Source organism: Methylobacterium phyllosphaerae (assembly GCF_001936175.1).
GTDB classification, from domain to species: Bacteria; Pseudomonadota; Alphaproteobacteria; order Rhizobiales; family Beijerinckiaceae; genus Methylobacterium; species Methylobacterium fujisawaense.
Map to the genome: position 1 here is coordinate 3165001 of NZ_CP015367.1, position 54844 is coordinate 3219844.

A 54844-nucleotide genomic window follows, 5' to 3' on the forward strand; every position below is an offset into this window, starting at 1 on the left:
AATCCCGCCGCTTGTCAGAAGATGCCTCAGCGCCCGGTCCACTTCCGCGGCCGGCGCCGATGAGCCGGGGTATAGGCCCACCGTTCCGGGCCGTCAACACCCCGTCACACACGCGATCGATATTTATGCGCGCGCCTCCCGGCGGAGGCTCGCTTGTCTCGTGCGCGATGCGCATGGCGTCGGCAGTTGGGTCAGTAGCCCTTCTTCACCTGGGCGAGCGCCGCGCTGAGACCCTGCGCGATCCGGGCCCGCTCGTCCGGCCCCGCATCCCGGGCCACGAGCGCCTGCTGCCGACGTGAGACCAGGGTCAGGCGCTGAAGCCCGTACTCGTCATCCTCCACCGTCTCGATCTTGGTCCAGAGCGGATTGAACCGCCACTCGCGCCGCTCGCCCCGGTGGCTCACCCGGGCGAGCAGGATCTCGATCTGGGAGATCATGACCTCCTCGAAGGAGCGACCGCGGCGGAAGCTGACTTTCAGGGCCGCGTAGATCGCCAGCATGTCGAGGCCGAAGAACCCTGCCACCGGCCAGAAACCCATGCGCCAGGCCCAGATCGAGACGACGAGCGAGACCGCGCAGCAGCCCGTCATGACCACCCGGAAGCCGAGCCGGCTCAAGGATTGATGGGGCCGGATCTTCGCGGTGAAGACGGGCCGGTCGATCGTGTCCGGATCGAGCCCATAGGGATGGACGGAAGGATTGCCGCTCGCCATGCGATCCATATAACGCGCCGATGTCCGCCAGAAAGACTCCCACTCCCGTGACGGATCGCTCCGGTGGCGATACCGCAATCCGGGCGACGGCGCCGTCCCGGGCCGCGCCCAAGGGCGCATCCAAGGGCACTTCCAAGGGCGCTTCCAAGGGCGCTTCCAAGAAAGCGGATCCGGTCGTCTCGAAGAGCGCGCTGAAGAGCGCGGCCGCGGTCCGCCGTGGCGGTCCGATCGGGACGGCACGCTCGGGGCATGGCGACACCGCCCCCGAGGCGGTCGATGTCGCCACCCTCGCCGAGATCTTCCGCCGCTTCCACGCGGCGGAGCCGGAGCCGAAGGGCGAGCTCCACTACGTCAATCCGTTCACCCTTCTGGTCGCCGTCGTGCTCTCGGCCCAGGCGACGGACCGTGGGGTCAACCTCGCCACAGGGCCGCTCTTCGCGGTCGCCGACACACCCGAGGCCATGCTGGCATTGGGCGAGGACCGGGTCCGCGATTTCGTTCGGACGATCGGGCTGTTCAACACCAAGGCGAAGAACGTCGTCGCCCTCTCGCGCATGCTCGTGGAGCAGCACGGTGGCACGGTGCCGGCGAGCCTGGAGGCCCTGCAGGTGCTGCCCGGCGTCGGCGCCAAGACCGCGAGCGTCGTCCTGAATATCGCCTTCGGGGTTCCGCGGATCGCCGTCGATACCCATATCTTCCGGGTCTCGAACCGGATCCCCCTCTTCGTCGGCTCGACCACCGATAAGGTCCAGGCCGGTCTCGAGGCGCTGGTGCCGGAACCCTACCGCCGGCACGCCCATCATTGGCTGATCCTGCACGGCCGCTACACCTGCAAGGCGCGCAAACCCGAATGCCCGCGCTGCCTCATCGCGGACCTCTGCCGCTACCCGTCCAAGACGTCCGCCTGACCGGTGGATCCTAGGCGGCGGCGCGACCGCGAACCGCGTTCCGGCTACGTCCGGAGCGCCCTCCGCAATACCGCCCTGCAGGCTAACGCGTTGTGCTGGAAGCCCGCTTCCGCTAGTTTGGCGGCCGGTCGCCGGGGCCCTTGGGCAGAGGCCGTCCGGCGGCCCGACCTCGCGTCCGGTCGCCGCGCCGCGGATTCCTCCCAATCGTCGCGCATCAGGAGCCTCGGCCCATGGACTTCCTCAAACCACGGTACACGCCTATGAACCGCCGCCGTCGCATCTACGAGGGCAAGGCGAAGGTCCTCTACGAGGGGCCGGAGCCCGGCACGCTCATTCAGCACTTCAAGGATGACGCGACGGCCTTCAACGCGAAGAAGCACGAGGTCATCGACGGCAAGGGCGTCCTGAACAACCGGATCTCCGAGTTCGTCTTCCAGCACCTCAACGACATCGGCGTGCCGACGCATTTCATCCGCCGGCTCAACATGCGCGAGCAGCTGATCCGCGAGGTCGAGATCATCCCCCTCGAGGTCGTGGTGCGCAACGTCGCGGCCGGCTCGCTGGCGACCCGGCTGGGCCTGGAGGAAGGCACCCAGCTGCCGCGCTCGATCATCGAGTTCTATTACAAGAACGACGCGCTGAACGACCCGATGGTCTCCGAGGAGCACATCACGGCCTTCGGTTGGGCGACGCCCCAGGAGATCGACGACATCATGGCGCTGGCGATCCGCGTCAACGACTTCCTGTCGGGCCTCTTCCTCGGCGTCGGCATCCGACTGGTCGACTTCAAGATGGAGACCGGCCGCCTTTGGGAAGGCGACATGATGCGCATCGTGGTCGCTGACGAGATCTCCCCGGATTCCTGCAGGCTCTGGGACATCAAGTCCTCCGACAAGCTCGACAAGGACCGGTTCCGCAAGGATCTCGGCGGCCTGATCGAGGCCTACACCGAAGTCGCCAAGCGGCTTGGGATCATGTCGGAGAACGAGAAGGTCCAGGGCAGCGGCCCGCGGCTCGTCCAGTAAGCGCGTTCAGGCGGGTGGGCGGCGCAGGTGCGTCGGCCCCGCCTCCGGAAAGCCCGGCCGCAGCCGAGCGTGGGTCGAGAGGTCCGGGTCGAAGCCCGGGTGATAATGGGGGTCCTGCACCAGTAGCGGCCCCCATCGCTTCTTCAGCGCCGCGATCTCGCGCTGGTGGCGGGCGCGGGCCTCCGGAGTCCAGCGGCGACTCGCCGCCTCTCGGTGGTGCAGAACCGCTCCGGGGACCAGCAGCGTGCGATAGCCGTCCGCGTTGAGGCGCAGGCAGAGATCGACATCGTTGAAGTCCACCGCGAAGACCGCCTCGTCGAAGCCGCCGACCGCCCGGAACTTGTCCGCTTCGACCGCCAGGCAGGCGGCCGTGACCGCGGAGACCGCGTGCGTGACGCGCAACGCCGCCAGATAGCCGGACGCGTCCCCCGGGAAGTGGCGGTGCCCGTGGGTGACAAGGCCGCCGGTCCCGAGCACGATGCCGCCGTGCTGAATCCGTCCCTCGCCGTCGAGGAGCTTGGCGCCGACGGCGCCGACATCCGGTCGAAGGGCCTCACGGGCCATCAGAGACAGCCAGTCGGGCCGGAACGCCTCGACGTCGTTGTTGACGAAGACCAAGAGCCGGCCGCGGGCGCGGGCCGCGGCCGCGTTGTTCATGGCGGCGAAGTTGAACGGCCCGGGACAGGGCACGACATGCCCCCTCCCCTCCCCTTCGAAAGCGCGCAGAAAGGCGAGGGTCTCCGGCTCGCGACTGTCGTTGTCGCAGACCAGGATCTCGATCGACGGCCAGTCGGTGCAAGACCGCAGGCTTTCGAGACAGGGGCGCAGGAGATCCAGGCGATCGCGGGTCGGCACGATCAGGCTGGCCAGAGGCCAGGTCTCGGGAAGGGGATGTTCGACCTGGACGAAGCTGTCGGGCCCCACCGCGACCCGGACGGCCGACCGCCCCGTTCGGTCCAGGTGATCTCGCACGATCGCGTGATGGGACGCGGGGCCCTCCGCGCCTTCCGGCGGCGGGACCGGGCGTCCGGCGCGCCGCACGGACAGAAGCTCCGGGATATGGCCGATCGCGCCCGGGCCGAAGCGCTCGGCAATCCGGAACGCGGCCTCAGCCGGGCTTCGGGGCGCGGCGGCCGGGTCAAGGGCGCTGCCGCGGCAGGCCAACACGGGCCCGAGATAATCGAACGCCACGAGCCGGTCGGCGTCGAAGACCGGTGGCAGAAGCGGCACCACCACACCGCCGATCCGCTCCTGTACGAGGGCATCGCCATAGAGGGCTTGGAGGTCGGGCTCCGCGGCGAAGCGGGCGGCGATCCGCTCGGGTGCGCCGGTCACGAGGATGCCGTCACCGATCAGACGGATTGCGTCCCCCGGACCGGCCGGCGCCGGCGGGAAGCGGTCGAGAATCGCGGGCGGCAGCGAAAGCCGGTGGTCGATTCCGATCAAGGCCGCGAGCGCTTGCCGGGCCCGCAGGCGCTTCCCCATCAGGCGCGCCCGCACGATGGCAGCCGCGGCCCGGGGGTGAACGAGGATCTGGCGGGCTGTCCCCAAAAGCGTGCGCCAGGAGCGGCGCGGCGATCCGTGATACGGGCCGCCTTCACGGCCCGATGCCCCGTCCGACGGCGTCATTCCAAGTCCTCGCCGAAGGTCGTGACCGACAGGGCGGGATGGTAGAACGGATCGTGCCGGATCACGGCGCGCCAGCGCTCGGAGAAGCGGGCCGCCTCCTGCTCGAAGCGCGTGCGCTTGGCACCGACGGAGGGACCGCGGCTGACGGATTCGAGATGGGCCAGGGTCGCGGCCGGCGTCCAGATCGTCTTCCAGCCGGCGGCCCCGAGGCGCAGGCAGAAATCCACGTCGTTGAAATCGACCGGGAAGGACTCGGCGTCGAAGCCCCCCACCGCCAGATACTTGTCGCGCGCGACGGCGAGGCAGGCGGCCGTCACCGCCGAGACCTCGTGCGCCACACGCAGCCGGCCGAGATGGCCCGGCGTGTCCCCGGGCCGGCGGCGCAGGATATGGCCCGCCCGACCGCCGAGGCCGACGACGACGCCGGCATGCTGCAGTGTGCCGTCGCCGTAGAGAAGCTTTGCCCCGACGGCGCCGACATCCGGCCGGCAGGCCTGCCGGACCATGGCTTCCAGCCAGCCGGGCTCCAGGACGGCGACATCGTTATTCAGGAGCACGACGATCGCGCCCGACGCCGCGCCGACGCCGGCATTGACCATCGCGGCGAAATTGAAGGGTTGAGGGTCCATGAGGATCCGCACGCGCGGATCGTCGCGCAGGCTTGCGTAGTGATCGAGCACCGCGGGATCGGTGGAACCGTTGTCGACGATGATCAGCTCGATCGCCGCATAGGCGGTCTCGTAGAGCACGCCGCGGCAGACGCGGGTGATCAGGTCCAGGCGGTCGCGCGAGGGAATCACGATGCTCACCAGCGGCGCCGGATCCGGAAGCGGCCATTTCAGGTGAACGGCGCCGTCGTGGATCTCGGCACGAAGCGAAGGCCACCCGGATCGACGCGCGTCGAGGGCTGCCGCCCGGGCGGACGCGTCGAGCCCATCGCCGACGGTGCGGGCGAGAATCCGCGGGACATGCGCCACCCGCGCGGCGCGGGTCGTCGCGACGGCCGCGATGGCCAAACCGATCTCCTCCATCGGGCCGACGGGGCGCTCCGGACTTGCGGAGAGCCACGTCTTCGACAGGAGCAGGGGGAAACCCGGATAGCCCGTCGCCAGGGCAAGATCCGGGCTCCAGTCCGGCTTCAGCTGCGGGCGACCGTCGGGGCCGATCGCGTCGCCGTAGGCCAGGTCCGCGTCCGAGAGGGTGTGGGCCAGCAGCGCCAGGGCCTCGGGCTCCAGGACGTCGCCGGGGCGTAGCAGGCACAGGGCGTCCGCATCGCGGAGAAGATCGTCGAAGCCGGCAGCATCGTCCCAGGCACGGTGCGACACGGGCCCGTCCTCCGATGGAGGCGGCGCGCCCGACCATGCGACCGAGACCCACTCTGGCTTGTGCGTCTGCGCGGCCAGCGCGTCGCGCGCGGCGCCCAGCACCGCCGCCTCGCCGGGTCGCGCGAGCAGGAGACAGCCGATCCGCAGCGCGGAGGGTGGAAGGCCGGCGGGCCGGGATCGGGCAGCGGCCCAGGACGGGAAGCGGACCATCGGCGTCACCGCGCAGGTGCCGCGCAGGATGTCCCGATAGCGCCGGTCCGAGCCGCGGGCGCGCTCGTAGAGCGCGGCGAGGCAGCGCCAGGGCCGGCGGAGGAGACTTTGTGCGAGCACCCCGGCCTCGTGCCGGGCACCGACCCGCTCCAGAGCGAAGTCGGCACCGGCCGAGAGGCGGATCTCGCGCGCATCCGAGGGGACCAGCCCCAACCAGTGGGCGAGTCCCTGAGAGGCGCCCGGCAGGACGAAATCCTGAACGGCATCGTCCGGACCCCGCAGGACGCGGAGGATCGGGCGCCGGGGTGGCGCCGCGGGATCGCCGCTGTAGCTCAGTACGATCCAGCCGACAGGATGATCGGGGAGCACGAGGCGGCGGTCGTATTCGGGATCGGCTACCGGTTCGAGGCGAAACCGTGTCGCCCGGCCGAGCCAGATCTCGCCGTGACCGGTCCTCGCAATCAGTCGGTTCGGATCGCCGAAGCGTGCCGCGGCGTCACTGGGCAGCGTCGCCTCCGCCGGCGGGTGCTGCGGCGACCGCCGGTTTCCGGCGGCGCGGCTTCGCAGCGGCCTTCCCGGCCCCCTTGCCGGCGCCGACCCCCACCGCGATGTCGTACTCGGCCGTCATCGCGGCAGGAACCTGTAGGTCATCGGCGACGACCGTGGCGAAGCCCTGGGCCTCACCCGGTCCGACCGTGACGCTGACCCGCTCGGCGCGGCTTGAGACGACCTTGCCGTTGTAACGGATCTGAAACGTCACCGGCACATCGAACCGGCCCGGCGCGCCGGCCGGCCCGAGCAGCACGTTGACCTCCGCGCCCACCTTGACGGTGATCGAGCCGTCCTGACGCCGCGTGCATTCGCGGGCAAGCCGAGCGAGGGCGTACTGGGTGCGCACCGTATCGCCCGCAAGGGTTCGCGAGGCGGCGGCACCCTCGACGACCTCCACCGGAGGGCAATAGGGCGGATCGAGGGTTTCGGGCTGCGACGGCGGCACCGTCGTGCCTCCGTACTTGAACAGGTTGGAGAAGATGTTCCCCTCCTCGGCCCGGCACGGCGCCGCAGCGGCGAGGGACAAGGCAAGCACGAGACCGCCCCGCCGGAGCAGCGCGTTCGGCAGCCGGGTGAAGCCCGGGGACCGCGTCGGAGTCCTGTCTTGAAGTCCGATCATCGCACGGCTCCCGATCGGCACCGTCATTTCAGGCTATCGAACCCGGCCGCGAAGCCCTTCATCGACAGCGGGATCCCGACGCCTTCCTCGGGCGTCTGGAACACGATGAAGGTGGCTTGCGTGCCGTTCTTGAACTGGCGGATCAGACCGTCATCCATCACGACCTCGGCCACGCACCCGGTGGTGAGACAGCGGACGAAGCCCGCGCGGCCAATATCGGTCTGGTCGATCTTGAGGCCGAGGCCGGAAGGCAGGAGGACGCCCAGCGGCGCCACCACCCGCAGAAGGTAGCCGCGGTTGTCGGCCGTCTTCAGGACGATCACCACCAGGGTCAGATTCGGCCGGTCCTCGGCGGCGAGATACTGGACGAGGGCACATTGCTCGGCCTTCGCGCCGGCCGGCGTCTCGCAGCGCAATTGCCAATCCTCGAAGGTCTTGCGCACCATACCCTGGGCCGCGGCCGGCCCGGCGGGCACGAGCGCGGCCGCCAAGAGGGCGAGGAAAACCGGCAGCGCGGCGCGCCGGACGGCGCGCCGGAAACGAACGAGCCTCGCGTGAAGCGGCACCACCGATCCCTTCGGAACGCTCCGGCCGAGGACCGGCGGGAGCCGTACAATCGGGCGTGTTCCGACCATGGTCGGGCCCGCGCTGTCAAGCGATGCGGTCGCGGTGTTGCGCGTCGGCGCTACCCGCGCGGGTGTTTGCGGCCTAGATTGTGATCGAACACTCCTCCTGCGCCGGATCCCGCCGTGATGCGCCTGCTCACTCTCTCGGCCGCCTGCTTGATGGCTACCCTCGCGCAGGCGGGAGCCCAGTCCCTGCCGGTCGGGGAGACCACCTACATCGAGCGCTCGCTCAATCACACCGACACGCTGGTGATCGAGCATCCGCCGGTGGCGGCGAACCCGTATGGCCGCCGCAACGGACATGCCGCGATCGCCGGCTATTGCCGGGACGGTGGTCTCATCCGGCGGCGTGACGAGTTCGGCAACCCGGTGATCATCCGCCAGCGGGAGGTGTGCGACAGCGTCGCGCCGCGTACCCTCAGTCCCGGCGAGGTCGATCCCCGCCCGAGCTGGCCGGCCGATGCCGTGGCGCGCCAGCGCGTCCTGCGCGCCAAGGGCTGACGCAGGTCACGCCGTCTTCTCCAGTCGGCGGATCAGCCGTACCGATGCAGGCCGGTGCCGTGGCGCTTGAGCCACGCTTCGGCGGCGTCGGTGTTCGGACAGAGGGCGTGCACGAGAGCCCAGAAGCGTGGGGAATGGTTCATCTCGCGCAGGTGGGCCATTTCGTGAGCGACCAGATAGTCGAGCACCATCGGCGGCGCGAGAATCAGGCGCCATGAGAAGTTCAGCTCCCCGCGGGCCGTGCAGGAGCCCCAGCGGCTGCGGGTGTCGCGCAGGGTGACGCGGACCGGCCTCTGCCCGAGTTGCACCGCATAACGCTCGATCGCCTCGGCGAGGTCGTGCTTCGCCTCACGGGCCAGGAAGTCGCGGATTCGGCGCGCCACATGGGCTGCGTCGCAGGACACCGAGATGGCCGGCTCTCCGGCGACGCACTCGACCCGTACCGGACCGCTGCGAGTGCCGCGCTGGAGGATCCGGTGAGGCTCGCCGCGGAGCGGCAGGCTGGCCTCAGGCTCGAAGGCCACGCGAGCCGGCACACGGGCCAGACGCGTTGCGATCCAGCCCGCATGGCTCGCAGCGAAGCGCTGGGCGGTGTTGACGGCGGTGCGGCTCGGAAGGGTGATCACCGCCTCGCCGGTGGCGGCCGAGACCCGGAGGGTGATGCGGCGCGCGGTCTCCCGCCGCCGGAGGGCAACGCGGAAACTGGCCCCCTCGTGCTGGACCTCAAGATGATCGGGATCGGGGCGACGCAGCAGCGCGAAGGGCATGCGCGACTTCTAGCTGGGCCGGACGCGCGGCTCCAGATCCCGCCGGCCCGAAGCGCCGCGGCTTCAGCCAGCGAGGGCCCGGGTCCAGACGTCGGTGTCGGGCAGGACGAGGAGAGCGGCCGCCGCCAGGGCGATCCCGTACGGGATCCCGGTCTTGGCGTCGTGCAGATGCAGTGCGAACGGCATGCGCGCAATCCGGACGGGCAGCGGATGCGTCCGCGCGAACAGGATCCCCAGCGTCAGGGCACCGCCGAACAGTGACGCCACCAGCAGGTAATCGCCGAGTCCATCGAAGCCGAGCCACAGGGCCGTGGCGGCCGCGAGCTTGGCATCGCCGCCGCCGATGACACCGAAGGCGAAGAGCGCGAAGGTGACGAGCAGAACGACCGCGCCGGCCGCGCAATGGAAGCCGATCTCGGCCCAGCTCATCGGGCCCGTCAGGGCGAGGAGCGCGAACCCCGCCACGAGGCCGAGGGAGATCCGGTTCGGGATCAGCATGGTCAGAAGATCGCTGGCGGCTGCGTACGCCATCAGGAACGGGAAGAGGATCAACAGGCCGAATCCGGCCGGGCCCAGACCTGTCAGGCCGAGGCTTGCCGTCGCTGAACCGACCATCTCGGCGCCCATTTCGTCGAAACCTGTCGCATCACCGGCCAACGATCCGACCCGGCCATCCGTCGGCCGGAATGGATCCGCGCATTACCAGACGGCCTGTGCCGCCGCGAACGAGAACGATCCCGGCCGGCCGAGCCCCCGGCCTCTCGCCGAGAGCCGGGGTGTCTCGCACCTGCCGCAGATCAGAGCCGTCTCGCTTAGTTCAGGTTGCCGGAGATCTGGCTGAACTTGCTGGTGAGGCTGGTGCCAACGGTCTTCAGCGCGGTGATGATGGCGACGGCGATCAGGGCCGCGATCATGCCGTACTCGATCGCGGTGGCGCCGGACTCGTCCGAGGCGAAGCGCGTGAACAGGGTCTTCATGGAGAGCGATCCTTCGATCAACATAGAGCGAGGCAAAACTTGCGCGATGACCGATGAAGATTTTTCTTGTCTCGATCGGCGGCCTGCACAGACTGGCGATTTCGCCTTGAAAATCGGTTAAATCGATCCCGGAGCGTCGTAAAATGCCGTCTCGTTGCGAGATTGGTGAAGGTTGGGTTTCTTCGATACGGCAGTGCGCGGACTCTTGGTCTTGCTTAGCGCTTCCTTCACCCATCCCGCGATAGCCTCGGGCTTCGGGTCGGATCTCGTCCGCTACCCGTCGTCTTGAGGAAACCCGATGCGCCGCACCCTGTCGATTGCGGGCCGAGCCGGCCTCATCGTCCTGATGACGGGCGCCACAGCCGTGGCGGGTCAGCCCGAGCTGCTGCCGGTCGTGACCGTTCTGGTGGACAATGCCAAGGTCCTCCGCCTGCCGGAGAAGACCTCGACCATCATCGTCGGGAATCCGATCATCGCCGAGGTGACGCCGCAGAAGAACGGCGTCCTCGTGCTCACCGGCAAGAGCTTCGGATCGACCAATCTCATCGCCCTCGACAACGGCGGCGCCATGATCGCCGAGACGACTATCCGGGTCGAGGCGTCGCGGGACTCGACCATCACGGTCCAGCGCGGTCTCGACCGGGAATCCCTGTCCTGCACGCCGAGTTGCCAACCGTCGGTACAGCTCGGCGACTCGGCGAGCTATTTCGGCACGACCAGCGGGCAGGCCGACGCGCGCCGCAAGCTTGCGACCGGCGGCGGCACCGGAACAGTTCCGGCGGCCGATCACTGATCGAACCGGATCCGGGAGCGAAGACGCCCGGGTGACGTCGCGGCCGATGTCGCGGGAATCACATCGCCACCCGCCGTCGATGCGGGGGCGCCCCTCAGCGCCGCTCTGGTCGGCGACAGCCTTGCGGACCATCGCCTCGCGCTGAGGCTGACCCGGCGACGGGGAGCAGCCCGTCCCGATCATGGACCCTTGCGGAGCGGGACGGCCCGGTGGACGATGGCGCGATGGAATCCGGTCCGCTCACCTATGTCATCGGCGACATCCACGGCTGCGCCGACCTCCTCGATGCGCTGTTGGAGCGGATCGCCGACCATGCCGCCGACCGCGGCCGCCGCCTCGTCTTCCTCGGGGATTATATCGACCGCGGGCCGGACAGCGCCGCGGTTCTCCGCACCGTGAGCCGGCTGAATTGGGCCGAGCCCGAGCATGTCATCTGCCTGATGGGCAATCACGAGCGGATGCTGCTCGATGCGCTGCAGACCCCTCAGGCCGCGGAACACTGGCTCTACAACGGCGGGGAGGCGACGCTCGCCTCCTTCGGCGCCCGGGAGGCGGGCGATCTGCCACGCGACACCCTCGACTGGCTCGAAGGTCTCCCCACCCTGCATGGGGATGACGCCCGCTGGTACGTCCATGCCGGTTTCCGGCCCGGCGCGGCGATCCCGGATCCGGACGATCACAATCGGCTCTGGATCCGCGAGCCGTTCCTGGAGGGCGACCACGATTTCGGCCGCCACGTGGTCCATGGCCATACCCCCCAGCGCAACGGACGGCCCGAAATCCGCCGGTTCCGCACGAACCTCGACACCGCAGCGGTCTACGGGGGAGCCCTCACGGCAGGCGTCTTCTCCGCCGCGCAGGGCCCGGCGCTGCATTTCCTGCAGGTCCGGGCGCCGGCCTAGACGGTTCGACGCACGGGAACGAGGGCGCACAGGATCCCGACGAGCCAGCCGCCCATCAGGACGACGCCGCCGGTGGGCGCAGCCATCGGAAAGAGCGGGCGCTGGAGCCACGTGCGCACCGAGAGGTCGCCGCAGAACAGGATCAGACCGAGGACCAGGAGCCCCGAAGCCGTCCGGGCAAGCCCGATCCGGGCAAGGCCGGCGGTGCCGAAGCCGATGAGCGCCAGAATGGCGGGGGCGTGGAACAGCAGGAACTGCGCCGCCGTCTTCAGCGAATCGGCGCCGGGGATGTGCGCGGCGGCGGCGCTCAACGCCACACCGAGCAGGCCGGCGAGGCAGGCGAGCGCCGCGAGCGCACGATCGACACCCGCAACACTCACGCGCCGCGCTCCACGAGGAGCCTGGCGATGGCCGCACGCAGCTCCGGCACGCCGGAATCGTCCCGACTCGAGGTGAGGATCACCTGCGGATAGGCAGCCGGACGCTTGGCAAGCCCGGCCTCGATCCCGGCAATGCGGCTCGCGACCTCGCCCTTCTTGAGGGAATCCCCCTTGGTCAGCACGACCTGATAGCTCACCGCGGCCTTGTCGAGGCCGTCGAGCACATCGGTATCGATCGACTTGAAGCCGTGCCGGGCGTCGATGAGCATGAACACGCGGGCGAGGCTGGCGCGCCCCTTCAGGTAGGAATGGATCAGCCGCGTCCAGGCCTCGACCTTGGCCTTCTCGACCGCGGCGTAGCCGTAGCCGGGCATGTCGACGAGGGATAGGCGCTCGCCGATCCGGAAGAAGTTCAGCTGCTGCGTGCGCCCGGGCGTGTGCGAGGTCCGCGCCAGGGTGTTCCGCCCGGTGAGGGCATTGATCAAGCTCGATTTGCCGACGTTCGACCGTCCCGCGAAGGCGATCTCCACGCCCTCCATGGGCGGCAGCCGATCGAGCGTCTGGGCAGCCGCGTAGAAGTCGGCGGCGCCGGCAAAGAGAAGGCGGCCGGCCTCAAGAAGGTCGGCCGCATCGTCGTTGGTTTCAGTCACGGCACATTGCCTGTCAGCTCTTGGTGGCGGCCGTCTTGGTGCCGTTGCCGCGCCGGAACGTCGATCGCAGGTTGTCCCACAGCTCCACCTTCACGCCGTTGCGGCGCATGATGACGTACTGCTGGATCACCGACAGCGTGTTGTTCCAGGCCCAGTAGATCACGAGGCCGGCGGGGAACGACCCCAGCATGAAGGTGAACACGATCGGCATGAAGGTGAAGATCTGCGCCTGGACCGGGTCCGGCGGCGCGGGGTTCATCTTCATCTGCACGAACATCGTCACGCCCATGATCAGCGGCCAGACGCCCAGGTGGACGAAGTCGGGCGCCGGGAAGGGCAGCAGTCCGAACAGGTTCACGATGCTCGTCGGATCCGGCGCCGCGAGGTCGTGGATCCAGCCGAAGAACGGCGCGTGCCGCATCTCGATGGTGATGAACAGCACCTTGTAGAGCGCGAAGAAGACCGGGATCTGGATCAGCACCGGCCAGCAGCCGGCGACCGGATTGATCTTCTCCTTCTTGTACAGCTCCATCGTGGCCTGCTGCGCCTTCAGGCGGTCATCCTTGTAGCGCTCGCGGATGGCGGCCATCTCCGGCTGCACGGCCTTCATCTTGGCCATCGAGACGTAGGATCGGTTCGCGATCGGCAGGAACAGCAGCTTCAGGCAGAAGGTGACAACCAGGATCGAGACGCCGAAATTGCCGAACAGGTGATAGAAGAAGTCCAGCGCCCGGAACATCGGCTTGGTGATGAAGAAGAACCAGCCCCAATCGATCATCAGATCGAAGTGCTTGATGCCCAGGTCCTTCTCGTAGTTGTTGATGACGTTGACTTCCTTGGCGCCCGCGAACAGCCGCTGCGTCGCGGTGACCGAGGTGCCGGCCGCCACGTTCACGGCGTCGCCGCGCACGCTCGCCTGATAGACGTTGGTGGTCCCGTCGGTCCGGTCGGTGAAGGCGCCGGTATACGGCGTGTCCTGATCGGGGATCGCGGCGGCCGCCCAGTACTTGTCGGTGATGCCCACGAAGCCGCCGGTCACGCCGGTCCAGGCCTTGCCCTTGGTGTTGGCGCCGCCGTAGGCGCCCTCCTTGGCGAGCTTGTCGTAGGTGAATTCCTGGAGCCCGTCGTTGCCGAGATAGCCGATCATGCCCTCGTGCAGGACGTAATAGCCCTGGGTGTGCGGCTTACCCCAGCGGGAGACGAGGCTGTAGGGGTAGAGCGTGATCGCGCCCGAGCCCTTGTTCTCGACCTCGTCGCGGATCGTGAACATGTACTTGTCGTCGACCGCGATGATCCGCTTGAAGACGAGGCCGGCGCCGTTGTCCCAGGTCAGGGTCACGGGCATGCCCGGCTGGAGCGTCTTGCCCTCGCTGGTCCAGAGGGTGTCGTTGTTGGGCAGCGGCCCGGCATTGGCGCCGACCCAGCCGAACTCGGCGTAATAGGGCGTCTCGCTGCCGGCCGGCGAGAACAGCACGATCTCGGGGCTCTTGGGGTCGACGGTCTCGTGGTAGTTCTTGAGCGACACGTCGTCGACGCGGCCGCCCTTCAGGGTGATCGAGCCGGATAGCGCCGGGGTCTCGATCCGGATGCGCGGCGAGCGGGCGAGCGCCGCCTCGCGGGAGACCGGGCCGCCCTGCGGCGTGGGCAGCGTGCCGGGCACCGGCGCGGCCGGGCCGCCCTCCTTGGGGGACGGCGAGGGCACGCCGTCCGGGGTCACGCCCGGGGGCTGCTGTTGCTGCGCGGCCTTGTTCTGGGCCTCGATCAGCCGCTGCTGCTCCATGCGCGGGCCGGCCACGAAGTACTGCCACCCGAGCAGCACCAGCAGCGACAGGCCGATGGCCACGAACATGTTCGTCTTGTCATTGCCCATCAGGGACACCGCCGCACGCGTTCGGAGTGGCATCAAGACCGGCGCCGGCCCCGGGGGACCTGCGCGCGCCGGTGATTCGGTGATCTCTGTCGCACCCCTGCGACGGGCCGATGTCGGCGCGGCCGGAGGGCGCGGGCTGCGCGGAGGCGCCCGCTTCCTGCTGGAGAGATGAGGTTTGAGGTGTGGTCTTGGACCGTCGGTTGCCGGATCGGCCGGACGGCCTGTCGCTCCGGGGCGCCGCAGGCCGGGTCACCGTCGGGATCGCACGCCGCAGGTCCTCGGCCAGCGACGCGAAGGGGGCGTCCAGCGCCGGGCGCCGGGCGATCAGTACGATGTCGGCCGGCAGGGTCGCGAGTTCGGTCGGCAGATCGGCCGCGACCAGCCCCAACGCGGCGCGGAGACGGCGCCGGATGCGGTTGCGCTCCGTCGCGTGACCCACGCGCTTCGTGATGGTGAAACCGAGACGGAGGCCGGGGCAGGCCTCCGGATTCCGGAGGCGCCCCTGCGCGGTCATGCGCTCGGTGTGAAAGCGACGCCCCTCGGCCGCAGCCAGGAAGTCGGGTCGTTTCTTGAGCCGCTCGATCGTCGCCATCGATGGTTCGATCCCGGCCGATACCACTTGCCTCACGGCGCGGATGCGCGAAGGCCTCCGCGCCCGAGAGGATCCGGCCTCAGGCCGACAGGCGCTTGCGGCCGTGGGCGCGACGGCGCGCGATCACCTTGCGGCCGCCGGCGGTGGCCATGCGCGCACGGAAACCGTGGCGGCGCTTACGGACGAGCTTGCTCGGCTGGTAGGTTCTCTTCATGGCTCAGAGCCTTCAAAGGTCGAGGCGCGCTCGCGGGCGGCTGATGCCGCACCCGACCTTCACGCGTCCTTGGTTGTCTGCAAACACGAAGGGCGCCCATGCGGGGCGCCACGTCGCGAGTGGCGGGCTTATGGCGGATGGGTCCCGCGAAGTCAACGTTCGGCGGGGCTCAATGCCCCTCGAACTGCATGAGGGTCCGCACCTCGACGCCCATGTCGCGCAGGCGCTGGGCCCCGCCGATCTCGGGCAGATCGATGACGAAGCAGGCGGCCACGATTTCGGCGCCGATCTTCTGAAGCAGGTTCACCGCCGCCGTGGCGGTGCCGCCGGTGGCGATCAGATCGTCGACCAGGAGCACCCTGTCGCCGGGCCGGACCGCGTCGACGTGGATCTCGATCTCGTCGGTGCCGTATTCGAGGGCGTAGGCCATCGAAACCGTCGTGTGGGGCAGCTTGCCCTTCTTGCGGATCGGCACGAAGCCGCAGGAGAGCTGATGGGCGATGGCCCCGCCCAGGATGAAGCCCCGGGCCTCGATGCCGGCCACTTGGTGGATCTGCCCGCCCGCATAGGGGTGAACCAGCGCGTCCACCGCCCGCCGGAAGGCGCGCGGGTCGCTGAGCAGCGTGGTGATGTCGCGAAAGATGATCCCGGGCTTCGGGTAATCGGGAATCGAGCGGATCGATTCCTTCAGCGCGACGTGGCGGCGGGCTTCCATGCGTTCGGCCTTCCGTGGAGAACCGCGGGCTTAAAGCAGAAGGTTGCGGTCCTGACCAGTTTCCGGCGGCAGGCCGGGCGGGTCAGGCCGCATTCGGTGCGTCCCGGCGGTCCGGCGACCGTCCCACGCGGCGCGAGCGGTCCGGTCGCCGCGGGCGCGCTTGGCTCCGAGGAAGCCCGCCCGAGGCGGGCAATCCCTGATCGCCGCGGACGTCGAGACGCGGCGCGTCGGCGGCCCGTCATCCCGGTCTCCGCCGCGCGGTCCCGGGATGACGGGCCGCTAGGCCGCCTGGACCTTCTTGAGGATGGCGACGAGTTCCCGGTGCAGCTCCTCGTTGCCGCAGGCCACCGACCGGGGCGCGAGCGGCTCGGCGGCGCCATCCGCGGAGGTCACGAAGCCGCCCGCCTCGCGCACCAGGATCACGCCGGCGGCGAAATCGTAGGTCTGGAGATCGCGCTCCCAATAGGCGTCGAGGCGCCCGCAGGCGACATAGGCCATGTCGAGAGCCGCCGATCCCATCCGGCGGGTGCCGCCGGCCACCGCCATGACGGCGCCCAGCTCGCGCAGGAGTCGCGGATGGCTGCCGCGACCGAGATAGGGCGTTCCGTAGCCCACCAGCGCGTCGGCCATGTCCTGACGGCCGGAGACGCGCAGGCGCCGGTTGTTGAGATAGGCCCCCTTCCCGCGCTCGGCGACGAACAGCTCGTCCTTGATCGGGTCGAAGATCACACCGGCGACGATCTGGCCCTCGCGCTCGAGGCCGACCGAGACGGCGAAATGGGGCACGCCGTGCAGGAAGTTCGAGGTGCCGTCGAGGGGGTCGATGTGCCAGGTGTGGCTTTTGTCGGTCCCCTCGATGATCCCGTTCTCCTCCTGCACGAGGCTGTAGCCTGGGCGCGCCTTCATCAGGGCGTCGCGCAGCACCTCCTCGGCCTTGCGGTCGGCCGCGGAGACGAAGTCACCCGGGCCCTTCCGCGAGACCTGCAGGTTCTCGACCTCGCCGAAGTCGCGGCGCAGGCCGCGCGCGGCCTTGCGCACGGCATCGACCATCACGGTCATGAGCGGGGAGGAGATCATGGTCGGACTTTTCGCGGGTGAGGATTGACGCCGTCGTTACAGCCCGGCGCCGGAAAAGACGAGATGGGGGCAGGACATGGGCGCCGTGCGGCGGGGGGCCGGCCCGGACCGGGTCCCAGGGATCGTCGTCGCGGCGCGGCCCGTCCCTCGGGCGAGAGGGACGGGATGAGGGGCGTGCGTCAGCCGGACGTGGCGCGACCTGAGCGCGCGTCACCGGCACGCCTGATCCGGAACCTACCCTCCCTCAGCGGGAAGGGTGAGCCGATCGCGCCCTGTGATAGAGGCCACGGCCCCTCGATGGGGCCAGGCCGTGGCGGTCGATACGGAGACCCGAGGCCCTACTCTGCGGCCTCGACGAAGACCGTGCCGGCCCGGGGCAGATCCAGCGCCTCCCAGGTCTCGCTGAGGGCCGCGGCGAGGCGCTCGATATGCGCCGCGTCGTGGAACGGCGACGGCGTGATCCGCAGGCGCTCGGTGCCGCGCGGAACGGTCGGATAATTGATCGGCTGGATGTAGATGCCGTGGTGTTCCAGCAGGTGGTCGGCCGCGGCCTTGCACAGCTCGGCATCGCCGACCATCACCGGCACGATATGGGTCTCGGTCTCCAGGATCGGCAGGCCCGCCGCGGCCAGGGCCGCCTTGGTGGCCGCCGCCTGGCTCTGGTGTGCTTCCCGCTCGGCGCTGGAACGCTTGAGGTAGCGCACCGACGCCCGTGCCGCCGCCGCCACGGCCGGCGGCAGCGCGGTGGTGAAGATGAAGCCCGGCGCGAAGCTGCGCACGGCGTCGCAGATCGCCGCCGAGGCGGTGATGTAGCCACCGACGCAGCCGAAGCCCTTGGCCAGCGTCCCCTCGATCACGTCGACCCGGTGCATCACCCCGTCGCGCTCGGCGATGCCGCCGCCGCGCGGACCGTAGAGACCGACGGCGTGGACTTCGTCCAGATAAGTCATCGCGCCGTAGCGGTCGGCGAGGTCGCAGATCCGGCTGATCGGCGCCACGTCGCCATCCATCGAGTAGACCGACTCGAAGACGATCAGCTTCGGCCGGTCGCCAGCCTCCTGGAGCAGCTCCTCCAGATGTTGGAGATCGTTGTGGCGGAAGATCTTCTTCGCGCAGCCTGAATGGCGCACGCCCTCGATCATCGAATTATGGTTGAAGGCGTCGGACAGGATCAGGCAATCCGGAATCAGCTTGGCGATGGTCGAGATGCCGGCCTGGTTCGACACGTAGCCCGAGGTGAAGACGAGACCCGCCTCCTTGCCGTGCAGGTCGGCGAGTTCGCGCTCCAGATCGACGAGGGGCGAGTTGTTACCGGCGATGTTGCGGGTGCCGCCCGCGCCCACGCCGCAGCGGGCGGCGGTCTCGGTCATGGCGGCCACCACCTCCTTGTGCTGGCCCATGCCGAGGTAGTCGTTCGAGCACCACACGGTGATCTCGGTCGTCTTGCCGTCGGGCTGACGCCACTTGGCCGTCGGGAACCGCCCGGAAATGCGTTCGATATCGGCGAAGACACGGTAGCGCCGCTCGCCGTGCAGCTGATCCAGCGCGCCGCGGAAGTAGCGCTCGTAGCCGGAACCGGCGCGCGTCGATCCCGTTGGGGCGAGCGTCGTGCTGGGCATCCGGGTCACGGTCATCGAGCGTCCTTCGCGTATTCGGCCACGCGGGCGGCGCCTTGAAGCGCCGGGTCCCGCGATCTGAGGTCTGGCCTCGGTCAGTCCTTCGCGTGAGGACCGGAAGATACGCGCGGATCTGGAACTGGTTCAAGGTAAGGTTCCGACATCGCTGCGTTGCATCCGTTGAGAGGGCGGCACGAACCCGGTAGCGTCCGTCAGGATCTTTCCCTCCGAACTTGGCTCCGGCGCACTTCCGAATCCCATGTTTCAACCCGCAGATGACTCCTCCCACCGGAACGTCCGTGTCCCGAGCTTGCGGCGACCAAGGGTCGCGCCATGACGGACGCGAAGACGGACGCGAAGGATGCGCGCACGGAGCGCCTGAAGGCGGCCCTGCGGCAGAACCTGCGGCGCCGCAAGGCGCAGGATCGGGGCCGGACCGAAACGAGACCGGCTCCGGACGCGGACCGGTCCTGCACGTCCGAGGCCGCGATCAACGGTCCTGATTCCGACAAATCCGGTCTATAGGGCACGGCCAAGCCTGGGCGCTTCCGCGCCCGCGATCAGCACGGCCGGCCGCGCGCCATCGGGGATGCGCCGCCCAAGGACATACGATGGACCGCATCCACATCACCGGCGGCGCGCCGCTCAACGGCGTGATCCCGATCTCGGGCGCCAAGAATGCGGCGCTGCCGCTGATGATCGCCAGCCTGCTCACCGGCGAGACGCTGGAATTGATCAACGTGCCGCGGCTTGCCGACATCGCCGCGCTGACGCGGATCCTGGGCAACCACGGCGTCGACCACATGGTGGTCGGCAAGCGCCCCGGTCAGACCACCGAGACGGGCCAGACCATCCGGCTCACCGCCTCGAACGTCATCGACACCACCGCGCCCTACGACCTCGTCTCGACCATGCGGGCGAGCTTCTGGGTGATCGCGCCGCTGCTCGCCCGGTTCGGCGAGGCCAAGGTGTCGCTGCCCGGCGGCTGCGCCATCGGCACCCGGCCGGTCGACCTGCTGATCATGGCCCTGGAGAAGCTCGGGGCCGAGATCGAGATCGACGCCGGCTACGTGGTCGCCCGCACGAAGAACGGCCTGCGCGGCGCCGAGATCGTCTTCCCCAAGGTCACGGTCGGCGGCACGCATGTGGCGCTGATGGCGGCTGCGCTCGCCTACGGGACCACGGTGATCGAGAACGCCGCCCGCGAGCCGGAGGTCGTCGACCTCGCGGAGTGCCTGAACAAGATGGGCGCGAAGATCCGCGGCGCCGGCACGCCCCATATCGAGATCGAAGGCGTGGCCCGTCTGAACGGCGCCCGCCACGCGGTCCTGCCCGACCGGATCGAGACCGGCACCTACGCCATGGCGGTCGCGATGGCCGGCGGTGACGTCGTCCTCAAGGATACGCGGGCCGATCTGCTGCACGCGGCCCTCGACATCCTGTCGACCACGGGCGCCGAGATCACCCCGGTCGAGGGCGGCATCCGCGTGCGCCGCAACGGCGCCGGCATCGCGGCGGTCGACGTCACCACGGACCCGTTCCCGGGCTTCCCCACGGATCTGCAGGCGCAGTTCATGGCGCTGATGACGCTGGCCAAAGGCCAGTCGCATATCCGCGAGACGATCTTCGAGAACCGGTTCATGCACGTGCAGGAACTGGCCCGGCTCGGCGCGAAGATCCGCCTCGAGGGCGACCTCGCCATCGTCGAGGGCGTGGAGCGGCTGAGGGGGGCACCCGTCATGGCCACCGACCTGCGCGCCTCGGTGTCCCTGGTGATCGCGGGCCTCGCCGCCGAAGGCGAGACCCAGATCAACCGGGTCTACCATCTCGACCGCGGCTTCGAGGCGCTTGAGGCCAAGCTCGGCCGCTGCGGCGCGCAGATCGAGCGCGTCCGGGCCTGAGCGACCCCTGCGGTCCGGGACGTCGATGGACGTCGGCGGGCCGCCGATGTCGTCTGAACCCTGACCGCCGATCCGGGGCGCGGGATTCGGTTCTACGGCCGGGCCCAGGACGGGCGGCCTCTGCTCGATCTGCAGGACGGCGGCGGAGACGAGAACCGGCACGTCTGTGCGGTCGATCGCCGGGACAAACCGGGACCTGACGCCCATCCCGGGCGGCGCGGCCGGGCTCGTCCGGGTCAGCCAGACGAGCCCCCCTCACGGGGAGGCGTTCCGCGCACAGGTGATCCGGGCGATCGGCGATCCGGACACCGCGGCGGGGCTGGACCTGATGCGTGCGCGCTCGCCGGTTCACCGGGCCGGCGGGATCCGGGCGCCCCTCCTGATCGCGCAGAGCGCCACCGCCCCCCGGGTGAAGCAGGCCGAGTCCGACCAGAGGGTCGCAGCCCTCGATGCGAAGCGCCTCACGGTGACCGATCCGCTGTTCCCGGACGAGGGCCACGGCTTCGTGCGGCCCGAGAACCGCCTCGCTCTCTATGCCCGGGCGGAGGCCATCCTGGCCCGGCATCTCGGCGGCCACGCCGAGAGCCTCCGGACGCGGCGGCCGAGGCGGGCCATGCCCCGCAGGTCATGCGCGACAGCGGATGCTCAATCCTCGATCTGCCCGCGCCTGTAGCCGAAGCCGGGTATGTCGCAGCCGCAGGGCGCATTGGGCGGCGCCGGGCGCGTCAGGCATGTGCCGCGGGCGGTCACGCAGACGCTGTCATCCCACGACCGCCCCGGGCCGGTGCGCCATTGAGGCCGGATCCGGTCGGACGCATCGTCGAATTGCGGCGGGGGCGGAGGCCAGCCGTAGCCATCGTCGGCGGGCGGTGGCGGCCGGCGATCTCGGGGCGGCGGGGCGTAGACGTCCCGGTCCGGACCCGGTCGGCCGTAGATGTAGGGCCGCGCGTCGGGGCCGACCTGCGCACCCGCGGGACCGGCCGCGTGAATCCCCAGTGCCAGCGCCGCCAGAGTCGCGTGCGTCGTGAACTTGGCCATCCTCGACCCTGCTTCGATCCGTCCGCCGCGCCTCTAGCCCACGGCGCTGGGTCGAGCCTGTGCCCCGTCCGCACCCGGCATCCTCAGGTCGGGCGTTGCCCGAACGGGGCTGCGCCGCTACCTACGCCCTGCCGCGGGGCCCCTCGCCGACCGGCCCACGCCCCGCGTTCGCCGAGGACCCTCTGCATGGAGCTGCTCAAGCTCGCCGCCCTCGACATCGAGGACTTGACCGTGATCTCAGCCCACCTGCAGGACGCGATCCTCCGGCCGGAGGATCTGACCTATCTCGCCGGTGAGCAGCGCTTCCTCATGGCGGTGCGACGCTTCGACTGGACACCGGACGCCCCGCCCCGGCGGCGCCTCGCCGGCCTGCACATCGAGCGCGTCCGGGGCGTGAAGAGCCGCGGCCTGAAGCCGGGCGACGCCACGCCGATGAGCCTGCTCGCGCTGACCTTCGAACAGACGGATGCGCCGTCGGGTCACATCGATCTCGTCTTCTCGGGCGGTGCGGCCCTTCGGCTGGAGGTCGAGTGCATCGAGGTCCGGATGAAGGATCTCGGCCCGGTCTGGGAATCGGCCACCCGTCCCGGCCACGACATCGACACCGACACGACCGCCGGCCCGGCGGCCTGACGCGAGACAGAGAGCTTTCCGATGGTCCGGCTCGACAGCAGCGATCCGAATTTCGCCACCGCCTTCGCGCATCTCCTGACGGTGAAGCGTGAGATCGCCGAGGACGTGGACGAAGCGGTCCGCGCCATCATCGCCGACGTCGTCGCCCGCGGCGACGCGGCCCTGGTCGACTTCACGCGCCGCTTCGACCGGCTCGGCACCGATTTCTCCGCCGAGCACCTGCGGGTCACCGACGCGGAGATCGCCGCGGCGGTCGCCGCCTGTCCGCAGGAGTCCCTCGAGGCCCTGCGCCTCGCCGCCGAGCGGATCGAGAGCTTCCATCGGGCGCAGCGGCCCACGGACCATCGCGCCACGGACGCGCTGGGCGTCACCGCCGGCTGGCGCTGGACGGCGCTCGAATCGGTGGGGCTCTACGTCCCGGGCGGGACGGCGAGCTATCCCTCCTCGGTGCTGATGAACGCGCTCCCCGCCCGCGTCGCCGGCGTGCCGCGGCTGGTCATGGTCGTGCCGACCCCCGACGGCCAGATCAATCCGCTGGTCCTGGCCGCCGCGCAGCTCGCCGGCGTCCACGAGGTCTACCGGGTGGGCGGGGCCCAGGCGGTGGCCGCCCTCGCCTACGGAACCGCCACCATTGCTCCCGTCGCCAAGGTCGTCGGGCCCGGCAATGCCTGGGTCGCCGCGGCCAAGCGCCGGGTCTTCGGCCAGGTCGGGATCGACATGATCGCCGGCCCCTCCGAGGTGCTGATCCTGGCCGACGGCCACGCCAACCCGGACTGGGTCGCCGCCGACCTGCTGGCGCAGGCCGAGCACGACGTCGCCGCCCAGGCGATCCTGATCACCGACAGCGCAGACCTGGCGGACGCCGTCGAGGTGGCCGTCGAGCGCGCCCTCACCACCCTGCCCCGTCAGGAGATCGCCCGGGCGAGCTGGCGCGACTACGGCGCCGTCATCCGGGTCCGGACCTTCGACGAGGCCGTCCCCCTCGTCGACCGCCTCGCCCCCGAGCACCTGGAGATCGAGACGCAGGATGCGGAGGCGCTCGCCGCCAAGGTGCGCAATGCCGGGGCGATCTTCCTCGGCTCGCACACGCCGGAGGCGATCGGCGACTATGTCGGCGGCCCGAACCACGTCCTGCCCACCGCCCGGTCCGCCCGGTTCTCCTCCGGCCTCGGGGTGCTCGACTTCATGAAGCGGACGACGATCCTCGCCTGCACGCCGGAGAGCTTGCGGGCGCTCGGCCCGGCGGCGATAAACCTCGGCCGGTCCGAGGGCCTGGAGGGGCACGCCCGCTCCGTCGCGATCCGGTTGAACCTGTGAGGTTTTGGGGATGGCGGAGAAGCAGCGCGGGCCGAACCGCCTCGCGAAGGTGAGCCTGGACGAGGCGTCCATCGCCCGCGGCAACCCGGATCAGGAGCACGAGCGGGCCATCGCGCTCTTCGACATCCTGGAAGACAATGTCTTCGCGATCCCGGGCCGAGAGGGCCCCTACGCCCTGACGCTGGGCCTCGTCGAGAACAAGCTGTCCTTCGCCATCACCACGGTGGAGGGCGAGCCGGTGATGACGCACCTCCTGTCGCTGACGCCATTCCGTCGGGTGATCCGCGACTACGAGATGATCTGCGAGAGCTACTACAACGCGATCCGCACCGCCTCGCCATCGCAGATCGAGGCGATCGACATGGGTCGGCGGGGCCTGCACAACGAGGCGTCCGAGACGCTCAAGCAGCGGCTCGACGGCAAGGTCGACCTCGACCACGACACAGCCCGCCGCCTGTTCACCCTGATCTTCGCGCTGCACTGGAAGGGCTAGGGCGCCCTCCGCGCCGACCGGCGATGGCTGAGCCCGTTCCAGAGCCTCCTCCCGACGCCTCTCCGAAGAGGCGGCGGGTGCAGTCCGTCCTGTTCATGTGCAATTACAACGCCGTGCGCTCCGTCGCGGCGGAAGCGATCGCGCGCGCCTATTTCGGCAAGTCCACCTATGTGCAGTCGGCCGGAGTCCGGTCCGGCGAGCCCACCGATCCGTTCATGATCGCGGCCCTCGACGAGATCGGGATCGATGCCAGCCGACACCGCCCCCGCACCATCGAGGAGTTGGAGGATTGGGAGGGGCTGAACTTCGACCTAATCATCACCCTGGCGCCGGAGGCCCATCACCGGGCGCTGGCCCTGACGCACACGCTCGCGGCCGATGTCGAATACTGGCCGACTCCGGATCCCACGCTGGTGCAGGACGCGTCCCGGGAGCAGCGTCTCGAGGCCTATCGTGAGGTCCGCGACGGGCTCACCCGGCGGATCAAGGCCCGTCTGAAGGCGTAGGCGGGCGGCGTCTCTTCCTGACGATCGCGCATCGCCGAGCGGCGGATCGCCGATGCCGTGCCTGCGGACTGTCGCGCGTGGGGCTCCGCGGGTTTGCCGCGTCAGCCGCGATCGCCCACCAGCCAGGCCCGGATCCGGCCGGCGACGAGCGGCCGGGCGCGAATGACGTCGTCGCCGTCGAGGAGCGGCGAGTCTGCGAGCGTCGCGAGATAGGCGTCCTCGGCGCTGCGGCAGGCGCGGAAGGCAGCGTCTACGGCCAGATCCCGGTCCGTCAGCGCGGCTTGAATCCCGAAGTTGCGGCTGACGCAGTCGCGCCACGCAGCGTGGCGGAGCTCGGTCTCGCTCGCGGCCCGCGCGGTGCCGCAGGCCGCGGCGACGAGGACGATCGCGAGGAGCGGGGCCGGCATCACGTGGCGGGCTCGCGGCATCGTTCAGGCACTCCGTCACCCGACAGAGTGGCGGCGCAGGGTTATCAATCCGTTAAGATGTGGTGCCCGCGGCGCGGGTTCCACTGCCGGAGGTGGGCCTTGATCAGCGGTTGGCGGTGGTGACCGGGGAGGTGACGCCGCCGAGCGAGACCCAGGCGACGGCGTCCTGGCTCTCGCGCTTGATGAACACGTAGCCGGTCTTGTGCCAGGGCAGGATCGCGTTGGTCTTGTTGTCGAGCACCAGGTCGCCCCGGTCGGTGATCAGGGTGAGCACCGCGTGGCCCTCGCCCTTCTCGTCGATCACCACGGTCATGCGCATCGCCCGCCGCGGCAGGCCGGCCTGGGCCAGCAGATGGCGCTTGAGCAGCTGGAAGTCCTCGCAGTCGCCGATGCCGTCCTCGGCCAGATCCCACCGGTCGGCCACGTGCAGGTGGTCCTGATCGGTCATCGGCTCGACCGCCTTGTTGACCCGCCGGTTCACCGACACGATCGTCGCCCAGGTGGCGGGCGTCAGGCTGATCCGGGCCGGCTCGCCCCGGTCGAGCGCGCATTCGGCCGCGTAGGTCTGGCAGAAGGTCGTCCAGGCCGCGATCGGCTTGGCATCGCCCTGCACCCGGGCACCGGCTTCCGTCGGCAGGCTCGCAAGCGTCTGCGCCTGGACGCCCGTGGCGAGGCCCGCAATGCCGAAGACCGCGAGGGCGGCGGCGGCGGCGCGGCGGCTCCGGGGCAGCCGACGCGCTGCGGGTGCCTCGACCCGTCTCTGCATCATGGAAACCGCGAACCGCATCGCCGGACCCAACCGTTAAGCTCTCGTTAACGAAAGCTCTCACGCCGGCGGGCCGGCGGCAATGCGCCGATTAACAAAAGGTTAATGCTGTGCGCAACGCGGATAATCGTTCAGTCGTCGTTCCGAGCCGGCACGTCCCCGCGATGCGCGAAATCGTGAAGGCGCACCAAGGTCTTCGTTTCCGAGATCCGTCGTTATCCCGGCGTCGCTCCACCGAGAAGAAGCCTGTGGGCGGCAGGAGGACGACTTATGCGGCGCGCAGCAGACAGGATCGCCGGGCTCATTCTGGCCGGACTTGCAGCAGGAACCCTCGGAGCCGTTTCGACATCCGCCGCCCCAGCCGGCGCGGCATCGACCGACCTGAAGAGCGAGGGACCGACGCAGCCGGCGAAGGTCCAGGACGGCCAGTACACTGACAAGAACGGCGATCCGACCTACCACGTCACGGACGGCGGCAAGAAGGTCGACTGGTACACCATGTCCGGCTACGTGCGGTACAATTCCAACTGCATCGTCTGCCACGGCCCCGACGGGATGGGCTCGACCTACGCACCGTCGCTTGTCGATGCCCTCAAGGGCATGGACTACGCGCACTTCGCCGGCATCGTCGTGGGCGGCAAGAAGGACGTGAACGCCTCGCAGGAGCTGGTCATGCCCGCCTTCGGCGATAACAAGAACGTCATGTGCTACCTGCCGGACATATTCACGTATCTCCGCGCCCGTTCGGACGGAGCGCTCGGTCGCAACAGACCGCCGGAGCACGAGCCCAAGCCCGCTGCCTTCGAGAAGGCCGAGGACGCCTGCATGAAGTGAACGCCGCCTCCCGGGCCTCGGACCGAGATTGAACCTGCCCGGGGGGCGACACGCCCCGTTGCACCGCTCGGTTGCGCACGACATACTCTGCACAAGACGCTGAAGAGCAGGCGCCAAGCTTGCCGAGGGGGTCGCAGGGGATGGAACGTGGCTCAAGGATCGGGAGTGCGCCGCCATCTCTGCGGCATCTGGACGGCCTGGACCGATGCGGCCGGGGCCGCCGACGCGGCCGCTGAGGTCGCCCGGGCCGTCGGGGGCTCGGCCCTGTCACAGATCGTCGTGTTCTTCTCGGCGGATTACGACGCTGAGATCCTGGCCCGCGCGCTGGAAACTTGGTTCCCCGGCGTGCCGGTGGCGGGCTGCTCGATGTCGGGAGGCATCGCCCCGGCCGGAGGCCTCGACCGCGGCCTCGTGGCCATCGCGTTCCCGGCGGAGCGCTTCCGCATCGTCTCGACGGTCCTCGACGCCATCGACCACCTCGACGTGGAGCGGACGGCCTCCGCGGTCCGGGCGCTGCGCCGGACCCTCGACCCACTGGACCGGTGCCGCGAGGTCGACATGGCCGCGTCCGGCCACCGCTTCGCCCTGTCGCTGATCGACGGGCTCGCCAACGCCGAGGAGACGGTCGTCTCGGCCATCGCCTGGGCACTCGACGGCATCCCGATCGTTGGCGGCTCGGCCGGCGACGACCTGCGCTTCCGCGACGCCGTCCTGCTCCACGGCGGGAAGATCCACCGGAAGGCGGCGGTCCTGGTCCTCGTGGAGACCGACTTCTCGGTGGAGATCTTCAAGAGCGACAATTTCGAGCCGACCCAGACCAAGTTCGTGGTGACGGCCTCCGATGGCGAGCGCCGGACCGTGCACGAGCTGAACGCCGAGCCGGCAGCCCGGGAATACGCGATGGCGATCGGCCTCGACCCCGAGGGCTTGTCGCCGATGAGCTTCGCCGCCTACCCGCTGGCTGTGAAGGTCGGCGGCGAGTATTTCTGCCGCTCGATCCGGCGCATGAACGAGGACGGGTCGCTCAGCTTCTTCTGTGCGGTGGACGAGGGCGTGGTGCTGACCCTCGCCGAACCGCGCGATATCGTCGCCTCGACGCGGGCCGAGCTGGCGCGCCTCGACGCGGTGCTCGGCGGCGTCGACCTGATCATCGGCTTCGAATGCGTGCTGCGACGGCTCGACGCCGAGAGCCGGCAGGTGCGCCACGGCATTGCCGACCTCTATCGCCGCTACAACGTCGTCGGCTTCGAGACCTTCGGCGAGCAGTACAGGGCGATGCACCTGAACCAGACCTTCACGGGCATCGCCATCGGCAAGACCCTCGCCGGCAGTGCCCCGGGGGCGGAAGCCACCCCCGTCGCGTCGTGACCCTGCATCCGAACGGTCTCGAGACCGACGCGTCCCTGCACCGGCGGATCGAGAAGCTCGAGCGCATCAATGCCGCGCTGATGTCCCATGTCGAGCGCTCCATGGATCAGCGGGGCAGCGCCTATTCGCTGTTCCAGACCGCGATCATGCTGGAGGGCCGGGTCCGCACCCGCACCGAGGAGCTGACCGGGCTGATGCACCGGCTGGAGCGCTCCAACGAGGCGCTGGCCGCCGCCAAGGAGGAGGCCGAGACCGCCAACCGCTCCAAGACCCGGTTCCTGGCCGCGGCGAGCCACGACCTGCTTCAGCCGGTCAACGCCGCCCGCCTGTCGATTTCGGCGCTGGCCGATCTCGACGTGCCGCCGGAGGCGCGCATCATCGCGGGCCAGGTGGATCGCGGCCTGCAGACCATCGAGGATCTGATCAAGACGCTGCTCGACATCTCGAAGCTCGATGCCGGGATCGTGCGGCCGCAGATCCAGCCGGTGTTCCTGCCCGACCTGCTGGCGGAGCTGGCCGAGAGCTTCAAGCCCTTCGCGGAGCGCAAGGGCCTGCGGCTGTCGCTGCGCTGCCCCGAAGTCACCGTCACCAGCGACGTGATGCTCCTGCAGCGCATCCTCCAGAATCTCGTCTCCAACGCGGTCCGGTACACAAGCGTCGGCGGGATCGTTCTCGCGGCCCGTCGGCGGTCCGGCGGCATCCGGATCGAGGTGACCGATACCGGCTGCGGCATCGCCGCGGAGGAATGCGACCTCGTCTTCGACGAGTTCTTCCGCGGCGGCGCCCGGACCGGCAGCGGCGAGGAGCCGGGCCTCGGCCTCGGCCTATCGATCGTCCGCCGTATGGCCCAGGCCCTCGACCACCCCCTGCGGCTGCGCTCCCGGATCGGCCACGGCACCCGAGTCGCCCTGACGCTGCCCGTGAGCACGATCCCGGCGGCCGTCGCCCCGCCCGCTCCGGTGGCGACCCGGCTCTCGGGCGCGCACGTGCTCGTCGTGGAGAACGACCCATCCACGTCCGACGCCCTCGCCCGCCTCCTCCAGAACTGGGATGCCCGGGTCTCGACCTTCCGCGACCTCGCGGGGGTGCGGGCCGCCGTAGAGGCCGGCGCCCCGCGGCCGGACATCCTGGTGCTCGACTACCATCTCGACGACGGCGCCTGCGGCCTCGACGTGGCCAACTACCTCCGGGCCGTGCACGCCGATCCGGTCCCGGTCATCGTCACCACCGCCGACCATTCCGATGCCGTCGAGGACCGGGTCACGGCCGCCGGGGCGGAACTCGTGCACAAGCCGATCAAGCCGGCGCAGCTCCGCTCCCTGCTCACCTACATGCTCGCCTGAGCGGCCTGCGGCGGTCCGCGCTTCGACCGGCGGCACGCCTCGCGCTGCCTGCGGACAGGCGGACCTTCGGGAAAGCCGATCCCCGGCCGGACAAGGGATGGGTCGCCCCGCGGCGGAGCACGAGCCCCCGACGCGGCACCCGTCCGACGCGAACAAACCTGCCCGTGCCGTGACATAGGACACACGACGCCCCTCGACGTGCCGTGCCGCCTGCGCGACAGGGAATAGCGTCCGCGGCGCGTCCTGCGTCCGGATTTTCCCAGCCATCGACGTCACGGACCCGCCGGGACGCCGCAGGAGCGCGCAGGAATGGCGCAGGTCCCGCTCGGTCCAGCCGGCGGCCGTCACGGACACCCGCAGAGGCACCCGCAGGGGCCTTCGCACGATGGCCTGCCGCCCCGCGAGCGCGTCCTCGCCATGGCGGCGATCGCGCTGGCCATGACCATGGCGGTCCTCGACGGCGCCATCGTCAACGTGGCGCTGCCCGTCATGGCCAAGGATCTGGCGGTCAGGCCGGCCGACGCGATCTTCGTGGTCAACGCCTATCAGATCGCCGTCACGGCCACCCTCCTGCCGTTCGCAGCGCTGGGCGACATCTTCGGCTTCCGACGCGTCTACCTGCCGGGTCTGGCCGTCTTCGTCGCCGCCTCGCTGGCCTGCGCGCTGGCGCCAAGCCTGCCGCTGCTGATCGCCGCCCGGATCGTCCAGGGGCTCGGCGCCGCGGCGATCATGAGCGTGAACATCGGCTTCGTCCGTTTCATCTACCCCCACCGGATGATCGGCCAGGGGGTCGCCAACGTCGCGCTCGTGGTGGCGGTGGCCTCGGCCGCCGGCCCGACCGTGGCGGCCGCGATCCTGTCGGTGGCGACCTGGCCCTGGCTGTTCCTCGTCAACATCCCCGTGGGCCTGCTGGCCCTGGCGGTGGCGTCCCGGACCCTGCCGGCGACGCCGGCGAGCGGCCGCCCCTTCGATCTCGTGAGTGCGGTCCTCAACGCCCTGACCTTCGGCCTGCTGATCATCGGCATCGACGGGCTTGGCGATCCGGAAGCCCGGGGCATCGCCGTCCTCGAACTCGCGGCCGCGATCGCGGTCGGCGCGGTGTTCGTCCGGCACCAGATCCGGCTGGCCGCGCCGCTCCTGCCCGTGGACCTGCTGCGGATCCCAGCCTTCGCCCTGTCGATGGCGACCTCCGTCGCCTCGTTCTGCGCCCAGATGGTCTCCTACGTGGCGCTGCCCTTCTATTTCCAGGACGTGCTGCACCTCTCCAGCACGCAGACCGGCTTCCTGCTCACCCCCTGGCCGATCGCGGTCGCCGCGATGGCGCCGATCTCCGGCCGCCTTGCGGACCGGTATCCGCCCGGGATCCTGGGCGGGATCGGCCTGGCCATGATGGCCGTCGGTCTGGTCTGCGTGACGATCCTGCCGGCCGCTCCGACGACCCTCGATATCGTCTGGCGGCTGACCCTGTGCGGTCTCGGCTTCGGCCTGTTCCAGTCCCCCAACAACAAGGTGATCGTCACGTCGGCGCCGCGCGAACGGGCTGGGGGGGCGAGCGGGATGCAGTCGACGGCGCGGCTCACCGGCCAGTCGCTCGGCGCAGCTCTGGTGGCGGTGATCTTCGGCCTGACCCACGGTCTCGGGGCCGAGCGGGCGGTAACCCTGTCGCTCTCCTGCGCGGTGGCGCTCTCGGTGATCGGCGGCTGCGCCAGCGTCCTGCGGCGGAGTCGGAGCGGCTAACCGGATCGCGTATGCCACCCGGGACGCCGGCTTGCGTTGATGGGGTGTGTCCCATGCTGGAGCGCCCCATGGATCTCGATCTCACCGGCCGGAAGGCCCTGGTCACCGGGTCGACCGGCGGCATCGGCTACGCCATCGCCAAGGAACTCTGCGATCTCGGTGCGGAGGTCGGCATCAACGGTCGCACGCCCGAGCGGGTCGAGGCCGCCCTCGCGAAGCTGCGGGGCGAGACGCGGGCCGGCCGCGCCTTTGCGGCACCGGGCGATGTCGCCACCGGTGAGGGCGTTTCAGCCCTGGTCAAGGCTGTCCCGGCGGTCGACATTCTGGTCAACAACACCGGGATCTTCGAGCCGAAGCCGTTCTTCGAGATCCCGGATGCCGATTGGCAGCGCTTCTTCGACGTCAACGTGATGAGCGGCGTGCGCCTGTCGCGGGCCTACACGCCCGGCATGGCGGAGCGGGGCTGGGGACGGGTGATCTTCATCTCCAGCGAGTCGGGCATCAACACGCCGACCGAGATGGTCCACTATGGAATGACCAAGACGGCGCAGCTCGCGATTTCCCGCGGTCTGGCGCAGACGGTGGCCGGCAGCGGCGTGACGGTCAACAGTGTCCTGCCCGGCCCGACCCTCTCGGAGGGTGTCGCGGACTTCATGCGGCAGATGACCGGAGGCGCAGCCGATACCGACCTCGAGGCCATGGGCCGGAAATTCGTCGCGGAGCATCGCCCCTCGTCGCTGATCCAGCGGCTGGCGCGGGTGGACGAGGTGGCCAATCTCGTCGCCTATCTCTGCAGCCCGGCCGCGAGCGCCACCACCGGCGCCGCCCTGAGGGTCGACGGAGGGGTCCTGCAGGGCCTCGCTTGAAGCCGGGATCGGTGGGGGCAACGCCGGCGACCGCCGAAGCGGGGCTCGAACCGTGCGGGTCTGGGACGGCGAAATCCGCGCGGCGGCGCATCGACAAGCCCGCGCTGGCGATACGTCGGGCGCCTCGGGTTCAGGCGGCGCGTTCGCCACGAGGGATCGGACCGGCGGCTCTGGATGCCGGACTCTCGTCCGCATCATACCAAGCCACACGGCCGGTCTTCCCGTACGACGGGGAACGCCGCAGGGCTCCTAGAGCCGTCGGCCCGGAGAGAATGCCGGACTTGGCTCTAGGGCGCGATCAGGCCTTCAGGTGCGCAGCGAGATGCTTGTTCATCTCGAACATCGTGCACTTGTCCTTACCGAAGACCTTCTTGAGCTTGTCGTCGGCGAGGATCTCACGCTTGTTCTGCGGGTTCTGAAGGTTGTTCTTCTTGATGTAGTCCCAAACCTTGCTGACCACCTCGCCGCGCGGCAGCGGGCTGGTCCCGACGATGGCGCCGAGCTCGGCCGACGGCTTCAGCGGCTGCTGCAGAGCGTTCGGCTTGGCGCCGGCCGACTTCTCGGCGGCGGGCTTCGCAGCCTTGGCCGGGGCGGCCTTCTCCGCAGTCTTGGTGGTCTTGGCCGCCTTGGGCGCAGCCTTCTCGGTCTTTGTGGCCATCAACATCCTCCGGTTCTCGGGCCGCAGGCCGGGGCATGATCGCCCCACGGCCGAGCCAGCATAGCAGCAACTAAGCGGTGCCGCCGCCGTTCCAAGGGGAAATTGCCTTTGGAAACGCCTCATCCACAAGGCAGGCGCAGAAATCCCCTGCGGGATCGCCGGATGGACGCCGCCGCCAAGATTATTCGGCCGACCGCCGGGCGTGAAACCTGCCTTTAACAATCCTGCACGTGAAGTACAGCCATGTTTGCCCCGACCCTCACGCTCGCGCTCCTGCTCGCCACCGGACTGGTCACGAGTCTCGGGCTCTTGGTGCGGGCCGAGCCTTCCGCGCCCGGCATCGCGCCGGGCCGCGGCTTGGTCTGAACGCGCCGGGATTGCAGCGCCCGTCCACCGGGTGCATCAGCCCGACCGCATGACCGATCCGATCACCCTCGCCAGCCCGGAAAGCACCGCCCACGTCGTCCAGGTGGCGCTGAGCCCCGTGTTCCTGCTGTCGGGCATCGCGACGCTGCTCAACGTCTTCGGCGCGCGGCTCGCGCGCGTGGCCGATCAGGCCGACCACGTCTCCGGGCTCCTCGCGGGCGCCGGCGATGCGGAGCGCATCCTCCTCGGACGGCGCCTGGATCGGCTGCACCGGCGCTCGCTGGCCCTGGATGCCGCCGTGTTCCTGGCCGCGCTGGGCGGCGTGGCGACCTGCGGATCGGTGCTGACCCTGTTCGTCGGAGCCATGCGCGACAGCACGGTCACGACATTGCTGTTCGGTCTGTTCGGCGCGGCGATCCTCTGCACCCTGTGCGCCCTCGTGGCCTTCGGGTTCGAGATGCTGCTGGCCAGCCGATCGGTCCGCGACCGGATCAATCAGCGGCGGAGGAGCGCCGGGATACCACCCGACCTCTGAGAGGCCGTCGCTCGCCCGGCCACCGGCTCAGGAGGCGGAACCCGTCCCGGCCCACGCGCTTAGTGAGCCAGGGACCGCCACGCGGGCACGATCCCGCTCATGGATCGGGAGACATCATGCCGACGGACCTGCCCAACGAACGCGCCTTGAGAAAGCCCGGCACCCTGGAGCTCGATCCCGCCGGCGAGGGCATCGCCATCGACGAGAGCCCCCGGCTGATCGCGTCGAACAAGGTCGAAGGCACCGCCGTGTACGACAGCAGCGGCCGCCACCTGGGCGCCGTCCACAATTTCATGGTGGACAAGGTTTCCGGACAGGTCGCCTACGTGGTGCTGGCCTTCGGGGGATTCCTCGGATTGGGTGAGACCCACCACCCGCTTCCCTGGAAGGCTCTGACCTACAGCACCGAATTCGGCGGCTACGTGATCGACATCGATCCGGCGGTCCTCGCAGGCGCATCGAGCCCCGGCGCCGGCGAAGACGAAGTCGCCGATCCGAGCTTTCGCGCCCGGATCTAGACCTTCGACGGCCCTTACGCGCGCCCCTCCTGAGCGGGCGCGGCGGTCTCGGCCTGACGGCTCAGAATTTCCCGCCGAGGCCGACGCTGCCGCCGGGCGACAGCATCGGACCCATTGCGCCGCTGCTGCCACTGCCACCGACCGCCGCATTGCCGCCGTCGAGATCCTCGCGCCGGATCCGGCGCTCCCCGCTATCGGCGGTGCGGGTCGCCCCGCCGGCGGTCTTCGGGATCGCCAGCTGCTTCGTCGGAGCGGTCTGGAGCGGCTGACCATCGGCATCGACCGCAGCATTGCGCGGCTCGCGGTTCGGCAGAGATCCGCGCAGCGAGGGCGGCAGGCCGACCTCTGTCGCGGGCATCACGCCGCCGCCGCCACCGAGCGCCTGGCAGCCGGCCACGAGGCCGGCCAGGGCAGCGCCGAGCGCAAGGCCGCGCGCTGCGGCGCATCTCGACGTGGGGAGGGTCGACATCGTGTGGTCCTCGACAGTGGCCGCGGTGCCGTCCGCGGCTCGCATGGGCTTATGAGCGGTTGTCTACGCCGGGGATGCGGCGAAAACCAGACAGTGCCGTCGCGCCCCCGGTCATCATCGCCGTATCCTTTGTGGCAGACCGCCGAAGCGCGCGGTTCGCGTCTTGCTGTCTGGCCGCTGCGGTCCATAACTTCGCCCAGGTCCTGCGGCATGACGCCATCCGCAGGCGGGGTCCAGCCGGCGGCGGACCCGGAACCGGCCGATACGGTCGTGGACGCGCCGGCGCGCCGGTGCAGCCCGGCCCTTCCTCAGAGGACGAAGCGTGTTCAGAACCAACCGGATGATCGCGGCCGTGACGCTCGCCCTCTGGGCGTCGGGGGCTGCGGCGCAGGTGAGCGGCAGCGAGGGTGCGGCCGGGCAGGCAGCGCCGCACGCACCGGCCACGCCTCCGTCCGCGACTCCGGCTCCCACGCCGGCTCCGGCGCCAACTCCGACACCGCCGACTTCTCCGCCCGCGGCGGCGCCGGCCGCACCGCCGGCCGCCGGGTCTTCGCCGCCTTCCACGACCCAGACGCAGCAGCAGGGAACACCGGCCACGGTCCTCGACACGCAGGATTACGAGAGCCTGCTCGGTCGCAGCGTGCGCAGCGCCGGCGGCGACGAACTGGGGCGCGTCATCGACATCATCATCGACAAGGAGGGCCATCCCAGGGCCGCCATCATCGATTTCGGCGGCTTTCTCGGGGTCGGAACCCGCAAGATCGCAGTGGATTGGCGCGCCCTGCGCTTCACGCCGGACGGCGGCAAGGAGCGCAAGCTCTCGGTCGCGCTGACCCGCAATCAAGTCCGCGTGTCACCGGAATACAAGGCCGGGGAGCCGATCGTGGTTCTCGGGCCCGCCAGCCCCGCCGCGCCGGCGGCGGAGGGCGAGCAGGCGACCACGCCGCCGGCCAATCCGGCGCCGGGCTCGGCGGCACCGTCGCAACCGGCCCCCGCCGCGGCGGCTCCGACCTCGCCCGCTCCGGGCAGTGCGGCCTCGGGCGCGGCGGCGCCGGCCGCGACCGCGCCCGCCCGCCCTCCGGAGAAGGCACCGGATAAGTGACGGTGGCCCGGTCGAAGGCCCGAACCGCCGCCACTCCGCGCGAACGTGAGCTGTCCCGTCAGGACATCCGCTCCCGTCCGGGCCGCCTGAAGGATCCGGCGGGCGAGGCCGCGCGCGCGTCGGCGGTTCCTGCCGCACAGGGGGGACGCGTGATCTCGGCAACGAGCCGCTACGGCCTAGATGCCTTCGCGTTCTTCGTGGCCAACCTGCAGACCGGGTTCGGCCCTTTCCTGGCCGTCTACTTCTCCCAGGCGAAATGGACCCAATCCGACATCGGGTTCGCCCTGACCGTGGGGAGCCTCGTGGCGCTGCTGGGCCAGGTCCCGGGCGGCGCCTTCGTCGACGTCGTGCGCTCGAAGCGCTTCGCCGCTGCCGTGGCGGTGATCGGGATCGCCGGCAGCGCCTTCGCGCTGGCGGTCTGGCCGAGCTTCCTGATCGTGCTCCTGGCAATGGCACTGCACTCGGCCGCGAGCTGCGTGCTCACACCGGCCATCGCGGCGATCAGCATCGGACTCGTCGGGCGTGCCCACGCTGGCGAGCGTCTCGGCCGCAATGCCAGCTTCGCGGCCCTCGGCAACGCCCTCGGCGCGGCCGGGATGGGCGCCATCGGATATTACCTGTCGAACGGCGCCGTCTTCTACCTCACCGCCGCTCTCGGTATCCCGACGGTGATCGCGCTGGCGCGCATCCGCGCCCAAGACATCGATTCCAACGTGTTCAAGGAGCCGGCCACGGCGCAGGCGGCGCCGTCGACCGGCAAGGACAGCATCCGCGCCCTGCTGACCAATCGGAGCCTCCTGTGCTTCGCGGCCTGCATGGTGCTGTTCTTCCTCGCCAACGCCGCGATGCTGCCCCTGGTCGGCAGCGTCCTGACCCTGCGGGCGAGCGAGACCGCCACCGCGCTGGTCGCCGCCTGCATCATGGTCCCGCAGGCGGTGCTGGCGGTCAGCGCCCCTGCGGTCGGCCGGGCCGCCGAGCGCTTCGGCCGCTACCCGGTGCTGCTGTTCGGATTCGGCGCCCTGCCGGTCCGGGGCCTGCTGCTCGCCTACACGACCAACCCCTACGGTCTCGTCGCCATCCAAGTGCTGGACGGCATCTCGGCGTCGGTGCTGGGCGTGATGGTGCCGCTGATCGTGTCGGATCTCACCCGTGGCACCGGCCGCTTCAACCTCGCCCTCGGCGCGGTCGGCACGGCCATGGGCATCGGCGCCGCCCTCTCGACCTCGCTTGCCGGCATCATGGCCGACCATCTCGGCAGCCACAGCGCCTTCCTGGGGCTCGCGATCGTGGGGTTCGCGGCTTTCATGCTGGTGGCGCTGATCATGCCGGAGACGCGTCCGACGGAGCACACGGCCTGACCGGCCGCGGCATCGGATTCGCAAGGGTGTTTCCGCGCCGCTCAAGCGACGTTCAGGTTCTGCGGATAAAAGCGCACGGAAGGTGCGGGCCGGTGAAACATATGGCAACGCTCTCGCGTTGCCGCTGCGGGTCAGACTGCGCCCGCTCTGCACGCCGCCTCAGCCCGTAAGCCAAAGCCGCGCGAATACGGAATGGTCACCGCGATGGAAGAGCTGCACCGATACGCCGACAGGCCCTTCGCCTTCGTCGCGCGGTATCTCCGCCGCCGCTGGCTGCCGCACTTGGTCATCCTGATCTCCGTGCTCGGCGCCGTCGGCTTCTCGGTCTCCACCGATTACGCCCTCAAGGGCGTGGTCGACGCGCTGACGAAGGGGCCCGGCCCGGGCAACACGGTCGTCTGGAGCGCGCTCGCGGTCCTGGTCGCCTTCATCGCCGCCGACAACATGCTCTGGCGCGTGGCGGCGCTGACCGGCGCCTTCACCTTCGTGGGGATCACCGGCGACATCCGGCGCGACCTGTTCCGGCACATGACCGGCCATTCCCCGACCTTCTTCTCCGACCGCCAGCCGGGCACCCTGGCGTCGCGCATCACGGCGACCTCGAACGCGATCTTCACGGTCGAGAACATGTTCGTGTTCAACGTGATGCCGCCGACGGTCGCGGCCTTCGGGTCGATCGCCTACATCGCCACCGTCAACCTCACCATGGCGGGCATCCTGGCGGGCGTGTTCGCGGCCGTCGTCGTGCTGATGTTCAAGATGGCCTCGGCCGGCAAGCCGCTGCACCACGACTTCGCCGCCAAGGCCGCCAGCGTCGACGGCGAGATGGTCGATCTCGTCGGCAACATGTCGCTCGTGCGCGCCTTCTCGGCCTTCAAGCGCGAGGGGCAGCGCTTCGAGGGCACCATCGCGACCGAGATGCGGGCGCGGCGCTCGTCGCTCCTCTACCTCGAGAAGCTGCGCATCGTGCACGCGGTGCTGACCGTGCTTGCCGTGTTCGGCCTGCTCTATTGGGCGATCCAGATGTGGGAGGCCGGGCAGGCGACGAACGGTCAGGTCGTGCTGGTCTGCACGCTCGGCATCCGCATCCTGGCGGCCACCCGCGACCTCGCGGTCGCGCTCGTCGACGCAACCCAGCACACCGCCCGGCTGGCCGAGGCCCTGCACACCCTGCTTCAGCCCCACGATCTCGTGGATCATCCGGAAGCGCAGCCGCTCACAGGCCAGGGCGCCAAGATCGAGTTCGAGCACGTCGCCTTCAGCTATCCGGACGGGCGCCCCGTCTTCACGGATTTCGACCTCGTCATCGAGCCGGGCCAGCGCGTCGGTCTGGTGGGCCGGTCCGGCGGCGGCAAGTCGACCCTGTTCTCGCTGATTCAGCGCTTCTACGACGTGCAGAGTGGCGCCATCCGCATCAACGGCCAGAACGTCGAGCGGGTCACCCAGGAATCCCTGCGCGAGGCGATCACGGTGGTGCCGCAGGACGTCTCGATGTTCCACCGCAGCTTGCGGGAGAACATCCGCTACGGCCGGCCCGAGGCGACGGACGAGGAGGTCTGGCAGGCCGCCGAGGCCGCGCATTGCACCGACTTCATCAAGGCCCTTCCCGAAGGCTTCGACACGATCGTCGGCGACCGCGGCGTGAAGCTCTCGGGCGGCCAGCGTCAGCGGATCGCCATCGCCCGGGCGATCCTGAAGAACTCGCCGATCCTGCTGCTCGACGAGGCCACCTCGGCGCTGGACGCGGAATCCGAGCAAGCGATCCGTCAGGCCCTCGCCAACCTGATGAAGGGCCGGACCGTCATCGCGATCGCGCACCGCCTCTCGACGCTGCAGGATTTCGACCGGATCGTCGTGCTCGACGGCGGCCGCATCGCGCAGGACGGCTCGCCCGACAAGCTGACCCATCTCGACGGCTTCTTCCGGGAGCTGATGAAGAAGGAATCCATGGCGATGGCCCTCGCCGCCGCCTGACTTCGCCCCCGTGGACCCGTCCCGGCATTGCCGCGCCGGGACGGCGGCGCAGTTCCGCCGCTCCGGTTTTCACGCCCGATCGGCACTGGTAGATCATCGGCCCGCCGGACCGGACCTTGCATCGCCTGGACGTCGCGAACCGGCCCGGTTCCGACGCGTCTCGATGCCCGAGCCCCACCGTGCCTGACCTTGCCCTCGTCATCCGGGAAATCTCCGAGGAGATGGCCCAGCGCTCCGATCGGGGGGCGGTCGCGGATTACATTCCCGAACTCGCGCGGGTGGATCCCGGTCAGTTCGGCATGGCGGTGATCGATGCTGCGGGACGCGTCTTCGCCGGGGGCGACAGCGAGACGCCCTTCTCGATCCAGAGCGTGTCGAAGGTCTTCACCCTCACCCTCGCCCTCGGCATGGTCGGCGACCGGCTGTGGAAACGGGTCGGCCGCGAGCCTTCGGGCAACCCGTTCAACTCCATCGTCCAGCTGGAGAGGGAGCGCGGCGTGCCGCGCAATCCGTTCATCAATGCGGGCGCCATCGCGGTCACCGACGTGATCCTCTCGGGCCACGAGCCCCGCGAGGCGCTGGGCGAGATCCTGCGCTTCATGCAGTTCCTGGCCCAGGATTCGAGCATCGCGATCGACGAGACCGTGGCGGCCTCGGAGAAGCGCACGGGTTTCCGCAACACCGCGCTCGCCAACTACATGAAGTCCTTCGGCGTCATCGACAATCCGGTCGACTACACGCTCGGCGTCTACTTCCACCACTGCGCCATCGCGATGAACTGCCGCCAGCTCGCACGCGCCGGCCGGTTCCTGGCGCATAACGGCATCAACCCGTCGACCGGCCATTCGGTGGTCTCGGCGGAGCGCGCGCGCCGCATCAACGCGATCATGCTGACCTGCGGCCACTACGACGGGTCGGGCGAGTTCGCCTATCGCGTGGGCCTGCCGGGCAAGAGCGGAGTCGGCGGCAGCATCCTGGCGATCGCACCCGGCAAGGCCTCCATCGCCGTCTGGTCGCCCGGTCTCGACGCGGCGGGCAATTCCCATCTCGGCCGCATCGCCCTGGAGCGGCTGACGCAGCGCATGGGCTGGTCCGTCTTCGGATCCTGAGCGGGTCCCTGCCCCCCTTCCCTGCCCCCCTTCCCCTGCCCCCTTGCGCGGCGCCCACTTCCGCGGCACTGCGCCGCCGGGGCGTTGCGGCGCCGAAGCGAGACTCAGCGGCATGGCGACGAGTGTGGCGGTCCGGGCTGCCGACGACGGTCTGGATCCCGGTGCCATCCTGGCCCGTCTCGACCGGCTTCCGGCCACGCCGACGGTCTGGCGCCTCGTGGCGCTGCTCGGCCTCGGCTTCTTCTTCGAACTCTACGACCTGCTCTTCACCGGTTACGTGGCGCCCGGCCTCGTCAAGGCCGGGATCCTGACGCCGACGACCCCCGGCCTGTTCGGCGCCAGTGGTGTGGCGAGCTTCGTGGCCGCCCTCTTCACGGGCCTGTTCATCGGCACCCTCGTCTGCGGCTGGCTCGCCGACCGGTTCGGGCGCCGGGCGATCTTCACGTGGTCGCTCCTCGCCTACACCGCGGCGAACGTCGTGATGGCCTGCCAGAGCGACGCCTTCGGCCTCAACCTCTGGCGGCTCGTCGCAGGGATCGGCCTCGGCCTGGAGATGGTGACGATCGGCAGCTACCTCTCCGAACTCGTCCCGAAGGCGATCCGCGGCCGGGCTTTCGCCCTGTGCCAGGGCATCGGCTTCACGGCCGTGCCGGTGGTGGCGTTCCTCTCCTACCTGCTGATCCCGATCGCCCCCCTCGGCATCGACGGCTGGCGCTGGGTGGTGCTGATCGGCGCCTCGGCGGCGATCGTGGTCTGGTGGATGCGGGCGGGCCTTCCGGAAAGCCCGCGCTGGCTCGTCGAGCACGGGCGTCTGGCGGAAGCCGACGCGATTCTGCGGCAGCTGGAGGCGCGGATCGCGGCCGAGCATGGCGGCGCGCTGCCCGCGCCGGCCGCGGCGGAGCCGGTGCAGCCGCGCGGCGCCTTCCGCGACCTGTGGGTCCGGCCCTATCGGCGCCGGGCGCTGATGATGGCCGGATTCAACGTCTTCCAGACGGTGGGCTTCTACGGCTTCGCCAACTGGGTGCCGACCCTGCTGGTGGCCCAGGGCATCACGGTGACGTCGAGCCTCGCCTACACGGCCCTGATCGCGCTGGCCGCCCCCGTCGGCCCGCTGATCGGCCTCGCCATCGCCGACCGGTTCGAGCGCAAGCATGTCATCGTGGCCGCCGCCCTCGTCTATATCGGCTGCGGCCTCGCCTTCGCGCAGACGCGGGACGTCCCGATCATCGTGGCGCTCGGCATCGGCCTGACGCTCGCCTCGAACGTGATGTCGTACAGCTTCCACGCCTATCAGGCCGAGCTGTTCCCCACGGGCATCCGCGCCAGGGCGGTGGGTTTCGTCTATTCCTGGAGCCGCTTCTCGGCGATCTTCACGGGCTTCGTCATCGCGTTCGTCCTGCGGGAGGCCGGCACGCCGGGCGTGTTCCTGTTCATCTCGGCCGCGATGCTGGCCGCGGGCCTGCTCGTCGGGCTCCTGGGTCCGCGGACACGGGACGTCGCGCTGGAGAAGATCGCGGGGTGAGGCCCGTCACGGGCTCGGCTCCCAGGAGGCCGACTCCGTGGTAGCCTCGGGCATGGTCGCTCAGCCGAAACCCCGGATGACGGTCGACGAGTTTCTCACCTGGGCCGATGGGCAGCCGGGGCGCTTCGAGCTGGTCGATGGCGAGGTGTTCGCGATGTCGCCGGAGCGCGTTCGGCATGCCGAGGTCAAGGCTGCCACCTATCTGGCGCTCCGGTCCGCACTGAAGCAAGCGAAGAGCGCCTGCTACGCGCTGCCGGATGGCATCAGCGTTCGCGTCGATCAGGATACGGTCTTCGAGCCCGACGCCCTCGTTTACTGCGGAATGCGCGCTGACCCCGATGCGACGGAGATCACCGATCCCGTCATCGTCGTCGAGGTGCAGTCGCCGAGCACACGTTCCGTCGATTCGGGTTTGAGATTGACCCGCTACTTCAGTCTCGAGAGCGTGATCCACTATCTGATCGTGGATCCGGTCAAGCGCCTCGTCATCCATCACCGCCGCGCGCAGGGCGGCCTGATCGAGACCCGCATGGCGACCCACGAGACGCTGGACCTGACGCCGCCCGGCCTGCGCCTGCCCGTCCCGGAGCTGTTCGCCGACCGCGCGTCCGACGACGACGGAGCTTGATCCGATCCGAGGTGGATGCCACAGCGGCGCGAACGCGAATCAGGACGCCCGGATGACTGAACCTCTCGATCTCCTCGTGCTCGGCAACGCGATCGTCGACGTGATCGCACGGACGGACGATGCCTTCCTGGCGGCGCAGGGCGTCACCAAGGGTGCGATGCAGCTCATCGACGAGCCGCGGGCCGAGGCGCTGTTCGAGGCCATGGGCCCGGCCACGATCGTGTCGGGCGGCTCCGGCGCCAACACCGCGGTCGGCGCGGCCCTGCTCGGAGCCAAGACCGGCTTCGTCGGCAAGGTCCGGAACGACGAGCTCGGCGGCCTGTTCAGCCACGATCTCAAGGCGACCGGCGTCGACTTCAGCGTCCCTGCGGCGGCCGAGGGACCGGCCACCGCCCGATGCTTCGTGCTGGTGACGCCGGATGGCGAGCGCACGATGAACACCTATCTGGGCGCCTGCCAGGGACTCTCGCCCGACGATGTCGACAAGGCTCTCGTGCGTTCCGCCCGGGTCGTCTATCTCGAGGGCTACCTCTGGGATCCGCCGGCCGCCAAGGAGGCGTTCCGCAAGGCGTCCGACATCGCTCACCAGGCTGGCAACGCCGTTGCGCTGACCCTCTCGGATGCGTTCTGCGTCGGTCGCTACCGCGATGAATTCCTCGGTCTGATCCGCGACGGCACCATCGACATCCTCTTCGCCAACATCGGCGAGTTGCAGAGCCTCTTCCAGACCGACGATGCCGAGGCCGCGGTGGCGGCCCTGCGGGACGAGCGCAACGCCCGCGGCCGTCACCTGCTCGGCCTCGTGACGCGCTCGGCCGACGGTGCCCTGGTGGTGCAGGGTGGCGAGGTCCGCGCCGTCGAGGCGAGCCCGGTCCACGAGGTGGTCGACACGACGGGGGCGGGGGATCTCTTTGCGGCCGGCTTCCTGGCCGGCCACGCCCGCGGCCTCGACCACGTCACGAGCGCCCGCCTCGGCACGCTCGCGGCGGCCGAGGTCATCCAGCACATCGGCGCCCGTCCGCAGGCGGATCTCGTCGGCTTGGCCAAGGCACGCGGGCTCCTCTGAGCCGGCGCGCCGGGCGCGCGGTCGGAGGGTTGCGTCCGCTCCGATTCCGCCCGCTCAGGCCGCGCGGACGGTCGCGAGGAAGCGCGTCACCTCGTCCCTGAGATGCCCGGACCGGAGTGACAGCTCCGAGGCTGCCGTGAGAACCTGATCGGCCGCCGCTCCGGTTCCCTTCGCCGCGTCGGCGACGCCCGTGATGGTGCTGGTGACGTCAGCCGCCCCCTGGGCGGCCTGGGAGACGTTGCGGACGATCTCCTGCGTCGCGGCGCCCTGCTGCTCCACGGCGCTGGCGATCCGCGTCGCCACGGCGCTGAGTTCCTGGACTCGGCCGCCGATGCGCCCGATCGCCGAGACGGCGTCGCCGGTGGAGGACTGGATCCGGGCGACGTGGCCGCCGATCTCGTCGGTCGCCCGCGCGGTCTGACCGGCCAGCGCCTTCACCTCTGCGGCCACGACGGCGAAGCCGCGGCCCGCCGCGCCGGCCCGTGCCGCCTCGATCGTGGCGTTCAGCGCCAGGAGATTCGTCTGTTCGGCGATGGTCGAGATCAGAGTCACGACATGACCGATCTGGACCGCCGCCCCGTTCAGATCCCGAACCAAGTGCGCGGTCGCCTCCGCGTCCGCGACCGCCGACTGGGTCAGCGCCGTCGAGCCCGCGACCTGGCGGCTGATCTCCTGGACGGAGACGCCGAGTTCCTCCGCCGCCGCCGCCGCGACGTTGACGGTGCTGGCCGCGAGTTCGGCCGCGCTCGCCACCCGGCCGGAGCGATCGGCGGTGTCGGCGGCCGCCTCATTCATGGCCGAGGCCGTGTCCTGCAGCGCGGCGACGGCGGCCGAGACCGTGCCGATGATGCCGCCGACCGTGCCCTCGAAGGCGTCGGCGATCTGCTGCATGCCGCTCCGCCGCCGCGCCTCGGCCGCAGCGCGGGCCTGTGCCGCCTCGTGCTCGAGCGTGCGCGCGCGGATCAGGCCGTCCTTGAAGACCTGGACGGAGGCCGCCATGACCCCGACCTCGTCCGCTCGCTCGGAGCCGCCGACGGCCACGTCGAGGTTGTTGGCCGCGAGCCGACCCATGATCTCGGCCAGGGACCGGATCGGGCGGGCGACCCGCTGCCAGACCCACCAGACCGCCGCGCCGGTCATGATCGCTCCGATCACGGAGAGCGTGATGGTGACGGACCACGCCGTCCGGAACGCATCCTCGGAGCGCTGGACCGAGACGTTCGTGCCCTCGGCGGTGACCTGGGCGAGATCCGCCAGGGCATCGAAGGCGGCCACCAGAGGCGGGCGGGCGGGCGCGATGGCGTCGCGGGCCGCGTTCCGGTCGCCGCGCCTGAGCGGGGCGAGGATCGCCTCCTGGGCGGTGCGATAGACCTTCCACCGCCCCTCGAATGCGTCCCAGAGCGCGCGCTCCCGGGGCGTCGTCGCGCGCACGCGATAGCTCTGGAAGGCCTCGGGGATGGTCCGATCCATCTCGACGAACTCGGCATCGAGGTCCCGGTTCTCACCGTCGTCGACGGCGACCACCTTGCGGATCGTCGTCGTGTGGTACCGCAGCATCAGGAATCGAATCGTATGGAGATCGTTGTCCTTGCGCACCCAGACGTCGCGGGTCTCCACGGCGGCGGCATTGATGGCCTGTATCTGCATCAAGCCGATGTTCGAGCTTGCGATAAACAGCAAAAAGCCGATTATCGATGGCAGTATCAGCTTCGAAACGATACTTCTTCGAAAGCTCATCTCGGGCACCACAGAGGACGACACCGGCGCATCGTGGCACACGAAGATGAAGGACAGATTTTTCGCAACCTCTACTTCGGAAGTGATCTGCGCCGCAGATCAGCGCGGAACGCATGACGCGTCGCCCGCCAAGGCCGTGCCGCGGGTCGAGCGCCGATCCAGTCGAAGGCGGGCGGCCGCGGCCCGATCAGGGCCGCAGGAGAACCTTGCCTACGGCCGCACGGCGGGTCAGCAGGCCGAAGGCCTCCGGGAAGTCCGCCAGCGGGTAGACGCCGTGGACCTGCGCGGTGAGCTTGCCCTCGGCCACCCAGTCGAGGAGCCGACGCTGGTCGGCCCGATGCGCCTCCGGCTCGCGTTCGAGGAAGGCGCCCCAGTGGACGCCCTGCACGTCGAGTTCCTTCAGGAGCATCAGGTTCAACGGCAGCCGCGGGATCTCCCCGGCGGCGAAGCCGATGACGAGGAACCGGCCGCGCCAGCCGAGCGCCCGCAGGGCCGGCTCCGCGTAGGCATCGCCGACCGCATCGTAGACCACGTCGATCCCGCCCCCGGAGATCCGGCGCAACTCGTCCTTGAGCGTCGCGGGATCGTAGACGAGGCCGGCCTCGGCGCCGTGGGCGCGGGCGACGGCGAGCTTTTCCTCCGAGGAGGCGCAGGCGATCACCCGGGCGCCCATCAGCCGCCCCAGCTCTACGGCGGCGAGACCGACGCCCCCGGAGGCCCCGAGGACCGCCAGCCATTCGCCGGGCTGCAGGCGGGCACGGTTCGCCAGGGCATGGAGCGAGGTGCCGTAGGTGATGGTGAGCCCGGCCGCCTGCTCGTCCGGCACCGCGTCCGGCACCGGCGTGAGCCGGGCGGCGTCGAGGGCGATGAGTTCGGCGCAGCAACCGTGCCCGGCATGGACGATCACCCGGTCGCCCACGGCCACGCCCGAGGCCCCTGGCCCGAGCGCCTCGACCACGCCGACCCCCTCGCCGCCCGGCGAGAACGGCAGGGCCGGCTTCACTTGGTAGCGCCCAGCCACGATCAGCGTGTCGAAGAAGTTGAGCGCCGCGAGCCGCATCCGCACCAGGGCCTGCCCGGGACCCGGAACCGGATCGGGGCGCTCCACGATCTCCAGATGCTCCGGCCCGTCGAGCCTAGTGCACAGCAGCGCCCGCATTCCGTGTCTCCTCCCCGGCGTTTCTCCGCCGATGAGGCCCGAACCGGCCGTGCGGTCAAGCCGTCCCGATCATCTCGCGGATTCGGGCGCCCAGCACCTCCACCACGAACGGCTTGGTGATGACCTGCATCCCGGCATCGAGCTGGCCGTTGCCCAAGACGGCATTCTCCGCGTAGCCGGTGACGAACAGGACCTTGAGCCCCGGTCGCGTCACCCGGCCGGCCTCGGCCATCTGGCGCCCGTTCATGCCGCCCGGAAGCCCGATATCGGACACGAGCAGGTCGATGCGCACGTCGGATTGCAGCACCCTGAGGCCGGCCGCGCTGTCGGCGGCCTCGATCGCCGTGTAGCCGAGATCCTCCAGCACCTCGGTGACCAGCATGCGCACGGTCGGCTCGTCGTCGACCACCAGCACGGTCTCGCCCGGCGCGGCCCGCGGCGGCGCGCCGACGGCGGTATGCGCATCCTCCTCCGCGACCGCGCCGCGATGGCGGGGCAGGTAGAGGCAGACCGTGGTGCCCTTGCCGACCTCGGAATGGATCCGCACTTGGCCGCCCGATTGCTGGGCGAAGCCGTAGATCATCGACAGGCCGAGGCCGGTGCCCTGCCCCAGCGGTTTGGTGGTGAAGAACGGCTCGAACACCTTGCCGACGATCTCGGGCGGCATGCCGATGCCGGTATCGGTGACGCAGAGCGAGAGGTACTGGCCCGGCGGCATGTCGTGACGCCGGGCGGCGCGCTCGTCGAGCCAGGCATTGGCGGTCTCGATCGTGATCCGGCCGCCCTCCGGCATGGCGTCACGGGCGTTGATGCACAGGTTGAGCAGGGCGTTCTCGAGCTGCGGCGGGTCGACCAGGGCCGGCCAGAGACCGGGCGCGCCCATGACCTCGACGATCACGGCGGGGCCGACCGTCCGCCGGATCAACTCTTCCATGCCGGCCACGAGCCGGTTCACGTCGGTGGGCTTCGGATCGAGGGTCTGCCGCCGCGAGAAGGCGAGCAGGCGATGGGTCAGGGCCGCGGCCCGCTTGGACGCTCCCTGCGCGGCATTGATGTAGCGGTCCACATCCATGACGCGACCCTGGCCGAGGCGGGTCTGGATCAGCTCCAGGGATCCGGAGATACCGGCGAGCAGGTTGTTGAAGTCGTGGGCGATCCCGCCGGTGAGCTGGCCGACGGCCTCCATCTTCTGCGATTGCCGCAGGGCCTCCTCGGTGGCGGCCAGGGCGTCGGCGCGCTCGCGCTCTGCGGTGAAATCGCGGCCGACGGCGTTGATCACCCCCTCCCCCGGCCGGGCCGCCCAGCTGATCCAGCGGTATCCGCCGTCCCGGTGGCGGTAGCGGTTGTCGAAGCGCGCGAGGCTCGATCCCGTGGCGAGCTGCTGCGCGCCCTCGACGGTGCGGTCGAAATCGTCCGGGTGGACGAAGGCGATGAGCTTGGTTCCGATCAGCTCGTCCGGCCGCCAGCCCAGCACCTCGGTCCAGGCCGGGTTCACCGCGGTGATCGTGCCGTCGAACAGGCAGCGCAGCATCATGTCGGACGAGAGCGTCCACAGGGCGTTGCGATCGGCGGTGCGTTCCTCGACCTGCTGGGCCAGGGTGGCGTTGAGGTCGCGCAGCTCCGCGAGGGCGGATTCCAGGCGGCCCTGGCTCTCCTTGAGGGCGGCGTCGGCGCGCACGCGGGCCGTGGTCTCGTTGGTGAGGATGAACAACCCCGTGACCCGCCCCGCGGCGTCGAGGACCCGCGAGTACGAGAAGGTCCACCACGTCTCCCGGGAGCCCCGGTCGGTGTCGAGCTGCCAGGGCAGATCGATGAAGCGCTCCGGGCTGCCTGCCATGGCCGCGTCGATGATCGGCTTGGCCTGATCCCAGGCATCGGCCCAGACCACGTCGAACCGCTCGCCCATGGCCCAGGCCAGACGGGGCCCGAGCAGCGGGAAGTAGGTGTCGTTGAAGAAGAAGTGGAGATCGGGCCCCCAGGCCAGGATCATCGATTCCGGCGAGTTGAGAACGAGCGAAAGGGCCGCGCGGAATTCCGCCGGCCAGGTCCCCGGGGGGCCGAGGGGATGGCCGGTCCAGTCGCGTGCGCGGATCATCCGCGCGGCCTCGCCGCCGCCGGATAGGAAGGAGAGGGGATCGATCACAAGTTCTGAGCGATACAGGTCATGGACTTACCGCGTATGACCGTCTTCGACGCCATCTCCAAGCCAGGGCGGCCCTGTGGATGCCTGTGGTCGGAGCCCAGCCCGAGGTCACAGCCCGAGGTCACAGCCCCGTCATTCCGGGACTGCGAAGCAGGATCCAGACCTCGACCGCGTGCCGGCATGGCTGGCGTCGGCTCTGGGTTCCGGGCTCGCCCGGGGGTGCCCGGGAATGACTGAGATTGCCGGACGGCAGGGCCTGGATCGCGGCGATCCGTTGACCTGATCTCTCCGCGCAGGCCTCCAACACAGCCCTCTGGACCGGCGACAGTCCGTGCGGCCGAAATACGTTGACCCGGGCACGGGCAAGAGCGTGGGCCAGGGCAGACGGCACAACCGGCGGCCGGCATTTCAGTCGACAGCGACGCAGCCCACGCCGAAGCCGAACGGCTGTTCGCGTTCGTCAGCGACCTTCTGCAGACGAGTCTGCCCGTCCCGGCGGGCATCCTGCATGTTGGAGCGACAGCGATACCCGGGTGCCTGACCGAGGGCGATCTCGCCGTGCCCGGAACGCGGGATCGAGCTGAACTGACGAATTCTCGTCCTCCGCGGAGGCGCACCGAACAGCGCATCTCGGTGTCCAATGGACCGCCGGAGGCGGCTGCCTCGACCGGTTGCACCCTTTCGTCGAAACCCTGCGGGCCGGCCCGGTGCTGTGCGGCGCGACGACGCCCTCAAGCGGGCGCACGCGACCAAGCCGATGGCGCTCTACCGGGCGCGCGAGGACGACGCCATCGCCCCTGTCCTGAACCCGCGCCCACCGGATCGATGAGCGTCGTGCCGGCCCGCTCCGCTCCGGTCGCGAGGACGGCCAGGTTCAGCCGCCATCCGCGCTAATGCGCCTCCTGCCAGTTCCCCGCCGCGTTGGCCTCCACCACCAGCGGCACCCGCAGCGTCAGGGCCGGCGCCGGTGCTTCCTCCATCACGCCGCGGATGATCGGGATCGCCCGCTCCACCTCGTCCTCGGCAGCCTCGAAGACCAGCTCGTCGTGGACCTGCAGGAGCATGCGCACCCCGAGCTTCTCGTCGGCCAAAGCCCCTTCCATCCGGGTCATGGCCCGGCGGATGATGTCGGCGGCCGAGCCCTGGATCGGCGCGTTGATCGCCTGCCGCTCGACGCTGGCGCGCTCGGACGGGTTGTTGGAGCGGATCTGCGGATAGTGGCATACCCGGCCGAACAGGGTGGTGACGTAGCCCTTGTCCCGGCAGCTCTTCTTGGTCGAATCGATGTAGTCGCGGATCCCGGGGAACTGCTCGAAATACTGCTTGATGAACGCTGAAGCCTCCTCGCGGCCGATGCCGAGCCGGTCGGCGAGCCCGAAGGCCGAGATGCCGTAGATGATGCCGAAATTGATGGTCTTCGCCCGGCGCCGCAGGTCGGGCGTCATGTCCTTGAGCGGCACGCCGAACATCGCCGAGGCGGTGGCCGCGTGGATGTCGATCCCGTCCGCGAACGCCTTCCGGAGTTCCGGGATATCGGCCATGTGGGCGAGGAGACGCAGCTCGATCTGAGAATAATCCGCCGAGATCAGCCGGTTGCCGGGCGCGGCCACGAAGGCGCGGCGGATGCGCCGGCCCTCCTCGGTGCGGATCGGGATGTTCTGCAGGTTCGGCTCGGAGGAGGACAGCCGACCCGTAGTGGTCGCCGCCAGCGAAAACGAGGTGTGGACCCGCGCGGTCTCGCGATCCGCATGGGTCTGGAGCGAGTCAGTATAGGTGGATTTCAGCTTCGAGAGCTGGCGCCACTCCAGGATCTTTTTGGGCAGTTCGTGCCCGGCCTGGGCCAGTTCTTCGAGGAGCGTGGCCGGTGTGGCCCATTGGCCGGAGGGCGTCTTCTTGGCGCCCGGCAGGCCCATCTTCCCGAACAGGATGTCGCCGATCTGCTTCGGCGAGCCCACCGAGAATTTCTCGCCGGCATCCTCCTGGATTTCCTCCTCCAGGCGCACGAGGATCTGCGAGAAATCCCCCGAGAGGCGGCTCAGCATGTCCCGGTCGACCCGGATGCCGCGCTGCTCCATCCGGGCGATGACCGGCAGGAGCGGGCGCTCCAGGGTCTCGTAGACCGCGACCCGGTGCTCGGCGACGAGGCGCGGCTTCATCATCCGCCACAGGCGGAGCGTCACGTCCGCATCCTCGGCCGCGTAGGCGGTGGCCTTGTCGATCGCGACCCGGTCGAAGCTCACCTTGTTGCGGCCGGTGCCGGCGACATCCGAGAACGTGATCGGCTGGTGGCCGAGATGGCGGCGGGCCAGCTCGTCCATGCCGTGGCCGCCCTTCCCGGCATCGAGAACGTAGGAGATCAGCATCGTGTCGTCGAAGGGCGCCACCTCGACGCCGTAGCGGGCGAGCACGACCCAATCGTATTTGAGGTTCTGGCCGACCTTCAGGACGCCGGGATTCTCCAGAAGCGGCTTCAGTCGGGCGACGGCATCCTTCAGGGGGATCTGGCCCGGGACCGGCTCGACCACGTCGGAGGGCGCGGCCCCTTCGCCGAACAGGTCGGTGGCGTCGGCCTGCACCTTGGCGGCCTGCACGTGCGCCAGCGGGATGTAGCAGGCCCGTCCCGTGGACACCGCCAGCGAGACGCCGACCAGGCCGGCCTTGTGGGCGTCGAGCGCGTCCGTCTCGGTGTCGACCGCGATCACACCGGCCTCCTCGGCCTCGGCGATCCAGGCGTCGAGCTGCTCCAGAGACGTGACGGTCTCGTAGGCGGCGGTGTCGAAGGGGGCCACGGCCTCCGCGGCCCGGGCCGCAACGACGTTGCCGGGCGTCGCCTCGACGGGGGCCCGGGGCTTGGCGGGCGCGTCCGGCAGGTCGAGATCCGCGAAGGGGTCCACCGCGCCGCCCTCGGGCGGTGCGGCGCCCGGCGGGCGCTCGGCCCCGGCCGCCGCGGTCTCGGGATCCGGCGGCACGGAATCGCCGAAGAATGGCACCGCGTCGCTGCCGCCGGCCCCGTTGCCGTAGCCGTGCGGCCGGGCGCCGGGCAGGAGCCGCGGATCGGGCTTCACCGCCTCGGGGTCGACGTGCAGCATCTGGGCGATGCGGCGCGTCAGGGTGTTGAACTCCATCGCCTTCAGGAAGCCGACGAGCTTCTCCGGGTCGGGCTTCGGCACGCCGAGTTCGTCGAGCGGCACCGGGACCGGCACATCCTCCATCAGCGCCACGAGTTTTCGAGACAGCTTAGCCTGATCGACGTTGGCGAGCAGGGTTTCCCGGCGCTTGGGTTGCTTGATCTCGCCCGCCCGCTCCAGCAGCGCCTCGAGGCTGCCGAACTCCTTGATCAGCGCCGCGGCGGTCTTCAAGCCGATGCCGGGGACGCCCGGTACGTTGTCGGAGGTGTCGCCGATCAGCGCCAGCGCGTCGCCGATCTGGTTGGGTTGAAGCCCCTCCCACTTGGCGATGATCGCCTCGACATCGAGGTTGCGCTCGGGCCGGTAGCCCGGCTTGCCCTTTGCACCGGATTCGAAATCGTAGAACCGCACCTGCGGTCCCACGAGCTGCATCAGGTCCTTGTCGGAGGAGACGATGATGACGCCCGCGCCCCGTGCCTCGGCCTGGCGGGTATAGGTCGCGATGAGGTCGTCGGCCTCGTAGCGTTCCAGCTCCACCGCATGCAGGCCGAAGGCCCGCACCGCGTCGCGCATCAGGGGCATCTGCCGCTTGAGGTCGTCGGGCGCGTCCGGGCGGTGGCCCTTGTAGTCTGGGAACATCTCCTTGCGGAACGACCCTTCCGACTTGTCGAAGACGATGCCGAGATGCGTCGGCATCGTGCCGGCGGCGCCGTCCTGCAGGAACTGCGCGATCTTCGTGCAGAACAGCCGCACGGCGCCGGTGGGCAGCCCGTCGGAGGGGCGCGAATTGTACTTCTGGTCCTGATTGATCGACTGGAAATAGGCCCGGAAGATGAACGACGAGCCGTCGACCAGGATCACCTGATCGCCGGGGCCCACGGACTTAATTTCGGGCTTCGCGTCGGTCATGGGCTCAGGCGGCTCGGGGCGATCAGGAATCGGGCGCGCGGGCGAGTTCGGCGCGGCAGGCCGCGACGAGAACGGGCAACTCGTGGTGGACGGTGAGCCAGACGATGTCCAGCGTCACCCGGTGATAGCTGTGGCGATAGACGTTGCCCGCATCCGCGATCTGTCGCCACGGCACGTCCGCATACCGGTCCTTCGTCTCGGCGCTCAATCGGCGGCTCGCCTCCGAGACGATCTCCAGGCAACGCATGACTGCGAAGTGCGTGCGCTCGTCCGCCCCGAAAGTCTCGAGCGTGAACCCCGCCACAAAGCGAGCGGCACGCTCGGCGTTGGCGATGATGTCGGCGCAGGCGGTCCGCTCGCGCTCAGAAAGCGAAAACGGCATCGCGCTCTGCGTGCTTTCGGACCCGATCCTTGAGGGCCGCCCGGTCCGCCACGTCGACCCGGATCGGAAACAGATCATCGATGAAATGGCACAACCCGACATAGCCGAAGAGACCGCCGACGACGGGCGCATCGATGTCGATCAGCACGTCGAGGTCGCTATCGTCCCCGGCGTCCCCACGGGCGACCGAACCGAACAGCGCCGCATGCAGCACGCCGCGGCGGCGCAGTTCCGCTTCGTTCGTGCGGAGGATGTCGAGGGCGAGCTGCTTGTCCATGGCGGCGGGACCGGAGGGAATCGGCGGCCATCAGCATAGCAGAACCGCGGGGTCGGAGGATCAGGCCGCGAGCTCTTGCCCCAGGGCCTCCACCCGGCGCAGGTCGTCCACGAACGCCGCGTAGGCCTCTTCCTTCGCCTCGTCGGGCAGGCGCAGCAGGTAGGAGGGGTGGACCGTGATGAAGCCCTGGAAGCGGTTGTCGAACCGGTCGAACCGGAACGGGCCCCGCGCCCGGGTGATCGGGACGGCCTTGCCGGTCAGCGCCAGCACCGCGGTCGCGCCGAGGGCGACCACGAGCTTCGGAGCCACGAAGTCCAATTCCCGGTCCAGCCACCAGCGGTAATGGCTGACCTCGCCCGCCGTCGGCTTCTGGTGGATGCGGCGCTTGCCGCGTTCTTCGAACTTGAAGTGCTTGACCGCATTCGTGAGATAGCTCGCCCCACGGTCGATCCCGGCCTCCGCCATGGCGCGGGAGAGCAGTTGCCCCGCCGGTCCGACGAAGGGTCGGCCCTGCCGATCCTCCTGATCGCCGGGCTGCTCGCCCACGAAGGCGATCGTGGCGCCCACCGGCCCCTCGCCGAGCACGGCCTGGGTGGCGCCCGCGACCAGCGGCTCGGTCCTTCGGATGATCGCGTTCAGCTCCTCCAGGGTCTTCGGGTCCTGGTCGGCCATGGCGGCGACGGCGCGGGCCGGGTCGCGGCGTGTGGGCATGGTCGGCTCCCTCTCGATCATCGCTTCGGTGCGCCCGGCCGCCGCGCGGACGAGGGCGGGGATGGCGGCCGTCTCGGGCATGTTGTGCCAGTACTTCTTGGGCATCTCGGCCCGCATGGCCTTCAGGTTGGTGCGGGCCGGGTTGAACGTGCTCTCGTAATAGGTCTGCCAGCCGGCCTCGAACCCGTCGCCCTCCGGCAGCTGCGCGCGGTCGCCCGGCGGTCCGAAGGTCAAGGCCTCCGTATCCCAATGCGCCGATCCGTCCGGCGTCAGGATCGACCAGCGCATCCCGCGGAAGCGATTGACGAAGAACGGCGCCGCGGCCTCGAGAATGTGGTGATCCGGCTCGAACCACGCGATGTAGCGCTCCCCACCCGGCCCCTCAGCCCGGCGGAAGCGCAGGAAGGCGTGCATCTTGTGGAGGTCGCGCCCGATCGCCTTGGCCAGACGGTGCAGGCGGTGGACCAGCGGATCGCTGCCGACCTCCATCAAATGCCGCTCGCCGTGGCAGACGCGCCAGATCAGCGCGTAGAGCAGCCCATAGCGTTCCGGATCGCGGTGCGGGATCACCTGCGGGATCAGAGCGGCGACGGGCTTCGGCAGGGCTAGCGGCGGGCTGAGGGCATGCGCCGCGCCGGTGCCGAACAGGCCGGGGGAGTCCGCCTCCGACCATGTCACCCCCTCGGGTGGGACACCCTCCGCGACGAGGCTCCGGACGGCGGTGCGGAAGCCGTCGAGATCGGCGCCCGGGCGCAGGAGCATGGCGCGCGGCGCGCCGGCATTCCCGTGTCCGCTCGCAGGGGAACGGAGCATCGCGTCTGCGGCCTTTCTCAAAACAGGCTCAGTTGCGCCGCCGGCTCGACCAGTCGCGCCCGCAGGTCGAGCCGGTCGGTGAGCCCCACCGGACGATGATCGGCGGCGACGAGGAACGGCCGGGCCCGCTTCAAGCCCGAGGTCAGGCGGGCAACGTCGTCGAGGCGCAGGGTCGCGTGCCGGCGCGCCTTCACGATCTTGTCCACGGCCCGGGCGCCGAGCCCCGGCACCCGCAGAAGCCATTCCCGATCGGCCTTGTTCACGTCCACGGGGAACTTGTCCCGGTGCTTCAGCGCCCAGGCGAGCTTCGGGTCGATGTCGAGGGCGAGCATCCCGCCCTCCGAGGCGTCGGCCACCTCATCGGGGGTGAATGCGTAATACCGCAGCAG

Annotated in this window: 56 protein-coding genes (1 of these 56 cut by a window edge); 27 read left to right on the forward strand and 29 right to left on the reverse strand. The window is 70.0% G+C overall.

Features of this window, described 5'->3' with window-relative positions; genetic code table 11:
* Nucleotides 1–191: 191 nt before the first annotated feature.
* Nucleotides 192–713, reverse strand: a complete 522-nt coding sequence (locus MCBMB27_RS14350; RefSeq protein WP_075381974.1) for a DUF2244 domain-containing protein — start codon at nt 711–713, stop codon at nt 192–194.
* Between the two features lie 20 nt (nt 714–733).
* On the opposite strand from MCBMB27_RS14350, the gene nth reads away from it, so the two are divergent.
* Together nth and purC are read left to right on the forward strand one after the other, a co-directional pair.
* Nucleotides 734–1621, forward strand: a complete 888-nt coding sequence (gene nth, locus MCBMB27_RS14355; RefSeq protein ID WP_236952714.1) for an endonuclease III — start codon at nt 734–736, stop codon at nt 1619–1621.
* 230 nt (nt 1622–1851) lie between these two features.
* Nucleotides 1852–2646, forward strand: a complete 795-nt coding sequence (gene purC / locus MCBMB27_RS14360; protein ID WP_043350657.1) for a phosphoribosylaminoimidazolesuccinocarboxamide synthase — start codon at nt 1852–1854, stop codon at nt 2644–2646.
* A 6-nt stretch (nt 2647–2652) separates the two neighbouring features.
* Here purC and MCBMB27_RS14365 read toward each other — a convergent pair whose 3' ends face one another.
* From MCBMB27_RS14365 to MCBMB27_RS14380, 4 genes are all read right to left on the reverse strand, one after another.
* The gene (locus tag MCBMB27_RS14365; RefSeq protein WP_053610807.1) at nt 2653–4275 is read right to left on the reverse strand and encodes a glycosyltransferase; all 1623 of its coding nucleotides are present in this window, start codon (nt 4273–4275) and stop codon (nt 2653–2655) included.
* Nucleotides 4272–6179 carry a glycosyltransferase family 2 protein gene (locus MCBMB27_RS14370; protein ID WP_083683550.1) on the reverse strand — a complete coding sequence of 636 codons (1908 nt, stop codon included), beginning with the start codon at nt 6177–6179 and terminating at the stop codon, nt 4272–4274. The genes MCBMB27_RS14365 and MCBMB27_RS14370 overlap by 4 nt, the downstream gene beginning before the upstream one ends.
* 127 nt (nt 6180–6306) lie before the next feature.
* A complete protein-coding gene (locus MCBMB27_RS14375; RefSeq protein ID WP_091955464.1) occupies nt 6307–6981 on the reverse strand; it encodes a hypothetical protein in 675 nt (224 codons plus the stop codon).
* Between the two features lie 23 nt (nt 6982–7004).
* Complete coding sequence (locus tag MCBMB27_RS14380; RefSeq protein ID WP_091955462.1) at nt 7005–7550, reverse strand: invasion associated locus B family protein; 546 nt, start codon at nt 7548–7550, stop codon at nt 7005–7007.
* 183 nt (nt 7551–7733) lie between these two features.
* Between MCBMB27_RS14380 and MCBMB27_RS14385 the strand changes: the two genes are divergently transcribed.
* A complete protein-coding gene (locus MCBMB27_RS14385; protein ID WP_043387560.1) occupies nt 7734–8108 on the forward strand; it encodes a hypothetical protein in 375 nt (124 codons plus the stop codon).
* 32 nt (nt 8109–8140) lie between these two features.
* Here MCBMB27_RS14385 and MCBMB27_RS14390 read toward each other — a convergent pair whose 3' ends face one another.
* The 3 genes from MCBMB27_RS14390 to MCBMB27_RS14400 all read right to left on the reverse strand — a co-directional run bounded on the left by MCBMB27_RS14390 (nt 8141) and on the right by MCBMB27_RS14400 (nt 9852).
* Entirely contained in the window at nt 8141–8875 is a 735-nt protein-coding gene (locus MCBMB27_RS14390; RefSeq protein WP_043758838.1) for a M48 family metallopeptidase, read from the reverse strand.
* A gap of 63 nt (nt 8876–8938) precedes the next feature.
* Nucleotides 8939–9490 (reverse strand): A24 family peptidase, encoded by a 552-nt coding sequence (locus MCBMB27_RS14395; RefSeq protein ID WP_051045115.1) that lies wholly within the window; start codon nt 9488–9490, stop codon nt 8939–8941.
* Nucleotides 9491–9687: 197 nt separating this feature from the next.
* Nucleotides 9688–9852: a Flp family type IVb pilin gene (locus tag MCBMB27_RS14400; RefSeq protein WP_012320434.1), complete on the reverse strand. Its 165-nt coding sequence runs from the start codon at nt 9850–9852 to the stop codon at nt 9688–9690.
* Between the two features lie 298 nt (nt 9853–10150).
* On the opposite strand from MCBMB27_RS14400, the gene MCBMB27_RS14405 reads away from it, so the two are divergent.
* Nucleotides 10151–10645, forward strand: a complete 495-nt coding sequence (locus MCBMB27_RS14405; RefSeq protein ID WP_075380731.1) for a pilus assembly protein N-terminal domain-containing protein — start codon at nt 10151–10153, stop codon at nt 10643–10645.
* Between the two features lie 224 nt (nt 10646–10869).
* The gene (locus MCBMB27_RS14410) at nt 10870–11547 is read left to right on the forward strand and encodes a metallophosphoesterase family protein (protein WP_043357445.1); all 678 of its coding nucleotides are present in this window, start codon (nt 10870–10872) and stop codon (nt 11545–11547) included.
* Here the strand turns inward: MCBMB27_RS14410 and MCBMB27_RS14415 are convergent.
* The 8 genes from MCBMB27_RS14415 to hemA form a co-directional block, all read right to left on the reverse strand.
* A complete protein-coding gene (locus MCBMB27_RS14415) occupies nt 11544–11927 on the reverse strand; it encodes a DUF423 domain-containing protein (protein WP_075380732.1) in 384 nt (127 codons plus the stop codon). The two genes, MCBMB27_RS14410 and MCBMB27_RS14415, sit on opposite strands and share 4 nt — an antisense overlap.
* Complete coding sequence (gene yihA / locus MCBMB27_RS14420; RefSeq protein ID WP_043387550.1) at nt 11924–12577, reverse strand: ribosome biogenesis GTP-binding protein YihA/YsxC; 654 nt, start codon at nt 12575–12577, stop codon at nt 11924–11926. The genes MCBMB27_RS14415 and yihA overlap by 4 nt, the downstream gene beginning before the upstream one ends.
* A 13-nt stretch (nt 12578–12590) precedes the next feature.
* Nucleotides 12591–14447: a membrane protein insertase YidC gene (gene yidC, locus MCBMB27_RS14425; protein ID WP_075380733.1), complete on the reverse strand. Its 1857-nt coding sequence runs from the start codon at nt 14445–14447 to the stop codon at nt 12591–12593.
* Nucleotides 14437–15039 carry a ribonuclease P protein component gene (rnpA, locus tag MCBMB27_RS14430; protein ID WP_043357132.1) on the reverse strand — a complete coding sequence of 201 codons (603 nt, stop codon included), beginning with the start codon at nt 15037–15039 and terminating at the stop codon, nt 14437–14439. The genes yidC and rnpA overlap by 11 nt, the downstream gene beginning before the upstream one ends.
* A gap of 79 nt (nt 15040–15118) precedes the next feature.
* A complete protein-coding gene (gene rpmH / locus MCBMB27_RS14435) occupies nt 15119–15253 on the reverse strand; it encodes a 50S ribosomal protein L34 (protein ID WP_007558110.1) in 135 nt (44 codons plus the stop codon).
* Between the two features lie 169 nt (nt 15254–15422).
* The gene (locus MCBMB27_RS14440; RefSeq protein ID WP_043387545.1) at nt 15423–15968 is read right to left on the reverse strand and encodes an adenine phosphoribosyltransferase; all 546 of its coding nucleotides are present in this window, start codon (nt 15966–15968) and stop codon (nt 15423–15425) included.
* A 279-nt stretch (nt 15969–16247) separates the two neighbouring features.
* The gene (locus MCBMB27_RS14445; RefSeq protein ID WP_043357127.1) at nt 16248–17045 is read right to left on the reverse strand and encodes an inositol monophosphatase family protein; all 798 of its coding nucleotides are present in this window, start codon (nt 17043–17045) and stop codon (nt 16248–16250) included.
* Nucleotides 17046–17383: 338 nt separating this feature from the next.
* Nucleotides 17384–18679 (reverse strand): 5-aminolevulinate synthase, encoded by a 1296-nt coding sequence (hemA, locus tag MCBMB27_RS14450; protein ID WP_043357125.1) that lies wholly within the window; start codon nt 18677–18679, stop codon nt 17384–17386.
* Nucleotides 18680–18994: 315 nt separating this feature from the next.
* Here hemA and MCBMB27_RS14455 point away from each other — a divergent pair, with 315 nt between their 5' ends.
* The 3 genes from MCBMB27_RS14455 (at nt 18995) to MCBMB27_RS14465 (ending at nt 21235) form a co-directional block, all read left to right on the forward strand.
* Entirely contained in the window at nt 18995–19186 is a 192-nt protein-coding gene (locus MCBMB27_RS14455) for a hypothetical protein (RefSeq protein WP_043357123.1), read from the forward strand.
* An 86-nt stretch (nt 19187–19272) separates the two neighbouring features.
* Nucleotides 19273–20562, forward strand: coding sequence for a UDP-N-acetylglucosamine 1-carboxyvinyltransferase (gene murA, locus MCBMB27_RS14460; protein ID WP_043357121.1), 1290 nt, complete (start codon nt 19273–19275; stop codon nt 20560–20562).
* 166 nt (nt 20563–20728) lie between these two features.
* Nucleotides 20729–21235, forward strand: a complete 507-nt coding sequence (locus tag MCBMB27_RS14465; RefSeq protein ID WP_075380734.1) for an alpha/beta hydrolase family protein — start codon at nt 20729–20731, stop codon at nt 21233–21235.
* Here the strand turns inward: MCBMB27_RS14465 and MCBMB27_RS14470 are convergent.
* Complete coding sequence (locus tag MCBMB27_RS14470; protein WP_075380735.1) at nt 21208–21600, reverse strand: hypothetical protein; 393 nt, start codon at nt 21598–21600, stop codon at nt 21208–21210. The two genes, MCBMB27_RS14465 and MCBMB27_RS14470, sit on opposite strands and share 28 nt — an antisense overlap.
* 186 nt (nt 21601–21786) lie before the next feature.
* On the opposite strand from MCBMB27_RS14470, the gene MCBMB27_RS14475 reads away from it, so the two are divergent.
* The 4 genes from MCBMB27_RS14475 to MCBMB27_RS14490 are packed head-to-tail and all read left to right on the forward strand — an operon-like array spanning nt 21787 to nt 24549.
* On the forward strand, nt 21787–22233 hold the full coding sequence (locus MCBMB27_RS14475; RefSeq protein ID WP_043351500.1) for a DUF2948 family protein: 447 nt from the start codon (nt 21787–21789) through the stop codon (nt 22231–22233).
* Between the two features lie 21 nt (nt 22234–22254).
* Entirely contained in the window at nt 22255–23550 is a 1296-nt protein-coding gene (gene hisD, locus MCBMB27_RS14480) for a histidinol dehydrogenase (RefSeq protein WP_043351501.1), read from the forward strand.
* Between the two features lie 10 nt (nt 23551–23560).
* Complete coding sequence (locus tag MCBMB27_RS14485; protein ID WP_043387537.1) at nt 23561–24043, forward strand: UPF0262 family protein; 483 nt, start codon at nt 23561–23563, stop codon at nt 24041–24043.
* 23 nt (nt 24044–24066) lie between these two features.
* The gene (locus tag MCBMB27_RS14490) at nt 24067–24549 is read left to right on the forward strand and encodes an arsenate-mycothiol transferase ArsC (RefSeq protein ID WP_043387536.1); all 483 of its coding nucleotides are present in this window, start codon (nt 24067–24069) and stop codon (nt 24547–24549) included.
* Between the two features lie 101 nt (nt 24550–24650).
* Here the strand turns inward: MCBMB27_RS14490 and MCBMB27_RS14495 are convergent, their stop codons facing one another.
* Both MCBMB27_RS14495 and MCBMB27_RS14500 read right to left on the reverse strand, forming a co-directional pair.
* Nucleotides 24651–24977, reverse strand: coding sequence for a hypothetical protein (locus MCBMB27_RS14495; protein WP_075380736.1), 327 nt, complete (start codon nt 24975–24977; stop codon nt 24651–24653).
* A gap of 103 nt (nt 24978–25080) precedes the next feature.
* A complete protein-coding gene (locus MCBMB27_RS14500; RefSeq protein WP_107646919.1) occupies nt 25081–25764 on the reverse strand; it encodes a transglutaminase-like cysteine peptidase in 684 nt (227 codons plus the stop codon).
* A 249-nt stretch (nt 25765–26013) separates the two neighbouring features.
* Here MCBMB27_RS14500 and MCBMB27_RS14505 point away from each other — a divergent pair, with 249 nt between their 5' ends.
* The 5 genes from MCBMB27_RS14505 (at nt 26014) to MCBMB27_RS14525 (ending at nt 31891) form a co-directional block, all read left to right on the forward strand.
* On the forward strand, nt 26014–26577 hold the full coding sequence (locus tag MCBMB27_RS14505) for a c-type cytochrome, methanol metabolism-related (RefSeq protein WP_043358028.1): 564 nt from the start codon (nt 26014–26016) through the stop codon (nt 26575–26577).
* A 165-nt stretch (nt 26578–26742) separates the two neighbouring features.
* A complete protein-coding gene (locus MCBMB27_RS14510; RefSeq protein WP_418287715.1) occupies nt 26743–27945 on the forward strand; it encodes an FIST signal transduction protein in 1203 nt (400 codons plus the stop codon).
* Entirely contained in the window at nt 27942–29288 is a 1347-nt protein-coding gene (locus MCBMB27_RS14515; protein ID WP_075380737.1) for an ATP-binding response regulator, read from the forward strand. The genes MCBMB27_RS14510 and MCBMB27_RS14515 overlap by 4 nt, the downstream gene beginning before the upstream one ends.
* A gap of 309 nt (nt 29289–29597) precedes the next feature.
* The gene (locus MCBMB27_RS14520) at nt 29598–31025 is read left to right on the forward strand and encodes an MFS transporter (RefSeq protein WP_075380738.1); all 1428 of its coding nucleotides are present in this window, start codon (nt 29598–29600) and stop codon (nt 31023–31025) included.
* Nucleotides 31026–31093: 68 nt separating this feature from the next.
* Nucleotides 31094–31891 (forward strand): SDR family NAD(P)-dependent oxidoreductase, encoded by a 798-nt coding sequence (locus tag MCBMB27_RS14525; RefSeq protein WP_075380739.1) that lies wholly within the window; start codon nt 31094–31096, stop codon nt 31889–31891.
* Between the two features lie 298 nt (nt 31892–32189).
* Here the strand turns inward: MCBMB27_RS14525 and MCBMB27_RS14530 are convergent, their stop codons facing one another.
* A complete protein-coding gene (locus MCBMB27_RS14530; protein ID WP_043356955.1) occupies nt 32190–32549 on the reverse strand; it encodes an SWIB/MDM2 domain-containing protein in 360 nt (119 codons plus the stop codon).
* A 243-nt stretch (nt 32550–32792) separates the two neighbouring features.
* Here MCBMB27_RS14530 and MCBMB27_RS30835 point away from each other — a divergent pair, with 243 nt between their 5' ends.
* From MCBMB27_RS30835 to MCBMB27_RS14540, 3 genes are all read left to right on the forward strand, one after another.
* Complete coding sequence (locus tag MCBMB27_RS30835) at nt 32793–32915, forward strand: hypothetical protein (protein WP_257787383.1); 123 nt, start codon at nt 32793–32795, stop codon at nt 32913–32915.
* A gap of 49 nt (nt 32916–32964) precedes the next feature.
* Complete coding sequence (locus MCBMB27_RS14535; protein ID WP_043356961.1) at nt 32965–33450, forward strand: DUF2721 domain-containing protein; 486 nt, start codon at nt 32965–32967, stop codon at nt 33448–33450.
* A gap of 116 nt (nt 33451–33566) precedes the next feature.
* The gene (locus tag MCBMB27_RS14540; protein ID WP_075380740.1) at nt 33567–33968 is read left to right on the forward strand and encodes a PRC-barrel domain-containing protein; all 402 of its coding nucleotides are present in this window, start codon (nt 33567–33569) and stop codon (nt 33966–33968) included.
* Nucleotides 33969–34029: 61 nt separating this feature from the next.
* On the opposite strand, the gene MCBMB27_RS14545 is transcribed toward MCBMB27_RS14540, so the two are convergent.
* The gene (locus MCBMB27_RS14545) at nt 34030–34437 is read right to left on the reverse strand and encodes a hypothetical protein (protein ID WP_043356959.1); all 408 of its coding nucleotides are present in this window, start codon (nt 34435–34437) and stop codon (nt 34030–34032) included.
* A 340-nt stretch (nt 34438–34777) separates the two neighbouring features.
* Here MCBMB27_RS14545 and MCBMB27_RS14550 point away from each other — a divergent pair, with 340 nt between their 5' ends.
* The 7 genes from MCBMB27_RS14550 (at nt 34778) to MCBMB27_RS14580 (ending at nt 43196) form a co-directional block, all read left to right on the forward strand.
* Complete coding sequence (locus MCBMB27_RS14550) at nt 34778–35539, forward strand: PRC-barrel domain-containing protein (protein ID WP_075380741.1); 762 nt, start codon at nt 34778–34780, stop codon at nt 35537–35539.
* The gene (locus tag MCBMB27_RS14555; RefSeq protein ID WP_043381050.1) at nt 35536–36897 is read left to right on the forward strand and encodes an MFS transporter; all 1362 of its coding nucleotides are present in this window, start codon (nt 35536–35538) and stop codon (nt 36895–36897) included. Before MCBMB27_RS14550 ends, MCBMB27_RS14555 begins: the two co-directional genes overlap by 4 nt.
* Nucleotides 36898–37101: 204 nt before the next feature.
* The gene (locus MCBMB27_RS14560; protein ID WP_043381239.1) at nt 37102–38871 is read left to right on the forward strand and encodes an ABC transporter ATP-binding protein; all 1770 of its coding nucleotides are present in this window, start codon (nt 37102–37104) and stop codon (nt 38869–38871) included.
* Between the two features lie 179 nt (nt 38872–39050).
* On the forward strand, nt 39051–39980 hold the full coding sequence (locus MCBMB27_RS14565; protein WP_043356938.1) for a glutaminase: 930 nt from the start codon (nt 39051–39053) through the stop codon (nt 39978–39980).
* A gap of 112 nt (nt 39981–40092) precedes the next feature.
* Nucleotides 40093–41502, forward strand: a complete 1410-nt coding sequence (locus MCBMB27_RS14570) for an MFS transporter (RefSeq protein WP_043356936.1) — start codon at nt 40093–40095, stop codon at nt 41500–41502.
* A 76-nt stretch (nt 41503–41578) separates the two neighbouring features.
* A complete protein-coding gene (locus MCBMB27_RS14575) occupies nt 41579–42130 on the forward strand; it encodes a Uma2 family endonuclease (protein WP_091954975.1) in 552 nt (183 codons plus the stop codon).
* A 52-nt stretch (nt 42131–42182) separates the two neighbouring features.
* Nucleotides 42183–43196: an adenosine kinase gene (locus MCBMB27_RS14580; protein WP_043758868.1), complete on the forward strand. Its 1014-nt coding sequence runs from the start codon at nt 42183–42185 to the stop codon at nt 43194–43196.
* A 54-nt stretch (nt 43197–43250) separates the two neighbouring features.
* Here the strand turns inward: MCBMB27_RS14580 and MCBMB27_RS14585 are convergent, their stop codons facing one another.
* The 8 genes from MCBMB27_RS14585 to MCBMB27_RS14620 form a co-directional block, all read right to left on the reverse strand.
* Nucleotides 43251–44933 carry a methyl-accepting chemotaxis protein gene (locus tag MCBMB27_RS14585; RefSeq protein ID WP_075381976.1) on the reverse strand — a complete coding sequence of 561 codons (1683 nt, stop codon included), beginning with the start codon at nt 44931–44933 and terminating at the stop codon, nt 43251–43253.
* A 187-nt stretch (nt 44934–45120) separates the two neighbouring features.
* Nucleotides 45121–46092 carry an NADPH:quinone oxidoreductase family protein gene (locus MCBMB27_RS14590; RefSeq protein ID WP_043381055.1) on the reverse strand — a complete coding sequence of 324 codons (972 nt, stop codon included), beginning with the start codon at nt 46090–46092 and terminating at the stop codon, nt 45121–45123.
* A 55-nt stretch (nt 46093–46147) separates the two neighbouring features.
* Nucleotides 46148–48235: a hybrid sensor histidine kinase/response regulator gene (locus MCBMB27_RS14595; RefSeq protein ID WP_075380744.1), complete on the reverse strand. Its 2088-nt coding sequence runs from the start codon at nt 48233–48235 to the stop codon at nt 46148–46150.
* An 890-nt stretch (nt 48236–49125) separates the two neighbouring features.
* Nucleotides 49126–52272, reverse strand: coding sequence for a DNA polymerase I (gene polA, locus MCBMB27_RS14600; RefSeq protein ID WP_075380745.1), 3147 nt, complete (start codon nt 52270–52272; stop codon nt 49126–49128).
* A 22-nt stretch (nt 52273–52294) separates the two neighbouring features.
* Nucleotides 52295–52654, reverse strand: coding sequence for a HepT-like ribonuclease domain-containing protein (locus MCBMB27_RS14605; protein WP_043381062.1), 360 nt, complete (start codon nt 52652–52654; stop codon nt 52295–52297).
* On the reverse strand, nt 52635–52931 hold the full coding sequence (locus MCBMB27_RS14610; RefSeq protein WP_043356924.1) for a nucleotidyltransferase family protein: 297 nt from the start codon (nt 52929–52931) through the stop codon (nt 52635–52637). The genes MCBMB27_RS14605 and MCBMB27_RS14610 overlap by 20 nt, the downstream gene beginning before the upstream one ends.
* 60 nt (nt 52932–52991) lie before the next feature.
* Nucleotides 52992–54455, reverse strand: a complete 1464-nt coding sequence (locus MCBMB27_RS14615; RefSeq protein ID WP_075380746.1) for a UdgX family uracil-DNA binding protein — start codon at nt 54453–54455, stop codon at nt 52992–52994.
* A 17-nt stretch (nt 54456–54472) separates the two neighbouring features.
* On the reverse strand, nt 54473–54844 hold the 3' portion of the coding sequence (locus MCBMB27_RS14620) for a putative DNA modification/repair radical SAM protein (protein WP_043381242.1). The gene runs 840 nt beyond the window's last position; the window shows 372 of its 1212 coding nt (coding positions 841–1212); the start codon falls outside the window, past its right edge — the gene reads right to left on this strand; the stop codon is at nt 54473–54475.

Bases quoted from the DNA above. Each gene is read 5' to 3' on its own strand.
- MCBMB27_RS14350 (WP_075381974.1), bottom strand. From the start codon at position 713: ATGGCGAGCGGCAATCCTTCCGTCCATCCCTATGGGCTCGATCCGGAC.
- nth (WP_236952714.1), top strand. From the start codon at position 734: ATGTCCGCCAGAAAGACTCCCACTCCCGTGACGGATCGCTCCGGTGGC.
- purC (WP_043350657.1), top strand. From the start codon at position 1,852: ATGGACTTCCTCAAACCACGGTACACGCCTATGAACCGCCGCCGTCGC.
- MCBMB27_RS14365 (WP_053610807.1), bottom strand. From the start codon at position 4,275: ATGACGCCGTCGGACGGGGCATCGGGCCGTGAAGGCGGCCCGTATCAC.
- MCBMB27_RS14375 (WP_091955464.1), bottom strand. From the start codon at position 6,981: ATGATCGGACTTCAAGACAGGACTCCGACGCGGTCCCCGGGCTTCACC.
- MCBMB27_RS14385 (WP_043387560.1), top strand. From the start codon at position 7,734: ATGCGCCTGCTCACTCTCTCGGCCGCCTGCTTGATGGCTACCCTCGCG.
- MCBMB27_RS14390 (WP_043758838.1), bottom strand. From the start codon at position 8,875: ATGCCCTTCGCGCTGCTGCGTCGCCCCGATCCCGATCATCTTGAGGTC.
- MCBMB27_RS14395 (WP_051045115.1), bottom strand. From the start codon at position 9,490: ATGGTCGGTTCAGCGACGGCAAGCCTCGGCCTGACAGGTCTGGGCCCG.
- MCBMB27_RS14400 (WP_012320434.1), bottom strand. From the start codon at position 9,852: ATGAAGACCCTGTTCACGCGCTTCGCCTCGGACGAGTCCGGCGCCACC.
- MCBMB27_RS14405 (WP_075380731.1), top strand. From the start codon at position 10,151: ATGCGCCGCACCCTGTCGATTGCGGGCCGAGCCGGCCTCATCGTCCTG.
- MCBMB27_RS14410 (WP_043357445.1), top strand. From the start codon at position 10,870: ATGGAATCCGGTCCGCTCACCTATGTCATCGGCGACATCCACGGCTGC.
- yidC (WP_075380733.1), bottom strand. From the start codon at position 14,447: ATGGGCAATGACAAGACGAACATGTTCGTGGCCATCGGCCTGTCGCTG.
- rnpA (WP_043357132.1), bottom strand. From the start codon at position 15,039: ATGGCGACGATCGAGCGGCTCAAGAAACGACCCGACTTCCTGGCTGCG.
- rpmH (WP_007558110.1), bottom strand. From the start codon at position 15,253: ATGAAGAGAACCTACCAGCCGAGCAAGCTCGTCCGTAAGCGCCGCCAC.
- MCBMB27_RS14440 (WP_043387545.1), bottom strand. From the start codon at position 15,968: ATGGAAGCCCGCCGCCACGTCGCGCTGAAGGAATCGATCCGCTCGATT.
- MCBMB27_RS14445 (WP_043357127.1), bottom strand. From the start codon at position 17,045: ATGATCTCCTCCCCGCTCATGACCGTGATGGTCGATGCCGTGCGCAAG.
- hemA (WP_043357125.1), bottom strand. From the start codon at position 18,679: ATGACCGTGACCCGGATGCCCAGCACGACGCTCGCCCCAACGGGATCG.
- MCBMB27_RS14455 (WP_043357123.1), top strand. From the start codon at position 18,995: ATGACGGACGCGAAGACGGACGCGAAGGATGCGCGCACGGAGCGCCTG.
- murA (WP_043357121.1), top strand. From the start codon at position 19,273: ATGGACCGCATCCACATCACCGGCGGCGCGCCGCTCAACGGCGTGATC.
- MCBMB27_RS14470 (WP_075380735.1), bottom strand. From the start codon at position 21,600: ATGGCCAAGTTCACGACGCACGCGACTCTGGCGGCGCTGGCACTGGGG.
- MCBMB27_RS14475 (WP_043351500.1), top strand. From the start codon at position 21,787: ATGGAGCTGCTCAAGCTCGCCGCCCTCGACATCGAGGACTTGACCGTG.
- hisD (WP_043351501.1), top strand. From the start codon at position 22,255: ATGGTCCGGCTCGACAGCAGCGATCCGAATTTCGCCACCGCCTTCGCG.
- MCBMB27_RS14485 (WP_043387537.1), top strand. From the start codon at position 23,561: ATGGCGGAGAAGCAGCGCGGGCCGAACCGCCTCGCGAAGGTGAGCCTG.
- MCBMB27_RS14490 (WP_043387536.1), top strand. From the start codon at position 24,067: ATGGCTGAGCCCGTTCCAGAGCCTCCTCCCGACGCCTCTCCGAAGAGG.
- MCBMB27_RS14495 (WP_075380736.1), bottom strand. From the start codon at position 24,977: ATGCCGCGAGCCCGCCACGTGATGCCGGCCCCGCTCCTCGCGATCGTC.
- MCBMB27_RS14500 (WP_107646919.1), bottom strand. From the start codon at position 25,764: ATGCGGTTCGCGGTTTCCATGATGCAGAGACGGGTCGAGGCACCCGCA.
- MCBMB27_RS14505 (WP_043358028.1), top strand. From the start codon at position 26,014: ATGCGGCGCGCAGCAGACAGGATCGCCGGGCTCATTCTGGCCGGACTT.
- MCBMB27_RS14520 (WP_075380738.1), top strand. From the start codon at position 29,598: ATGGCGCAGGTCCCGCTCGGTCCAGCCGGCGGCCGTCACGGACACCCG.
- MCBMB27_RS14525 (WP_075380739.1), top strand. From the start codon at position 31,094: ATGGATCTCGATCTCACCGGCCGGAAGGCCCTGGTCACCGGGTCGACC.
- MCBMB27_RS14530 (WP_043356955.1), bottom strand. From the start codon at position 32,549: ATGGCCACAAAGACCGAGAAGGCTGCGCCCAAGGCGGCCAAGACCACC.
- MCBMB27_RS30835 (WP_257787383.1), top strand. From the start codon at position 32,793: ATGTTTGCCCCGACCCTCACGCTCGCGCTCCTGCTCGCCACCGGACTG.
- MCBMB27_RS14535 (WP_043356961.1), top strand. From the start codon at position 32,965: ATGACCGATCCGATCACCCTCGCCAGCCCGGAAAGCACCGCCCACGTC.
- MCBMB27_RS14540 (WP_075380740.1), top strand. From the start codon at position 33,567: ATGCCGACGGACCTGCCCAACGAACGCGCCTTGAGAAAGCCCGGCACC.
- MCBMB27_RS14545 (WP_043356959.1), bottom strand. From the start codon at position 34,437: ATGTCGACCCTCCCCACGTCGAGATGCGCCGCAGCGCGCGGCCTTGCG.
- MCBMB27_RS14550 (WP_075380741.1), top strand. From the start codon at position 34,778: ATGATCGCGGCCGTGACGCTCGCCCTCTGGGCGTCGGGGGCTGCGGCG.
- MCBMB27_RS14560 (WP_043381239.1), top strand. From the start codon at position 37,102: ATGGAAGAGCTGCACCGATACGCCGACAGGCCCTTCGCCTTCGTCGCG.
- MCBMB27_RS14570 (WP_043356936.1), top strand. From the start codon at position 40,093: ATGGCGACGAGTGTGGCGGTCCGGGCTGCCGACGACGGTCTGGATCCC.
- MCBMB27_RS14575 (WP_091954975.1), top strand. From the start codon at position 41,579: ATGACGGTCGACGAGTTTCTCACCTGGGCCGATGGGCAGCCGGGGCGC.
- MCBMB27_RS14580 (WP_043758868.1), top strand. From the start codon at position 42,183: ATGACTGAACCTCTCGATCTCCTCGTGCTCGGCAACGCGATCGTCGAC.
- MCBMB27_RS14585 (WP_075381976.1), bottom strand. From the start codon at position 44,933: ATGAGCTTTCGAAGAAGTATCGTTTCGAAGCTGATACTGCCATCGATA.
- MCBMB27_RS14590 (WP_043381055.1), bottom strand. From the start codon at position 46,092: ATGCGGGCGCTGCTGTGCACTAGGCTCGACGGGCCGGAGCATCTGGAG.
- polA (WP_075380745.1), bottom strand. From the start codon at position 52,272: ATGACCGACGCGAAGCCCGAAATTAAGTCCGTGGGCCCCGGCGATCAG.
- MCBMB27_RS14605 (WP_043381062.1), bottom strand. From the start codon at position 52,654: ATGCCGTTTTCGCTTTCTGAGCGCGAGCGGACCGCCTGCGCCGACATC.
- MCBMB27_RS14610 (WP_043356924.1), bottom strand. From the start codon at position 52,931: ATGGACAAGCAGCTCGCCCTCGACATCCTCCGCACGAACGAAGCGGAA.
- MCBMB27_RS14615 (WP_075380746.1), bottom strand. From the start codon at position 54,455: ATGCTCCGTTCCCCTGCGAGCGGACACGGGAATGCCGGCGCGCCGCGC.